Genomic DNA, 54,502 nt, shown 5'->3' with positions numbered 1-54,502 from the left:
GAAGCCGATCTACGGGATGAACCGCGGCACGGTCGGCTTCCTGATGAATGAGTTCCGGGACGACGACCTCCTGGAGCACCTGGACAGCGCGCAGCGCAGCGTCATTCATCCGCTGGTGATGGACGTGCTCGACACCGAGGGCCGCTCGCACCGGGCGCGGGCGATCAACGAGGTCTATCTGCTGCGCCAGACCCATCAGACGGCCAAGCTGAAGATCGCCGTGGACGGTCATGTCCGGCTCGATCTGCTGATCGCAGACGGCGTGCTGGTCGCCACGGCGGCGGGATCCACCGCCTACAACCTGTCGGTGGGGGGGCCGATCCTGCCCCTGGACGCCAAGCTGCTGGCGCTGACCCCGATCTCGGCCTTCCGGCCCCGGCGCTGGCGCGGCGCGCTGCTGCCGGACTATGCCCGGATCCGGATCGACGTGCTCGACGCGCCCCACCGTCCGGTGGCGGCGGTGGCCGATCACACCGAGTTCCGCCGGGTCTGCACGGTGGAGACCTCCCTCGACCGCGCGACCGAGTTGGTGCTCCTGCACGATCCCGGGCACAGCCTCGACGAGCGCATCCTGCGGGAGCAGTTCGGCTGACCGGCTGCCGCCCGCTGGGGTTCCATCACGCCGGAGCAATGTTCGGCCCGTTCCGGAGACCTGTCGGAGCGGGGAGCATCGCCGTGGCGACTCACCCCTCGCGGCCTCCCGTGGTGGGCCGGTCCAGGAACGGCATAGATCAGAGGTGGGGCGCGGCCACCAGGTCGCTCTCGCGGATCGCCCGCTCGCCGGACTGGGTGCGGATCCGGTAGCTGGGCTCGCCGGTCTGATCCGCCGGCATCAGCCGGAGGACTTCGAACACCTCGCCCTCGCCCTTGTCGCCGGGCAGGCCGAGCCGGGGACGGCGGACGCGTTCGCCGATCTTGAATTTGTGGGACATGCCGGCCTCCTGGGACGCGATATCGAAGCGGCGGTTCAGCGCCGCTTCTGGGCCTTGGCCTTGCGGGCGAGGTAACGCGCGTCGCGCTGCGCCTTCTGCTCGGCCTGAAGGGCCTTGGCGCGCTCCTGGGCGGCCAGCTGCTCGGCCTGCTTGCGCTCGATCTCGGCAAGGCGATCGGCCTCGGCCTGGGCGGCGCTGCGCTCGATCTCGGCCTGGCGCTGGGCGGCGCGCTCGGCCATGCGGGCCTCGCGGGCATCGACCACGGCGCGGCGGGCCGACTGACGGGCCAGGACGGCCGGATCGTCGGCCGTCGGACGTGCCCGGAACCGGGCCAGCATCTCGGACCGCGCCTTGGCGGCCGTCTCCAGGCGATCAACGACGCCCTGTTTGTTCGGAAAGCTCACAGACACTCCTGGGTCGGGCGCGGCGAAGGCCACGCCCCGAAAGGGATGGTCGATACGAAGAAGCCGCTCTTGGGGAGCGGCTTCGGAGAGAGACGTCCGGTCGGAGATCAGGCCGTCTGGAGCTGGCCGGCGGACTGCTTGCCGCTGCGGCGGTCGGTCTCCAGCTCGTAGGTGACCTTCTGGCCCTCGTTCAGAGCCCGCAGGCCGGCGCGCTCGACGGATGAGATGTGGACGAACACGTCCTTGCCGCCGTCATCCGGCTGGATGAAGCCGTAGCCCTTGGTCTCGTTGAACCACTTCACGGTTCCGGTGCTCATGGCAGTCCTTGATCTTCGCAGGCATAGTGAGTGATGGCTCCTACCCGTTTGGGTCGGCGCCGGTATCGACCGATAGCGATAGGAAAGTCAGAACCGCCCTGCGAAGGCGTAACGGTCCAAGATATCCGGACACGTGCCGATGGCGTTGAGATAGCGCCGTCTCGGTTTTTTGGCAAGCGCAGAGGCATGTTTCCGCGGGTGTTCGGGTCTGCGCGGGGGCGCTTTCTGGCCCGATGAATCCCGGTGCTGGGGCTGGAACGGGTCGCCCGCCCGGGGCCGAAGCGGATTCGGCCCCGCATCGGCATCCAAATGCGATGTTCGGCGGGTGTCATTCGGCACGCCCTGCAGACCGGGACCGGTCAGGCCGGAACGACGCGGAGGACGCCCTCGCCGCGGCGATGCCCGACCGTCGTCACGACGACCTCGCGGGCGCGGCCGGCGGCGACCAGGGCGGCCGCCAGGGCCGCCCCGAAGGGGGCCGCCACTTCGAGCCCGTGCCCGATCACGTCGCCGAGGGCGCACAGGTGCGCCCCGGGGGCGAGCCGCGCCAGGGTGTCCCGCTCCTCCGCGGTGATCGGCACCACCCCGGTCGCGCCGGACAGGACCCGGTCCGGAGCCACGAGTCCCGCCTGCCCCCACAGGGCTTCGAGGCTGCCGGCGACGCTGCCCGGAGCGCGCCGGGTGCGGTCGCTCGCCACCGGGTCGAGCCGGGCGAGCGGCCGGGCGCCGCGGGCGGCGGCGTGGGACTCCGATTCGAGCATCAGGAAAGCCGCGCAGCTGCCGAGGATGAACCCGCCCCGCCCCGCGCGTTCGAAGACCGGCCGGAACGCGTCCCGGGCGAGGTAGCCGCCCATCTCGTGGATCACCAGCACGTCGGGCCGCTCGGCGCTGTACGAACCGCCGACCAGGATCGCGTCGATCTGGCCGGAGGCCACCCGCGCCTGGGCGATCCGCAGGGCGTCGACCCCGGCGGATTCCTCGCCCATGAAGGTGCGCGACGCCCCCGTGACCCCGTGCACGATGGCGATGTTGCCGGCCAGCAGGTTGGAGAGCTGGGCGAGGAACAGGGTCGGGCGCAGGTCGTTCTGCAGCCGCTCGTTCAGGTAGGCGCCCGGATCGGCGGCATCCCGCAGCCCCGTCAGGATCGCCCCGTCGACCGCGTAGTCGCGCTCGCCGCCGCCCGCCGCCACCACGAGGTGGAGCGCCTGCTTGAAGGCGGCGTCGTCCTTCACGCCGGCCGCGTCGAGGGCGAGGCCCGCCGCGTAGACGCCGAGGCGCTGCCACGCCTCCATCTGGCGCTGGTCGCTGCGCTTGGGGATCTGTCCGTCCCAGACGATCGCCGGCGCGGGATGGACCGGGTAGGGCGCGAAGGTCTCGGCGTCGGTGCGGGGCGCGACCCCCGCGTCGAGGGCGACGAGGTGGGCCTCGACGCCCTCGCCCGCGCAGGAGACCAGGCCGAGGCCGGTGACGACGACGGGGCGGCTCACGGCTGCACCGGGTCCGGGAACAGGCCGATCGCCCGGGCGCGGGCGCGCATCGGCGCGTCGAGCCCATCCGGGAACGGCATGGTCCGGAAGCGCAGCTCCGCGTCGCACAGCGCCTTCCCGGCGTGGCTGATCGCGGCCTTGGTCACCGCATAGCCTGAGCCGTCATGCTCCAGATGCGCCGTCACCACGAGATCCGCCCCCGGCCCGACGAAGGACCGGAACCGGGCCTTGTCGACCCCGGTGAGGAACGGCATCCGGGCGAAGTCCAGATGGGCGAGCACGAGATAGCCCGAGGCCTGCGCCATCGTCTCGGTGAGGAGCACCCCGGGCACCAGGGGATGGCCGGGGAAGTGCCCCTCGAAGACCGGGCTCTCCAGGGGCACCCGGGCGAGCGCCTCGATGCGGCCGGCGGCCCGGTCGAGGAGCCGCACGGAATCGATCATCTCGAAATATTCGAGGCGCATGGCGGGGCGGACCGGGCTGCCGGCCTCAGACCTTGGCGGCCTTCTCGGCCACCAGGCCGTCGATGCGCGCGCACAGGTTCTTGAGGACGAAATACTCTTCTGCCGGGACCTTGCCCTCGTTGACCTCCTGGGTCCAGCGCTCCAGGGGCAGCTTGATCCCGAACGCCTTGTCGACCGCGAAGGCGATGTCGAGGAAGGCGAGGCTGTCGATGCCGAGGTCGTCGATGGCGTGACTCTCGGGGGTGATCTTGTCCCGGGGGATGTCGGCGGTCTCGGCTATAATGTCGGCCACGCGCTCGAAGGTGGCGCTGCCGTGGGCGGGCTCGTCGGACATGTCTTCTCGCGGGCTGGTCGGATTCCGGATCGGTCGGGCGGGGCGCCCCCTGGCGCCGGGCAGCCCGGCGCGCGCACCCCGCGCGGTCATCCTACGCGTCTGCGGGCCCCGATACACGGCCCCACTGAATGGCGGCGACCTCTACACGAGGGTATCAGGGGCGGCAACCGCAGCGGTTCCCCGGCGTTTCAGCGCGTGTCCACAATCACACGCCGCCGCGTGCGAAGACGTGCGTACCGTACGGCGGCGCAGGCCCGAGCGAACGGGCGCGACCGACCGCGCGTCCCCAGGAGATCAGACGGATGCCACCGATCACAAAGCCCCTCGCCCCGCCGGCGCGGATCGAGGCGCCGCCTCCGGCACTCCAGGACGGACCGCCGCACGAGCGCGCCCGCTCGCAGGGCGCGGCCCGCGTGCTGCTGGTCCTGGCGCTCTCCGCCCTCGGCCTCTGGATACTGCACGGGTTCCTCCCGGCCCTCGCCTGGGCGCTGGTGCTCGCGATCGCCCTGTGGCCGCTCTATGCCCGCCTGGAGCACCGGTTCCCGCCGGGCAAGCACAACATCCTCCTGCCGAGCCTGATGACGGTAGCGGTGGCGCTGGTCTTCCTGGCCCCCCTGGCCATCCTGGGCGTTCAGGCGGCCCGGGAGGCCCACGACGTGGCCGATTTCGTCCGCAACGCCGAGGCGAACGGCGTTCCGGCGCCGGAATTTCTCCAGCACCTGCCCTACGGAGCCGCACAGGCGACCGATTGGTGGAACAACAACCTCGGCCACGCCCAGGCCGGCTCGGACCTGCTGCACCGGTTCGAGAACAATTCCGTGATCGGGGCCTCCCGCAATTTCGGGCGCGAGGTGATGCACCGGATCGTTCTGTTCGGCTTCAGCCTCGTGGCCCTGTTCTTCCTCTTCCGCGACTGGCGGACCGTGCGGGACGAGTCGCTGACCGCCTGTCACCGCCTGTTCGGCCCGCGCGGCGAGCGGGTCGCCCGCCAGATGGTCGCCTCGGTTCACGGCACCGTCGACGGTCTGGTCCTGGTCGGCCTCGGAGAAGGGTTCATTCTCGGGATCGTCTACTACTTCGCCGGCGTGCCGCACCCGGTCCTGCTCGGCGCCTTCACCGCCGTGGCGGCCATGATCCCGTTCGGCGCCGCCCTGGCCATCGCCATCGCGGCCATCCTCCTGGTGGCGGCCGGCGCGACGAAGGCCGCCATCGTGGTGGCGGTGGCCGGCCTCGTCGTCACCTTCGCGGCCGACCACTTCGTCCGGCCCGCGCTGATCGGCGGCACCACGAAGCTCCCGTTCCTGTGGGTGCTGCTCGGCATCCTCGGCGGCGTGGAGACCTTCGGGCTGCTCGGCCTGTTCCTCGGCCCGGCCGTGATGGCGGCCCTCGTGCTGCTGTGGCGGGAATTCACCGAAGGTCCCGAGGCGACGGCCTGAGCCCCCCGGGCAGGCCATCCGGAGGCTGCGCCCCGGCGCCGATCACGGCGCCAATCGGCCGGCGCCTCGTCGGCGCCGGCCCAGACTCTGTCTCAGTGCCCCTCTAGGGCGACCGGGTCAGCGTCGGGCAAACGCCCAGACCGTGACGGGGAAGTTCTTCTCGTTATGGAGCGGCTTGTACCAGCCGTATCGCGGCCACCGGCGGAAGTTGGCGCGCACGCAGGCCCGGTTGCCCCAGGAGGCGGTCTTGATGTTCTGCGCCTCGAAGCCGCATTCCTGCAGGAGATAGGACATCCCCGTCTCGGTCCAGCGCGAGCAATCGATCGGGCTGTCGTGCAGCCGGATCAGGAACGGCGTGGTGACGATGAAGGTGCCGCCCGGCTTGAGCATGGAGAAGACGTTCTTACCCGCGCGCTGCGGCCATTTCAGGTGCTCGAAGACCTGATCGGCGATAATGAGATCGAACGTCCGGTCGAGCCGACCCTCGCAGATATCGAATTCCGGATAATCGGCCGCGGTATAGGACTTGAATTGAAATCTGCGCTTCCACTGCGGACCGGCCGCGATTTCGAGCGTATCGAGCCGATGCGGGGACAGGCTCTCGATGAACGAGAAGCACTCCCGGTACATGACCGTCCGAACCCAATCCGTCGTATCGTAGCCCAGCCTGTTGACGAGCGATCTGACGCGCGACCGCCCCCCCATCAGACCGGAAATCCTGTCGACGACATCCACATCGGCCATTCGATAACTCCGGTCCTCAGCCTATAGAGCGGCCGTTTCATCACCAAATATAGGATTTCGGCACGATGCCAACAAAGATTTTCTCGATCTCAACAGCATGACATTTCCTGACGATCTGTGCAGGATCTCTACACCGGCCTCCGGCCACCGAGCCGGCGACTCTTGCTTGACGTCGGCTGAAATAGGGCAAATCAATCCGTTGATTGGTGTGCCAACAATATTAAGCCTGACCGATCCGTGAAAGCGGGCTTTTCGGACCATCAACATGATTTAGCGGTCTACTCTTAACGTTAAGATCTCATACATCACACCAATCCCGACCAGATCACACGACACGGCCCCGACAAGCCCCCTGCGCGGCTCCTGCAAATGCACCCCACCCCCGGACACTGAGAAAGGAGCCGGAGGACCGGCATTCGACGCCCGCTCGTCACCGCAGCAAGACCCGGCGTCGCGCAGATCTGGCCCTCTGGAAGACGTTGCTTGCCGCATCGGTTTCATCCAGGCGCTCGCGTTCAGTCCTACAGGACCATGCGCTCGCCCGGTCTCGGTCGATCCAATAGGGCGACCGCCTGCGGATTGATCCGACCGCGGATCACATCGCACAGTCCGAGAATGTTGCCGAACAGCCTGCCTCTCCTGTCGAGATACGGCTCCGGAGAAACACTGCGCGTCACGTTCATCGCCATGTTCCGCAGCATGAGGAACAGCGCATGTCTCTTCTTCATGCTCCCCTTCTGGATCAGATAGATCGGATTGACGATCTGCGAGTATCCGAACTTCTTTCCGGGCGTACGACCCATCTTGATCCCGAGATGGACGCCCGCGACCGCGGACACATCGACGATCTTCCCGGTTCTGCTGAGCTGGTGCGAGAAGTCGACATCCTCCAGCCAGCCATAGAGCGGCAGATTCTCGTCGAACCGGACGCTCCTGGCGTGTTCGAGCCGAATCGCCATGTTGCAGCCGTAGCCGACGATCTTCTCCTGCACGGTCACCGGGCGCGCGGGATCATGCTGCGTCTCCTCCAGCATCCTGTTCGCCTCCGCCACCGGGATGCCGGGACCGATGATCCCGTCCTTGATGATGAAGCCGTTGGCCAGCGCGATATCCGGACGGGCCAGCATGATCGTCTTGATCGCGGCGAGATAGGTCGGGTGCACGAAAAAGTCGTCGTCGATGATGAGCAGGATCCCGTCCTCGCCCTTCAACATGTCCAGCATCGCGTTGCGCTGCGAGCAGGATCCCTTCGGGGCCTGGACATGAATCAGGTTCAATGTCGGGTCGTATTCCGGCGTCTGACACTCTTCATCCTCCGGCGTGCAGAGGATCACTTTGTCGGGACGCAGAACCTGCTGGCTGAGATGCTCGATCGTGCGGCTCAACAACTCTTTCCGACCCGAACTCGGAATGCCGACAACCAGACTCGCCATCTAATTTCTCTCTCTCAGGATTAAGCGATGAGAATATGCAGATCTGAACAGGCATATTGAAACACGATCAATGATCTCCCAGGGCAACCTCTGTCTTGAAAGCATCGATCGCCGGAATTCGTCGTTCCAATGCATGAGCAGCCGTTCCAAGCGGGAGCTGAAATACTCGACGCGGGATAGGAGGTTTTTCTGTCAATCTTCGGCGCTGGCGACCGGAGACGGCTTACGGCAAAGCCCGGATTTATCAAGTCCCGAACCGTGCTGAGGCCTGGTGTCGCCCAAGCCGGCGCGGGCAGCCCGTGCGGTCTCGACTGCGGCCGGGCAGCCCCGCGGCGACGGCTGGACGTTCGACCCGTCTCATTACCCCGCGGTGCGGCAAACCTGCCCCGACGCGAACCGACGAGGGATCCAATCTGCGTTTCGCGCAAACACAGGGCTCGAAATCACGCTCCGATGCCGACGATCCGCGCAATCATAAGTGCGCCGTCGCCACACCATCCACGAACGCTCAGCCGAAAGTGGACGATATCGACGACAACCACCTGGTAATCACTTCATCAGCGATAGAGATGACGTCGATAAGAATCCTGTACATTACATAGAGAGCCGCTTGAACACGATTTCCGGCACGTTCCGGATCACCGCCATGATCACCCGCCAGATCGGCCGGACGTAGATCGTGTCCTTGCCCTTGGTCACGGCCGTGAAGATTGCCTGTCCGACCTCGTCCGGCTGCGCGGTCAGCAGCGGCGGGAGCTTCATGCCGGCGGTCATCGCGGTCGCCACGAAGCCCGGCTTGACCGTTATAACCGCAACGCCCCGGCGGAAGAGGCGGTTGCGCAGCCCGGCCAGGAAGGCGGTGAAGCCGGCCTTGGCCGAGCCGTAGACGTAGTTGGATTGCCGACCCCGGTCGCCCGCGACCGAACTGATGCCGACGATGCAGCCGCTGCCGCGGGTCGCCATCCGCCGGGCCGCAGCCAGGAGGTAGCAGGCCGGCCCGGTGTAATTGGTCGCCATGACGGCGCTCGCGGCGTCGAGATCCGCCTCGCTGCGCGGCTGATCCCCGAGCAGGCCGACGACCATGACGACGATGTGCGGCAGTTCCGGGAGCGCGTCGAAGAAGCGCTCGGCCTCCCCGTCGGTGACGTCGAACTCGATCGCCTCGGCCGCGACCTTGAAGCGGATCCTGAGATCCGCGAGTTCGTCGGCCAGGGCGTCGGCGCGCCGGGCCGCGAGGATCACCGAAGCGCCGCTCTGGGCGAAGCGCCGGGCGACGGCGCGGCCGATATCCGAGCGCGCGCCGAGGATGAGGACGGACGATGGCGTCACACTAGATCTCCAGGCGATCGGAGAGGGCCGATCGGAAACGCCCATCGAGGCCGTAGCTTCGCCGGACGGCGTCGAAGCGCTCCAGCCGGGGATAACCGGAGCGCAGCATCGGCGCGCGCATCCGCGCGTCCTTGGCGAGGTAGAGCCGGCCGCCGCCCTCGATCACGATCCGGTCCAGCCGCTCAAGGAGCGCGAAGGTGTCGGCATGGGCCGGGAAGTCGAGGGCCAGGGTATAGCCCTCCCGCGGGAAGGAAAGGTAGCCGAACGACTCGCGCCCGAGCCGCTTGAGCACCGCCAGGAAGGAGGCCTGCCCGACGCGGGCGATCTCCGTGAGGAGCGCCGTCAGCCCGTCCCGGCTCGTTTCAAGGGGCAGCACGCACTGATACTGGACGAAGCCGTGGCGCCCGTAGATCCGGTTCCAGTCCTGGATGGCGTCGAGCGGGTAGAAGTACGGATCGATGTCGACGACCTTCCGGCCCGGCGTCTGGAGCCGGTAGTAGACCTTGTTGAACAGCGAGACCGAGAGCCGGTTGAGGGCGACCGTGGGGAAATCCATTGGGACGCGTTTGCGGCGGGGGGCCGGGCGCGCGAAGGGCGTCGCCCGCTGATCCGGCTCGATGTCCGCGGGCGTGGCGTGCTCCCCGAAGATGAGCACCGACCGGCCGAGATCCGCCCCGGAGGCGAGGCAGTCGATCCAGGCCACCGAGTAGGTGCGTGCGGCCCCCGCCTCGAACAGATCGATCGCGGTCGCGAGATCGGGCGCGCGGACCGTCTCCTGGAGGATCTTGGACGAGTGCACCGGGATCAGCCGGAAGGTCACCGTCAGCACGGTGCCGGTCAGCCCCATTCCGCCGCAGGTCGCGGCGAAGAGATCCGCATGTTCCGTCGGGGAGCAGGTCAGGATCGTCCCGTCGCCCAGTGCGAGGCGGACCGAGAGGACGTGATCGCAGAACGAGCCCGCCCCGTGGTGGTTCTTGCCGTGCACGTCCGAGGCGACCATGCCGCCGACGGTCACGAACTTGGTGCCGGGCGTCACCGGCGGGAACCAGCCGCGCGGCGTCAGCACCGCGATGATCTCGCTCAGGAGCGTGCCGGCCTCGCAGGTCAGCACCCCGGTCGCCTCGTCGAAGGCGACGAGCCGGCCCAGGCGGCGCATGTCGAGGGTCAGGCCCGGGCCGAAGCTGGCATCGCCGTAGGAGCGGCCGTTGCCGCGGGCGATGAGCGGCAGGCTCGGGGAACGCGCGGCCGCCACGGTGGCCGGGTCGCCCGGTGCCGCGACATCGCAGTCGCGGCGCGGGTACCGGCCCCACCCGCTGAGCGGGACGCGCGGGCGGTCAGGTTCTGGCACGTCGGGGGCCTGGGTTCAGATGGAGATGGCCAGCACGGCGGCGACGCAGGCCCCCGTCGCGAGGCTGATGCGATCGGTCAGGGCGTAGACCACCGGATCGCTGTGGAGCTGGTTACGGTTCGCGAGGAGGAACATGCGGCTGACCCAATAAATGAGCAGGGGGCAGATCAGCCACAGCCGGTTGGGGTGCGTGTAGAGCGCGGCCACCTCCGGGCTCGACATGTACAGCGCGAAAACGAAGACGGAGCCGTAGCCGGCTGCAGCGCCGAGGGGGAACAGGACGCGCAGATCGTCCGCTCCGTAGCTGCGGCCGTTCAGCGTCTGCTTCTCGCCGGGCGTCTCGTTCCGGAGGGTGGCCGTCAGCTCGCTACAGCGCTTCACGATGGCGAGGCTGGTGAAGAGGAAGAGTGAGAACATCAGCAGCCAGGGCGTCTGCGACAGCCCGAGGGCGGCGACGCCGCCGAAGACGCGGATCGCGTAGAGGCCGCCGAGCACCACGATATCGATCATCATCCGGCGCTTGAGATAGAACGAGTAGGCGAGCGTCAGGACGAGATAGATCAGGAGCGCCAAGCTGAACTTCAGCGGCAGCAGGAACGACACCGCGAAGGCCCCGGCGCCGAGGAGCGCCGCGAGGACGACCCCGTACAGGACCGGCACCGCCCCCGACGCGAAGGGCCGCCGGGATTTGCTTGGGTGGGCACGGTCGGCCGGAAGGTCGAGCAGATCGTTGATCAGATACGCGCTCGACGCCGCCATGCAGAAGCACAGAAAGGCGGTGAGGGACTCGAGGGTGCTCGGCGCATCGAAATGATGACCGGTCACCAGCCCTACGAAGACGAGGGCGTTCTTCGCCCATTGATGCGGGCGGAGCGCGCGGACGATGTCCCGGGGCCGGACCCGCGGCACGGCGACGATGCGGGCCTCCGGGAAGGACTCCATCACCTTGCGGGAGAAACCGCGGCCGTGGGCGACAGCCAGTACGTTGCGCGCCGCCCGCCACACCGGAAAGTCCACGGGGGCGTCGCCCACGTAGTCGAACCCTTTCTCGCCGAGTTCCGTCACGAGGCGCCTGGCCTTGGCGGCACCGGCCAGGTTGACGCCCGCCTCGGTCGAGAACACGCCGGCGATCCCGCCGATCCGGTCGGCCAGGGCCTCGACGAGGCGTCCGTCGGAGGCCGAGGCGAGATAGACGCGGCGCCCGGCCGATTGCGCGTCCCGGATCACCGCGATGGTCTCAGCGCGCAGCGGGATCGTCGCGATGCTCGGATCCGCGCGCTCGGCGAGATGCCGCTTGAGCTCGGCTCTGCCGCGGGTGAACAGCCAGTGCGGCAGCCGCCAGGCCTCGAACGGGAAGCGGGCCAAGAACTGGAGCGCCGACTCGTAGAGCAGGTCGCTCTTGATCAGCGTGCCGTCGACGTCGACGACGAGCGGAACGTCGCCCACGCCCTCGTCACGGATCGCTGCAATCGCGGCGCTCATGCGGGCACTCTCAGCAAGTCGTTTCCAACTGTTAAGCCGGCCGCTCTCTACTATTTTCCTCGGTAATCAGTGGAAAATTGGAGAACCGTACATCGAGGAATACGTGAGCTACCCACGCTGGAAATGTCAAGGCTCGGGCGGTAGGCGTCCCACCCAAAATGCCCTGGCGTGGCGGCGGTAACAACTGAGACGCTGCGAGATCGCCGGGTTGGAGCGTTGGCCGACGAAGTAAGTACCGGTTCAGCACCAGGGAAAGTGCCGTATCGAGGACTGGGATCAGTTTCCGATCGTCACGCGACCGGCGACGATTCTGGCAACTCAGCAGTCCGGAAGTCACAATCTATACCGCGGCCCGAGCCAATCCGCGTACTGCGGTAACGCTAATTCGTTGCGACACAATTCAATAAAGCGCCACCGAACGCGGGTACGTCCTTGTTGACCTGCGGCATATTCGATAGGGGTCCCGCACGGTTCGGCTTGTATCGAGAGATTCTCGCGGATGGGGCGGATTGTGATCACGAGCGGTGCGGGCCTCGTCGGTCAGAACCCGATCCCGTTCGTCCAGGCAGGCGGCTTCACCGCCATCGCGATGGTCGACAAAGCCACCGCGAACGCCGCGATCCTGAAAAAACACCACCCCGATATCGACGCCTTTGTGGCCGACATCGCCGTCGATGACGACCGGCAGGACAGGCTTGCCGGGGTCGGTGCGCTGGTCCGCGCCCAGCCGCTCCGCGAGCGCGGTTTCGCCGCGCCTCTGCCCACCGCGCAGGGGTCGAACGCCCGACTTCCCATCGCCGACATCCCCTTCGCCTGCCCGGAAGACCGTGGGATGTCGCCGAGCGTCCGGCGCGCCAACGCGATGGGCGCGGGGATCTCGGCATGAGCGCAGCGGCCACCCGACAGAGCGACAGGCGGCAGCTCGCCAGCTTCGTGGTCACGGGCGGCACCGCGGCCCTGGTCAACCTCGTGAGCCGGTGGCTGCTGAGCTTCGTCGTCGTGTACGAGCTGGCCGTCATCGTGGCCTACCTCATCGGCCTGAACCTGGCTTTCGTCCTGGCACGGCGCTACGTCTTCACATCCACGGGTCACTGGCTCGGCGAATACGGGCGGTTTGCTCTGGTCAATGTCGTCAGCTTCCTGATCGTGCTCGGTGTCAGCAGCAGCTTGGCGCGCGCGCTGTTCCCGATGCTCGGGTTCACTTGGCACGTGGAGGACGTCGCCCACTTCATCGGCGTCGCGAGTCCGATCCTGATCAGCTTTTACCTTCATAAATACTATTCGTTCGGCAAGGTGGCGCAGCGAGCCTGATTGTCAGGGCCGCCAGCGGCTCGTCGAAGTTTAGACAGGGACGCCCCGGCCGGAGCGTCATCATGGCCGGAACCGGATCGGTCAGGACGTCATCCCAAGCGGGCCCGCCGGCAGGGCTGTTCCCGGGGCTTGCCTTGCCTCGGCCTCGAGGATCCGGATCGGACGGCCCTCACGTGGCCGGCACGCGCCGCGGCTTTATCCCGGCCGGCACTGCGGACGCGCTCTGTTCGCTCTCACTGACGGCCATCGACATGCCGGCGCAGATAAAGAACAGCAATCCGAGATCGACGAAGGGCGAGCCGATCGACGATAACACCACCTGGCTGATGCACGCCGAGCGCGTGGCCTTCTGAAAGCTCTTCGTCCGTCCATCGCTGGCAGGCCGCGCGAAGAAGAATAGGAGGACAAAAGCCAGATAGGTGATCGTCCCGATGACCCCGAGGCTTGCGAGGACCGCGAGGGGCCAGCTGGACGTGCGCGTGCTGCCCACGCCAACCCCGAGCCCATGGGTTTCAAAGAGGTTTTGCAGCCCTTGGTAATTCCAGGAGCTTCTCTCGACGCCAGAGTCCGAACTCAGCTTCTCCGAAAATGCGGCTTGGTAGATGTTCTGGCCCGCCGTCCAGACGGCTTCCTGAAGGGCGGCGAACATGACGATGAACACCACGACGAACGGGCCGAGAAATATGAAGATCGTCGCGTTTCTCGTGGAGTTGCGATGAATGACGAGCATGTACAAGCAGGTCAGGTATTCAAAAGCCACGACGATCGCCAGCCCGGCATAGGCCGTGGTGGACGTGGAGGCGATGACCGCGATCAGCGACACCGCGGCCGCAATGCCGGCTCTGCGGGGAAAGACCCCTTCGAGCCACAACCGACCCGTGAATGTGAAGAAGAACAGCGACGCCGACCCGTAGGTGGAGGCTTCGGAGAATGAGCCGACCACTCTCTTGAAGCCGGCCATCTCGACCTCGACGAGCATTGTATAGCCCGCATTCCGGAGGAACGACAACAATTCTCCGGTACCGGTCAGATAGGTCGCGACGTCGATCAATCCGAACGCGAAGTTCGCGAAGGCACAGACCACCACGGCGGAACAGAGCACCTCAAGATTTCGCGACCCCAATTCGCGGGAACAGGCGTAGAATGCGACATAAGTCAAAAGGTCTGAAGCAAAATATAGGCTTTGTGTTATGTTTCCGGTCGTCGGAACCAATGGCACCAGCGCGATCCGCACGCCATCACCGAGGCGCGCGATCGCGTAGACGTTGGTGCTTCCGGCGAACAGTCGCGTAAGCAACACCGCTCCGACCAACGAATACAGCACTGTGATGAGAAGCCAGAAGCCCGGGCGCGGAAAACTGAGGGAGGAGAGGCCGTCCGCGAGCCGATAGGGATTGGAGCCGATCTTCAGCAGGACGAAGAGGAGCATGAGATGTGCCGGCTGCAGGCTCGCTCCGCCCAGGAAGGTAAGGATCGCCGCCGCCGACGCGCCAAGGAGCGTACTGAGGAAGATCATGTAGACCGAAAATCCGGGGCCGCGTCCCAGGCTGATGAGCCCGACGACGAAGGCGATGACCCCGATCAACTCAATCTGCATGATGCTTCAGCTCGAGGACGAGGGCGTTTTGGAACGATGGCCGGCTTCGGGCGGCTGTTCTTGCCTGATCAAGGCCGGCATTCCTGCGAGCGGCGGATGATCGAAATTCCAGTCTTGCAGCCCTGATATCGATATCACGGGCGGCGATCAGGTGTGAAGCGATCAATCCCACGCATCCCTATAGCTATCGAAAACGCCTGGATCGCAGGCTTGCGCGACGATGCGCCCGATCGATTCAGGCGTGCCACAGGCGGGAGGACGCCCGCACGCGGCGATGCGCGGTGACACAGGCACGTCCCCCTGCCCCCACGACACCCGGAGCGATACACGGGTCAACGCAGCGATGGCCACACCGTCACGGGCACGCTCGAGGCGGCCGCGGGCGCAGTCTGTGGGGGCGGCACGGCTGCGGAAGGCGGCCACGGCGCTCCGGGATGTTCGCAGCGTCGAGGCGGGTCGCCTCCCCCTGGGACAGCCGATGCGCCGGTCGGCGCCCATCGGATCCGGGTCTCGACCGAGCGCGTCGGAGCCACACTTCGGACACCCGCACCACGAACAGTCCGCTGGCGGTCGGTGTGTCACCTTAATGCCCCAACCCCCGCACATTCTGACTCCCCCAACCCACCAGCCCGAGCCAAAGCGAGGGATTTGCGCTAAGCGTGACGGTGGGGTGGGCTTGATCGAATTCCAGCGGAACGCCGTACCTTGGCTGTTTGCTTTGCGCGTATTCGGATCGGAAGAGGCCGGAAGGGCTTGTTCATCGTGACACGACGTCCGCCAGCGAGTCGCTCCACATTCCGCACGGTCGGGATGATGGTGTCCGGTCTCGCGATCTCGGCAGCGGCCCCGGCCACCGCCGAGACGCTGGAGAGCGCTCTTGCGAAGGCCTATCAGGGCAATCCAACCTTGAATGCGGGCCGCGCGGGCGTGCGCGCGGTCGACGAGAACGTGGCGATCGCCCAATCCGGGTATCGGCCGCAGGTCAATGTCGGCGCCTCGATCGGGGTGCAATATCTCCAGACCCGCAGTGGCAGCACGGTCGCGGCCGCCGCCGGCGCAGCGTCCACCGGCGCGACGACGGCGAGCACTGGCACGTCCATCGGCGGCACGTCCGGGACCTCGGCGGGCACGACCGGCGTCGGCACGTCGACGGGTACGACCGGCATCGGGACGACCGGCACGTCGACCTCCGGTGTCTCATCGGGGACGAGCGGTTCAACGGGGTCCGGCGGCGGTGTCTCGACGTCCTCGACGGCGACCACGACCCAAGCCGTCACCTCGAGCCGGACGCTCCGAGAGACCTACCTCCCATCGACGGCGAGCCTCACCGTCACGCAGACGCTTTTCAACGGCTTCCAGACCGACAACCTGACGCGCCGCGCCGAATCGACCGTCTACAGCCAGCGCGAGACCCTGCGCTACACGGAGCTCACGGTCCTCTACAACGCCGTCCAGGCGTATATGAACGTCCTGAGCAACACCGCCACCCTCGAGCTCAACCGGAACAACGTCGAGGTCCTGGAGGAGCAGCTCCGGCAGACCCGCGACCGCTTCAATGTCGGCGAGGTGACCCGCACCGACGTCGCCCAGGCCGAGGCCCGGCTCGCCGGCGCGCGCTCGCAGGTCAGCTCCGCCGAATCGGCCCTCCGGACCAGCATCGGCATCTATCGGCAGAACATCGGCGTCGAGCCGCGCCAGCTCGCGCCCGGACGCCCGCTCGACCGGTTCGTGCCGGGCTCGCTGGATTCGGCTATCGCCGTCGGCCTGCGCGAGCACCCGCAGATCGTATCGGCCATTCACTCCGTCGACGCGGCGGAAGCGCAGGTGAAGGTTTATGAGGGCCAGCTGGCCCCGAACCTGAGCCTGCAGGGCTCGCTCAGCCAGGTCTACGACCAGACCGGCCCGAACCAGGCTTACTTCGTCGGTTTCGTCGGCGGCAAGCTGAACATCCCGATCTACGAGGGCGGCCAGACCTACGCGCAGATCCGGCAGGCGAAGGAGCAGGTCGATCAGGCCCGCATCCAGGTGGATCAGGTCCGCGACCAGGTGCGCGCGCAGATCGTCGATTTCTGGGGCCGGCTCGAAGCGGCCAAGGCGCAGGTCATCGCCGCCCAGGCGCAGGTCCAGGCCAACGAGGTGGCGCTGAACGGCGTGCGCGAGGAAGCCCGCGTCGGCCAGCGCACGACCCTCGACGTGTTGAACGCACAGCAGGAGCTCCTGACCTCGCGGGTGAACCTGATCGTCGCCCAGCGCGACCGCGTGATCTACTCCTACGGCGTGGTCCAGGCGATCGGACAGCTCACCGCCCGGTTCACGGCCCTGCCGGTCGAGTACTACAGCGCCAAGGTTCACTACGATCAGGTCAAGGATCTGTGGTTCGGCCTGCGCACACCCGACGGGCGCTGACGCCTTTTCCACGGGGAGTGTGTTGCGGGCGCGCTTGCCGCGGTGAAACGGCCTGGAATACTGATTGAACACCGACCCGTTCGGGTCACATTCCAGTCTCCCATGCCCGAGTGCACCTGCCGATGAGTGCAGCTAGCCCCAAAATCCCGGACTCGAAATTCCAGGACAAGGCTGCCGATAAGGCGCAGGAGCCTTCGATGGAAGAGATCCTGGCCTCGATCCGGAGGATCATCGCCGACGACCAGGCCACCAAGCCGGTCGAAGTCGCCCCCGAGCCGGAGCCGGAGCCGGATGACGTGCTCGACCTCGCCGAGGTCGCCCAGCCGGTGGCGCGTCCCCGCGCCGTCGTGCCGGAGCCCGAGCCGCTCGATTTCGACACGATCGACTTCGACGCGTCGGCCTTCGCCGAGCCCGAGCCGATTCCCGAGCCACCCGCACCGCCGCCCGCGCCCCCGCCCCCGCCGGCGGCGGTCCAGGCGCCGCGGCCGGCCGAGCCGGCACCCGAGGCCCTGGTTTCGCCGGCGACCGATGCCAGCGTCGGCAGTGCCTTCAACCTGCTCGCCCACACCGTCCTGACCCAGAATGCCCGGACCCTGGAGGATCTCGTCAAGGAGATGCTCCGGCCGATGCTGAAATCCTGGCTCGACGACAACCTGCCGGCCGTGGTCGAGCGGCTGGTGCGCGCCGAGATCGAGCGGGTCTCGCGCGGCCGCTGAGCCCTGTCCCCGGCGGTGCGGGCGTCGCGCCGCCGCCGGCGTGTTGACGGGAGCGGCCCGACGGTCGAAAGCGGGTCCAACCCTGTTGGACAAGCGCCACCCGTATCCGCGATGATGGACAAGACCTTCGAGCCCGCCTCCGCCGAGGCGCGGATCTCCGCCGCCTGGGACGAGGCGGGGGCCTTCCGCGCCGGCCGGCCCGAGCGCGCCAGCGCCCCCCCCTACTGCATCGTGATCCCGCCGCCGAACGTGACGGGATCGCTGCATATGGGCCACGCCCTCAACAACACGCTCCAGGACGTGCTCTGCCGGTTCGAGCGCATGCGCGGCAAGGACGTGCTCTGGCAGCCGGGCACGGATCACGCCGGCATCGCCACCCAGATGGTGGTCGAGCGCCGCATGGCGCAGGCCAACGAGCCGGGCCGCAGGGAAATCGGCCGCGCGGCCTTCCTCGAGAAAATCTGGGCCTGGAAGGCGGAATCCGGCGGCGCCATCGTCAACCAGCTGAAGCGGCTGGGCGCCTCCTGCGACTGGTCGCGGGAACGTTTCACCATGGACGAGGGCCTGAGCCGCGCCGTGCTCAAGACCTTCGTGGACCTGCACCGGCAGGGCCTGATCTACCGCGACAAGCGGCTGGTGAATTGGGACCCGAAGTTCCAGACGGCGATCTCGGACCTGGAGGTCCAGCAGGTCGAGGTGAAGGGCCATCTCTGGCACTTCGATTATCCCGTCGTCGACGAGACCGGCGCCGAGACCGGCGCCATCATCACGGTGGCGACCACGCGTCCGGAGACGATGCTGGGCGATACCGGCGTCGCGGTCCATCCCGGGGACGCGCGCTACGCGGCGCTGGTCGGCCAGCGCGTGCGCCTGCCCCTGGTCGGCCGCCTGATCCCGATCGTGGCCGATGAGTATTCCGACCCGGAGAAGGGTACCGGCGCGGTCAAGATCACCCCGGCGCACGATTTCAACGATTTCGAAGTCGGCCGGCGGCACGGGCTCGGCCTGATCAACGTCCTCGACCCCGAGGGGCGGATGCTGCTCGACGGCAACGCTGCCTTCCTCGACGGGACCTCGCCCGAGCCGGAGGCCCTGGCGCTTCACGGCCTCGACCGGGCGCAGGCCCGAAAGGCGGTCGTCGCCCTGATGGAGGCGCGTGAGCGCCTGCGCCTGATCGAGCCGAACACGCACGCCGTGCCCCACGGCGACCGCTCCGGCGTGGTCATCGAGCCCTATCTCACCGACCAATGGTACGTGAACGTCAAGCCGCTGGCCGAGCGCGCCCTCCAGGCGGTGCGCGACGGGCAGACCAAGTTCGTGCCCGAGAACTACGAAAAGACCTTCTTCCAGTGGCTCACCAACATCGAGCCCTGGTGCATCTCGCGCCAGCTCTGGTGGGGCCATCAGATCCCGGTCTGGTACGACCACGAGGGCGCGGTCTTCGTGGCCGAGAGCGAGGCCGAGGCTCTGGCCCAGGCCGAGGCGAAGCACGGCCGGCCGGTGCGGCTGAACCGCGACGAGGACGTCCTCGACACGTGGTTCTCCTCGGCGCTCTGGCCGTTCTCGACGCTCGGCTGGCCGGATTCGACCCCGGAACTCGCGCGCTACTACCCGACCAACACCCTGGTGACCGGCAAGGACATCCTGTTCTTCTGGGTCGCCCGGATGATGATGATGGGCCTGCACCTTACCGACCGGGCCCCGTTCGACACCGTCTACCTGCACACCCTGGTGCGGGACGCGTCGGGTGCGAAGATGTCGAAGTCGAAGGGCAACGTCGTCGATCCCCTGGAGCTGATCGAGAAGATGGGGGCGGATGCCCTGCGCTTCACCCTGTGCGCGCTGGCCGTCCAGGGCCGCGACATCAAGCTGTCGGAGGACAGGGTCAGGGACTACCGCAACTTCGCGACCAAGCTCTGGAACGCCGCGCGCTTCGCCGAGCTGAACGGTTGCCGTCTCGATCCCGCCTTCGACCCGCGGAAGGCAACCGGGGCGATCAACCGCTGGGCGCTCACCGAGGCCGCCCGGGCGGTGGACGAGGTGACGGCGGCGCTCGACGCCTACCGGTTCAACGACGCGGCGGGGGCCGCCTATCGCTTCGTCTGGAACATCTTCTGTGATTGGTACCTGGAGCTGGCCAAGCCGGTGCTGCAGGGCGAGGGCGTCGATCCGGCCGTCCGGGCCGAGACGCAGGCGAGCGTGGCGTTCCTGATCGATCAGGTCGCCAAGCTCCTGCACCCGTTCATGCCGTTCCTCACGGAGGAGCTGTGGGCGATCAAGGGCGCCGGCCTGCCCGACCGTGGCCTCCTGACCCTCGCCGCCTGGCCGGACCTCGGCGGCCTCGCCGACGCGGCCGCCGAGGCCGAGGTCGGCTTCGTGGTCGATCTGGTCACCCAGGTCCGCTCGGCCCGTTCCGAGACGAACGTGCCGGCCGCGGCGCAGATCCCCCTGGTGATGGTCGGCGCCGTCCCCGAGGTCCGGGCCCGGGTCGCGGCGTGGCGGGACACGCTGCTGCGCCTTGCGCGGCTGTCGGAGATCACGTTTACGGAAACGCCGCCGAGGAACTCGGTTCAGCTTCTGGTGCGCGGCAGCGTCGCCGCGCTGCCCTTGGAGGGCGTGGTGGACCTTGCCGCGGAGGTCGCCCGGCTCACGAAGGAGAAGGGCAAGGCGGAAGGCGAGATCAGGAAGATCGACGCCAAGCTCGGCAACGCCGATTTCGTCGCCCGCGCCCCCGAGGAGATCATCGAGGAGAACCGCGAGCGCCGGGAGGCCGAGGCCGCGCGGCTCGCCAAGATCGAGGAGGCGCTGGCGCGGTTGAGCGGAGATTGATCGCCCCGATCGGCTCAGGAACGTTCCCCGCGTCGATGTCCCTCGGCCGGCGACCTTTTGGCGGCTCACCGCCGGGGTGTCGACGGGCGCTACGAGGCAGGGATAACGGCATCACACGCGGTTATTTTTGATGCCGTGCGAGGGAGAACGTTATGCGTACGACGATCAACCTCGATGATAATTTGATGCCGAAGGCCCAGCATTCGACTGAGATATCGGAACGTCAGAGATCGTGCGCGAGGCTCTGCGCGCCCTGATCCAGGGTGAGACACCCCGGCGCATGATCCTGCTGGACGGAAGCGATCCGAACGCCAGAGCCGAAACGCGCCGACGCCCCCAACGGTGATCATCATCCAGTCGATGCCCATCTCGTGGCCTCGGCGAAGCTGATGCCCGGCTCCTGGATCTGGACGCGCGACCGACGCCTGTCCGCCGTTAGCGATCGGCCCGGGCTGTCGCACCAAGCCCTCCACTGAGGCGTCGGGACCGGGCAGCCGCCTCACCGGCGGGTGCCGAGGGAACCCGCGAAGGGATTGGGCGCGCTGACGCTGCCATACGAGTCATCGATCGAGCTTCCGAAGCCGTCGCCCGACGAGCCGCGCGGATGGGTGGAATAATCGGGCGGCACATAGATCCCGGCCCGGTTCCTGTAACCGGCTTTGAGGGTATCGGGATTCGTGGCGCCGACGCCATCGTCGTAACGCCGAGCATCGACGTCTTCGATCGAACGATTTTTCGTCTTGGAAGTTTTCGAATTCATTCGAGCGTTGGGAGCCGGGCCGGCGTCGAAGTGACGCCGATAATCCGAATAGCCGTCGGCGGCCATCGATCCGACCGTCGAACCCAAAAGTATGGCTGCCGCCAACAGCGTCTTCATTGCCGGATCCTCACGCCTCTCGCGCCACAGCAATCGACTGGGTCGATGCTTGCGGCGCCCTCCCGGGGCTCGTCACAATCTAATTCGTCTTTCCAGATGCGCAGGTGACAAGCGGCACGCGCCTCGGGTTTTTCCAATGCCGCGGTCACGCGACGCGCCCGCGCCCCGCACATGTCCAAACCGTAATTTGACCGCCACGCCCGGGTCAGGGGCCGCCCTCTAGACCGATCGCATCGACCGCCGCGTGACCCGGCGTCGTCCAGATCCGTCCCCAGAGGTTGAGCCCCCTATGACCGAGACCCGTCCCGCAGGCCGCACCGCGCGCCGCGCCCTCGCCTCCGTGGCCGCCGCCGCCCTGATCGCCGGTGGCGCCCTCGGCAGCGTCGCCCTGCCGTCCGTCACCCCGGCCTACGCGCAGGCCCTGCCTAAGACGCCGATTGAGGCCCCCGAGCATCCGCCGGGCTCCTTTGCCGGCATCGTCAACAAGGTGAAGCCGGGCGTCGTCTCGGTGAAGGTCAAGCTCGACGATTCGGCGAGCGGCGACGACGAGGACGGCCAGGGGCCCGGCCAGGGGCAGGGGCGCAACCTGGAGAACGTGCCGCCGCAGCTGCGCGAGTTCTTCAAGCGCTTCGGCCAGAACGGCCCCGGCGGCATGCAGCCCCAGCACCAGGGTCCGCGCGGCGCGGTCGGCTCCGGCTTCATCATCTCGGCCGACGGCTATGTCGTGACCAACAACCACGTGGTCGATCACGCCAAGACCGTCCAGGTGACCCTCGACGACGGCCGGACCCTCGACGCGAAGGTGATCGGCAAGGATTCGAAGACCGACGTCGCGCTCCTGAAGATCAACGAGGGTTCGAACTACCCCTACGTTCAGTTCGGCAAGGCCGCCCCGCAGGTCGGCGACTGGGTGGTGGCGATCGGCAACCCGTTCGGCCTCGGCGGCACCGTGACAGCCGGCATCGTCTCGGCCCGGGGCCGCGACATCGGCGCCGGCCCCTACGACGACTTCCTGCAGATCGATGCCCCGATCAACAAGGGCAATTCGGGCGGCCCAACCTTCAACGTCAACGGTGAGGTGGTCGGCATGAACACCGCCATCGCGTCCCCGTCGGGCGGCAGTGTCGGCTTGGCCTTCGCGATCCCGGCCGAGACCGTTCAGGCGGTGGTCGATCAGCTCCGCACCGACGGCAAGGTCGCCCGCGGCTATCTGGGCGTCCAGATCCAGCCGGTGACGCAGGACATCGCGGAGGGTCTGGGCCTCGACAAGGCCAAGGGCGCCCTGGTCGACCACGCCGAGAATGGCACCCCGGCCGCCCAGGCCGGGCTCAAGGCCGGCGACGTGATCGAGAAGGTCAACGGCGACACGGTGGACAGCGCCCGTGAGCTGTCGCGTAAGATCGCCGGCATGAAGCCCGGCGCCAAGGTCGAGCTCGGCTACCTCCGCGGCGGCAAGTCCGACACCGCCACGGTGACGCTCGGCGCCATGCCCACCGACGGCACCAAGGTGGCGAGCCGCGGCGATGACGATTCGGCCAACGGCCAGCCGCGGCTCGGCCTGCAGCTCGCGCCGGCGAGCGAGGTCGGCCTGTCCGATCAGGGCGTTGCGGTGGTCCAGGTCGATCCCGACGGGCCGGCAGCCGCCAAGGGCATCGAGGCGGGCGACCTGATCCTCGACGTCGGCGGGCAGAACGTGTCGCGTCCCGCGGACGTGGCCGCGCAGATCCTGGCGGCCGAGTCGAACGGACGCAAGGCCGTCCTGATGCGGGTGAAGAGCAGCAAGGGCCAGACCCGCTTCGTGGCGGTCTCGCTCGGCAAGAAAGCCGGCTGAGGCCGGGTCCTCCCGGCGCGGGGCTTCGGCCCCGCGCCGTCTCGTGGTGACCTCCGACTTGCGCCGGCTGAACAGGCCGGCGCTTTTTCGTGACTCGATCCGCGCCCGCGTTCGAGGGGCTGGGCGGCCTCGCTCCGCTCTCAGTGAGGGTGCGTCTGCGGCGTCTCAGCCCCCTGCCGCCGGTATTCCCAGCCCCGGGCCGAGCCGGGCGCGGCAGCGGCCGAGCGCCGCGAAGGCGGCGTTCGAGTCCCGGGCGAGGCGCATCAGGTCGCCCAGCCGCGCCCGGCCGCGGGCGAAGGCGAAGAACACCGCGGCGATATCGGGCTCGCCATCCGCCGTGAGCGCTTCCGCCGCGAAGGCCGGCAGCGCCTGACCGGCGGGGTCGCAGATCACCCGCAGGGCCGCGAAGGGCAGACCGTGCCGGCCGGCGAAGGCCGCGGCCACGTGCGATTCCATGTCCACGGCCGCAGCGCCGGTGGCGGCCCGCAGTTCCGTCTTGCCCTCCACCGCGAGGATCGCCGTATCGACCCCGGCGAGATCCGCCGGGATGACCCGGGGTCCGACCCCCGACAGGATGTTGAGGAGCACGGCGGAAAGGTCGAGATCGGCGGCCCGGCGGCCCTCCTCGCCGACCACGCCGGTGCCCACCACCACATCGCCGGGCTTCAGCGACGGATCGAGCCCCCCCGCGATGCCGAAGCTCACCACGGCCCGGCAGCCGGGCGGAATACGTGCGTCGAGAAGCTGGCGCAGGCGATGCGGGTTGCCGCCGGCGCCCACCGCCTCGACCCCGTCTCCAGCAGCCATGCGGCGCTCGCGGGCGAGGCCGGTGACGGCCAGGACGGGGGCGGCGGGATCGATCATGGCGCGCTGGTGGACCAGTCCGGCGAGGTCCGCAAGCAGGCGCGCACGCCGCGGCGGTGACGCGGGCCTCGGATCCGCCGCGGGGCGGGGTTCGCCCGGTCCCACGGGGTCGGTGTCTGTGGAGGCCACGTGTCGGATACCGGGCTCGCGGGTCGGTCACCGGGACGGTCGAACGCGCTGCGATCCGGTGGAGCAAGAGGCCGGTCCGTCGGGACCGGCCCCGTCGCATCACATGCCGAACTGCACGCGCCGGCTGTTGGCGCGCTTGAGGTTGCGGTAGCGCGCCATCGCCCAGAGCGGGAAGAACTTCGGGTAGCCATGATACCGCAGGTAGAACACCCGCGGGAAGCCCGTGGCGGTGTAGCGTTCTTCCTTCCAGAACCCGTCGGCGCCCTGCGTCCGGGTGAGGAAGTTGATGCCCCGGGTCACGGCCGGATCGTCGACCGCGCCGGCCGCCATCAGGGCCAGCAGCGCCCAGGCGGTCTGCGAGGCGGTGGACGAGCCAGCCTCGAAAGCCGGATCGATCTTGTACGAGTTGGCGTCCTCGCCCCAGCCGCCATCCGGGTTCTGGATGCGGATCAGCCACGAGACCGCCCGTTGGATCCGCGGATCCGCCGGATCGACCCCGGCCGCGTTGAGGGCACAGAGCACCGACCACGTGCCGTAGATGAAGTTCATGCCCCAGCGGCCGTACCAGGAGCCGTCCTCCTCCTGATCGTTCAGGAGATAGTTCACGCCGCGGTCCAGCGCCCGGGAGCTCTCCCGGGTCTCGCCGAGCTGGGCCAGCATGCCGACGACGCGGGCGGTGACGTCCGCGGTCGGCGGATCGAGCAGCGCGCCGTGGTCCGAGAACGGGATGTGATTGAGATACATGTGGTTATTGTCGGCGTCGAACGCCGCCCAGCCACCGTCCTCCGATTGCAGCCCCTCGACCCATTCCCGGGCGCGGGCGATCGCGGCCTTGTAGTCCGGCATGCCGGCCACCAGCCCGTGCTGGTGCATCGCCCGGTCCATGGCCATCACCACCACGGCGGTGTCGTCGAGGTCAGGGTAATGGGGATTGGCGTACTGGAACGCCCAGCCCCCCGGCCGGACCTTCGGCTTGCGCGCCGCCCAGTCGCCGACGATGTCGAGCACCTGGCGGGGCTTCAGCCAGTCGAGCCCGGCGCGGGCCTGGGCCTCGGCCTCGGGGCCACCGGCCTCCAGGAGGGCGTGGCTGGCCAGCGCCGTATCCCAGACCGGCGACACGCAGGGCTGGACATAGGCCTCGTCGGCCTTCTCGACGACGAGCTTCTCGATGGCGTCGCAGGCGACGCGGACCTGCGGGTGATCGGGCCGGTAGCCCATCACCTCGTACATCAGCACCGAATTGACCATGGCGGGGAAGATCGCGCCCAGGCCGTCCTCGCCGTTCAGGCGCTCGCTGACCCAGGCCCGGGCCTTCTCCATGGCGCGCTGCCGGCTCTTGCGCGGCATCCGGTCCTCAACGAGCTGGAGGATCCGGTCGATGAAGCCGAAGATCGGCGTCCAGGGCCATGTCGCGTGCGGGGAACCGGGCCAGGAGCGCACGCTCTCGGGCGGCGTGACGAACAGCTCCTGCACGCTGACGCCGCGCGGGTTGCGGGCCCGGGGCTTGGTCGCCTGGAGCACGAACAGCGGCACCACGGTGGTGCGGGCCCAGTAGCTGATCTTGTCGAGGTGGAACGGGAACCACTTCGGCAGGAACATCACCTCCACGGGCATCACCGGCACGGCGCACCAGGGCACCTCGCCGTAGAGCGCCAGCATGAACCGGGTGAAGACGTTGGCGTTGGCCGCGCCGCCGCGGGACAGGATGCCCTCGCGGGCCCGGCGCATGTGCGGCGCCTCGATGTCCTCGCCGATCATCTTGAGAGCGAAATACGCCTTGACCGTGCAACTCATGTCGAAGGGACCCTCGTGGACGAGGGCCCAGCCGCCGTGCCGGCCTTGCGTGCGGCGCAGGTAATTGCCGATCTTGGCCTCGAGGCCGTCGGGGACCGGCGTGCCGCGGAACTGGTGGAACAGGATGTACTCGGACGGGATCGTCGCGTCCGCTTCGAGTTCGAAGCAGATATGCCCGTCGTCCTGCGCCAGGGCTGCGAGGGCACGCGTCGCATGCGCGACGCCGCGCTCGACATCGTCGAGCGAGATCCCCTGAGTCTTCGAGCGCTGCAGCGCCTCGACCTTGCTAACGGCCTCTCTCATAGTCCTCGACCTCGAACGACCGCCTCGCGGCGGACGTTATGCCTCAAGCTGCGCCGCGCGCCCGGGTTCCGGAGCGCGCGACCGATCCGGCGCGCAGGGCGCGCGCGGCAGTCATGCCCGAACGGATCGCTCCCTCGATCGTCGATGGCAGGCCGGTGGCGGTCCAGTCACCTGCCAGGACGAGTTTGTCGTAGGCGGTTCCGGCCGCCGGGCGCCGCGCGGCCTCCGCCGGCGTCGCCGCGAAGGTCGCACGCTTCTCCTTTACGATCTGCCAGCTGGGCAGTTCCGGTGCAAGATTGCAAAGCTGTGCGATCTCGGACCAGATCCGGCGCGCGAGGTCCTCCCGGGGCACGTCGAGCAGCCGGTCGGCACCGCTGATCGTCACCGAATAGCGGTCCGGATAGGCGAACAGCCACTCCGTGAGCGCATTGACCACGCCGAGGACGAGCGGGCTGCCGGGCTTCGGCGCCAGGGCGAAATGGGCGTTCACGATGGAGCGGAATTCCACCGGGGCGAGGAGACCGGGCAACACCTCGCGGGCCACCCAGGGCGGCAGCGCCAGCACGATGCCGTCGTCGGGCCCGAGCGTCTCCGCGCCGTCCGAGAACAGGAGCTGGCCGACGCGGCCCTCCGCCAGGTCGAGCCCCCGCAGGCGACGCCCGAACCGGACTTCGCAGCCGCGGGTCGCGAGGTGGCGCAGGGCCGGGTCGACGAAGGCGTAGGACAGGCCCTCCACCGCCACCAGCGGCCGGCAAGCCTTCCCGCCGGCCCCCAGGGTCTCGCGCAGGATCCGGGCGGCGAGCCCGACATCGCTGTCCCGCGGCTCGGTGTTGAGGGCGGCGAGCAGCACCGGATGCCAGAGCCGCCGGTAGAGGTCGCCGTCGCAGTCCATATGGGCGCCGATCGTGCCGCCGGCCCCCTCCGGCTTGCCGGAGGCCGCCCGCAGGATCCCGAGCGGGGCGAGATAGTCCCGGGCCCGGGTGCCGGGGACGCGCCGCGACGGGCTCATCACCCACCAGGGCAACCGCCCGGCATTGGGACGCAGGCACCAGCGTTCGCCGGACGCGAGGTCGGCGAAGTCGAACGCGGCCTCGTCCGGACCGGTGAGCGCGTCGGCGGGCGCGCCGATGGTCTTGAGGAAGCCCAGCGCGTCGGCATTGCCGGAGAGCAGCAGGTGGTTGCCGTTGTCGAGGGTCAGGCCCAGCGCCGGGTCGTAGTAGGACCGGCAGCGCCCGCCCGCCTGCTTGGCGGCCTCGTGCAGAACCACCCGGGTGCCGGTCTCGGCCAGGGCGACGGCGGCGGACAGGCCGGCCAGGCCGGCCCCGACGACGTGGACAATGCCCATCAGATCAGGCCGTGGCGGAGGACGACGCCGAGCAGGGCGAGCTTGCCGGGCTTCACCCGAGCCCGGGGCATCGCCCAGCCGCGGGCGATCACCGCCTTCAGGTAGAGATGATACGCGGCGGCCATCAGCCGGGCGGCCTTGGTCGCCTTCCGGGGGCTGCGGCGGATGATCTCCCAGGTCGCCTGGTAATGCTCCTCCGCCTCGCGGGCCAGGGAGGCGCAGACCTCGCCGATGCGCGGATGCGCGATCGCAGCGGCCGGGGTCGGCTCCGGGAGCCCGATCGCGAAAAGCTTCTCCCGGGGCAGGTAGAGGCGGCCGCGCTCGGCATCCTCGTCGATGTCGCGCAGGATGTTGGTGAGCTGGAGCGCCCGGCCCTGGTGCCAGGCCAGCCGGATCCCGTCCGCCTCCGGCATGCCGAAGATCCGCACCGACAGCCGGCCAACCGCGCTCGCGACCCGGTCGCAATAGAGGTCGAGGGTCTCGGCATCAGGGGCGACGATGTCCGCGACCGCATCCATGGCCATGCCGTCGATGACCGCCTGGAAATCCTCGCGCTTCAGGCCGAACCGGCGCACCGGCTCCACGAGGTCGCGGACCCGCGGGACCGGACGGCCGGCATAGAGCGCGTCGATATCGGCCCGCCAGCGGTCGAGCTCGGCCTGCCGTACGGCCCGGGTACCGCCGTCGTCGGCGACGTCATCGACGGCCCGGCAGAAGGCGTAGACCGCGTACATGGCCTCCCGCCGCTCCTTCGGGAGCAGGCGCATCGCCGTGTAGAAGGAGGAGCCGGCGGCCGGCAGCGCCGGGGCGGATTCCGCCCCGGCGGCGGCGGGGGTCGCGGTGGCGCTCACGGGCGGCTTCCCTGCGCGCGGCTGCGCTGCGCGCGGAGTCCCCGGTCGGCGGCCCGCACGACCCGGCCCCGGAAGGGGCGGCGCGCCAGCGTCGCGGCGACCCCGCCGAGCGCCGTGAGGGCGAAGGCGCGCTTGCTGTGGTGGACCTTTTCCGAGAGCGGATCGCGCTCCAGCAGGCCGCGGGCGAGGACGACGGCGAGGCGGTGGATCGCGGCGATCTCCATCGAGAGGCGCAGGTCGTCGATCAGGTCCGGCAGGACCGCGCCCTCCTCGAGGAGATCGAGGCACTTCTGCGCCAGTTCACGGATCACCGCCTGGAGCTGCGGCGGCGCCGTATTTTCGCCCAGCATCGCCACCGTGGCGCCGTGGCGGTCGAGGGCGTCCTGCGGGAGATAAACCCGGTCGAGGGCGGCGAAATCCTTGCCGCAATCTTGGAGGTGGTTGATCACCTGCAGCGCCGCGCAGATCGCGTCGGACGGGCCCCACACCCGGATCGGATCCTCGCCGTGGACGTCGAGCACGAAGCGCCCCACCGGCATCGCCGAATAGCGGCAATAGTGGAGCAGCTCGTCCCAGGTCGCGTAGCGGTTCTTCCGGGCGTCCATCCGGAAGGCGTCGAGGAGTTCCAGCGCGTGGCGGGGCGGCAGGACGCGGCTCGCCAGTTCGCGCTTGAGAGGAGCCGCCTCCGGATCGGACGGGCCGGCTCCGGTGAGCGCGTCGGCCAGCCGGTCGAGGAGTTCAATCTTGCGCTCCGGGGACAGGTCCGGATGGTCGGCCACGTCGTCGCCGGCGCGGACAAAATCGTAGAACGCCAGGATCGCCCCGCGGTGATGCGGGTGGATCAGGTGCGAGGCGACCGGGAAGTTCTCGTCGCGGTGCCCCTTGCCGGAGCGGGCCGCGGTGGCGCTGTCGAGGGTGCTCATGCGAGATACCCCGCCTCCCGGAACCAGTGAATCGCGTCGGACAGGCCCTCGCGGTAGGGCCGTGCCGTGTAGCCCAGTTCCGCGCGGGCCTTCCGATCCGAAAAGAACATGCGGTAGCGCGACATGCGGATCCCATCGATGGTCGCGAAGGGCTGCCGGCCCGTGACCCGGGCGGCAAGCTGGGCGAAGAACGCCACCGGATAGACCGCCGCCCGCGGCAGCCTCACGGTCGGCGGCTTGCGCCCGACCATGCCGGCGATGTCGGCGAGCATCTGCGACAGGAACACGTCCTCGCCGCCGAGGATGTAGCGCTCGCCGATCCGGCCCTTGCGGAGGGCGAGGAGATGACCCTCGGCCACGTCGTCGACATGGGCAAGGTTGAGGCCGGTATCGACGAAGGCCGGCATCCGGCCGAGCGCCGCCTCCTGGATGATCCGGCCGGTGGGCGTCGGCTTCACGTCGCGGGGTCCGATCGGCGTCGACGGGTTGACGATCACGGCCTTCAGGCCGTCCCGGGCGATCATCTCCTCGACCACCCGCTCGGCCACGACCTTGCTGCGCTTGTAGGCGCCGATGGCGGTCTCCGGCGTCAGCGGCATGGTCTCGTCGGAGGGCGTCGCCCCGTCGGCGGGCGGCCGGATCGTCGCGACGCTCGACGTGTAGACGACGCGCTCGACCCCGGCCTCAAGGGCTGCGCGCATCATCAGGCGGGTGCCGTCGCGGTTGGTGCGGACGATCTCGTCCCTATCGGGCGCCCAGAGCCGGTAATCGGCCGCGGCGTGGATCAGGTAGCGCTGTCCGCGCAGGGCCGCCGCCACGGCGGCCGGGTCGCGCATATCGCCCTCGGCGATCTCCACGTCGGTCCAGGTGAGGTTCCGGCGCGGGCTCGTGGCGCGCACGAGGATGCGCACCGGGAAGCCGGCCCGGCGGAATACGTCGACCAGGGCCGAGCCGAGGAAGCCGCTCGCGCCGGTGATCAGCACGGGGCCGACCTCGGTAGAGCCGGGGAATATGGCCTCTGCCATCACGGATCTGGAGGTTGCGGAATAAGAGCGCGTCCGGGGAGTCACGTCGCGCCGCGCTTGTGTCATCGAACTGCCCGGGCAGCAAGCCGCGGCCCGGGCGCTGCCCTCAGGCGAGCCGCAGGTGCGACCGGCCCTCCTTCCGCTCGGGCAGGGTATCGAGCGCCATCCTGACGATGGTTGCGGCGTCGAGCCCGGCCTCGGCGTACATCTTCTCCGGGCTGTCGTGGTCCTGATAGGTGTCCGGCAGCGTCAGCGTCCGGACCCGGACCCGGCCCGCATCGAGCGCGCCCCGCTCCGAGAGGAGATGCAGCACCATCGCCCCGAACCCGCCCCGCGAGCCCTCCTCGATCGTCAGAAGCACCTCGTGGTCCCGCGCCAGATCCAGGATCAGCGCCTCGTCCAGCGGCTTGGCGAAGCGCGCATCCGCCACGCTCACCCCGACGCCCTGATCCGACAGCGTGTCCGCCGCCTTCAGCGCCTCGGACAGGCGCGTGCCCAGGCTGAGGATCGCCACCCGCGCCTCTGGATCCCGCCGCACCACCCGGCCCTGGCCGATCGGAAGCACCTCGCCCCGCTCCGGCAGCTCGACCCCGACCCCCTCGCCGCGCGGGTAGCGCAGGGCGATCGGGCCGGAATCGTGCGCGTGGGCGGTCGCCACCATGTGGACCAGCTCGGCCTCGTCGGAGGCCGCCATCACGGTCATGTTCGGCAGGCAGCACAGATACGCCAGGTCGAAGGCCCCGGCATGGGTCGCCCCGTCCGCCCCGACCAGCCCGGCCCGGTCCAGGCAGAACCGCACCGGCAGGTTCTGCAAAGCCACGTCGTGCACGACCTGGTCGTAGGCCCGCTGCAGGAAGGTCGAGTAGATCGCCACGAACGGCCGGTAGCCCTCGGTGGCCAGGCCGCCGGCAAACGTCACCGCGTGCTGCTCGGCGATGCCGACGTCGAAGGTCTTGTCCGGGTGCGCCTTCCCGAACAGATCGATCCCGGTGCCGCCGGGCATCGCCGCGGTGATCGCCACGACCCGGTCGTCGGCGTCGGCCGCCTTGATCAGGCTCTCGCCGAACACCCTTGTATAGGCCGGGGCGTTCGGCTTGGCCTTGGCCTGGACGCCCGAGACTACGTCGAACTTGACCACCCCGTGATAGCGGTCGGCGCTGGCCTCGGCCGGGGCGTAGCCCTTGCCCTTCCGGGTGACCACGTGGAGCAGGATCGGGCCGTGCTCGGCGTCGCGGACGTTCTTCAGGACCGGCAGCAGCTGGTCGAGGTTGTGCCCGTCGACCGGGCCGACATAGTGAAAACCCATCTCCTCGAACATCGTGCCGCCGCCGACCACGAGGGAGCGGGCATATTCCTCGGCCGCGGCCGCGCGCTGGTAGAGCGCCTTCGGCAGGAGCTTGCCGAGCTGCTTGGCGGTCTCGCGCAGGGACTGGTAGGTGCCCCCCGAGGCCAGCCGCGCGAGGTAGCCCGACATCGCGCCCACCGGCGGGGCGATCGACATGTCGTTGTCGTTGAGGATCACGATCAGGCGCGAATGCAGGGCGCCGGCATTGTTCATCGCCTCGTAGGCCATGCCGGCCGACATCGAGCCGTCGCCGATCACCGCGATGGCGTTGCGGCGCGTCACGCCGCGGCCCTTGGCCTTGGCGGCGGCCGCGTCGAGGTCGCGGGCGACCGCCATGCCGAGCGCCGCCGAGATCGAGGTCGAGGAATGGGCCGCGCCGAACGGGTCGTAGACGCTCTCGGAGCGCTTGGTGAAGCCCGACAGGCCGCCGCCCTGGCGCAGGGTCCGGATGCGGTCGCGGCGCTCGGTGAGGATCTTGTGCGGGTAGCACTGGTGGCCGACATCCCAGACGATCCGGTCGTCGGGGGTATCGAACACGTGGTGCAGCGCGACCGTGAGTTCGACCACGCCCAGCCCCGAGCCGAGATGGCCGCCGGTGACCGAGACCGCGTCGATCATCTCGGCGCGCACCGCCTCCGCCACCGCCGCAAGCTCCGATTCCGGAAGACGGCGCAACGCCGCCGGATTCGGGACACGATCCAGCAACGCCGATTGCTCAGGTGATAGTGCCAATGGTCGCATCCGCTCGTTCGAGTATGGCGACGGCCGCTGCGCGTGCCCTCGGCCCCGCGACGCTCGCACCCGGGGTTACGCGTTCATGCTAGAACCCGTCCGTCCGTCGCTGTCATGATAGTGCGAGGTACGGATGATCGGCGGCCCGATCAATGTCGCGCCGACGTTTTTTTCAGTCACGTGCCCTCATTGCCACAAGAGGTCCGCCTTTGAGCCCGGCTCGTCTGTGCACAATCCTGCTCACGCTCGCGATTACGGGACCTGGCCAAGCTTACGCCGAGCCGCGACCGCCGGACGGCAATCTCGACTTCCTCTGCAACTTCCTCGGCGATTGCCCGCCGCGTCTCGCCCCGGGCGGCCCAGACCGCGACGCGCGGCCCTTCACCGGCAGCCTGGGCCGCCCCTGTGCGTGGCGGGACCGTCCGACGCCGGAGGGGGTGCGGCGGGTGCGCGTGTGCTGGTGAGCCTGCGTGCGGGGCTCTTTGCCGCGGCCTTCGGAGCGGCCTTGGCCGCGGCGGCGTCCGACGCGGCCCCCGCCGGCGCCGGCGAGACCTGCCCGGCCCTGTTCGCCGATGGCCGGGCGCCGGTCCTCACCAACCCGAAGCTCGCGGCGCGGACGGTCCCGCTGTGCTTCGAGGCCTTCACCGTGCTGCATTCCGGAGTGACGCGCACGCCGCTCTATTCGGCCGAGCATCTCACCCGGGCGAGCGTCGCCGAGGCCCGCACGGTGGCCCGGGACGATGCCTTCCACGAGGAAGCCCGGCTGCCCGCCGACGACCGCGCCGCCCTGGAGGATTACGTCCGCAGCGGCTTCGACCGGGGCCACCTGTCGCCCGCGGGCGACATGCCGACGCTGAGCGCCCAGGCCGAATCCTTCAGCCTGGCCAACATCGTGCCGCAGAACCGGGTCCTGAACCGCGGGCTCTGGGCGGATATCGAGGAGAGCACGCGGCGTCTGGCGAGCCGGCGCGGCGCGCTCTTCGTGGTCACCGGGGTGATCTTCTCCGGGGACGCGGTGCAGCAGATCAAGGGCGGCGTGCTCGTGCCGACGCAGCTGTTCAAGGCGCTCTACGACCCCGCGAGCGGCGAGGCCGGCGCCTATCTCGCCCGCAACGACAAGTCCCGGGACTGGCAGGCGGTCTCCATCGACGCGCTCGGCCGCCAGGCCGGGATCGACGTCTTCCCCGGGCTGCCGGCCGGCGCCCGGACGACCGCGATGAGCCTGCCGGATCCCCATGCCTCCGCCCGCGCGGACGAGCGCCGACCCCGCAACGAGCAGACGTGGCAGGATTGGCTCCGGCGCGAGGGCCTGCGCGCCCTGCGCCGGTTCATCCGCGACCTGCTCCGCACGGTCTTCTGAGAGGGATCCATGCCCGAGAACAAGCACCGCGCCCGGACCGCCTCGGAGACGTCCGACGCCTTCGCGCCCTTTGCCGACGCGGCCGGGGTCCGCACCGTCGGCGCCCTCTCCTTCGAGAACGGCACCGACCGGATCGCCCTGCACGGCTCCCTCGACCTGACCCGGGACCGGGCCGGCCTCGCGCAGGCCCGGCTGCTCCGGGAGACGCTCGACGCCATCGTGAAGGCCCTGGAGGCCGACGATCTCCCCGAGGCGGTGGCCGAGGCCCCCGAGGCGGCCCCGACGTCGGTCCCGAACCCGTTCGCCTGAGCGCCCCGGCGCGGCGGCATCCTTGCCGCTGCCCGGCGGGCCTGATACTCGAACGGGGTCATTCCTAGATCGTGGGGGCGTGCGGACAGGACGGGGATGAGACCCCGCGCCTGCCCCGTGCCGCTGGCACGCACCGCGCATTCCCGCACAGCACGCCGAGGATTTCCGCGATGGCTCGCGAATTCATCTACCACATGCGCGGCCTGACCAAGGCCTATACCGGCGGCAAGAAGGTCCTGGATAGCGTCAACCTGTCCTTCTACCCCGACGCGAAGATCGGCGTTCTGGGCATCAACGGCTCCGGCAAGTCGACGCTGCTCAAGATCATGGCCGGCATCGACAAGGAATTCACCGGCGACGGCTGGGTGGCCCAGGGCGCGCGAGTCGGCTACCTGCCGCAGGAACCCCAGCTCGATCCGACCAAGTCGGTCCGCGAGAACGTGATGGAGGGGGTGGCCGAGAAGCAGGCCATGCTCGACCGCTACAACGAACTCGCCATGAACTACTCGGAGGAGACGGCCGACGAGATGACCGAGCTCCAGGACCGGATCGAATCGCTCGGTCTGTGGGAGCTCGATTCGAAGATCGATCAGGCCATGGAGGCCCTGGGCTGCCCGAGCGACGAGCAGCCCGTCGCCACCCTGTCGGGCGGCGAGCGCCGCCGCATCGCCCTGTGCCGGCTGCTCCTGTGGGAGCCGGAGCTGCTGCTCCTCGACGAGCCGACCAACCACCTCGACGCCGAGACGGTGAACTGGCTGGAGGGTCACCTGCGCCAATATCCGGGCGCGATCCTGATCGTGACCCACGACCGCTACTTCCTCGACAACGTCACCAGCTGGATCCTGGAACTCGACCGCGGCAAGGGCATCCCCTACGAGGGCAACTACTCCGCCTGGCTGGTGCAGAAGCAGAAGCGCCTGGAGCAGGAGGGCCGCGAGGACATGGCCCGGCAGCGCTCCATCTCCCGGGAGCAGGAGTGGATCGCCGCCTCCCCGAAGGCCCGCCAGTCGAAGTCCAAGGCGCGCATCACCCGCTACGAGGAGCTGGTCGCCAAGCAGAACAACAAGATCGATGCCTCCGCGCAGATCGTCATCCCGATCGACGAGCGGCTGGGCAACAATGTCATCGAATTCGAGCACCTCAACAAGGCGTTCGGCGACCGTCTTCTGATCGAGGATCTCTCGTTCAAGCTGCCGCCGGGCGGCATCGTCGGGGTGATCGGCCCGAACGGGGCCGGCAAGACCACCCTGTTCAAGATGATCACCGGGCAGGAGAAGCCCGACGCCGGCAAGATCGATGTCGGCGAGACGGTCAAGCTCGGCTACGTCGACCAGTCGCGCGACGCCCTCGATCCGAACGCCACGGTCTGGCAGGAGGTCTCGGGCGGCAACGACATCATCTATTTCAACAAGCGCGAGATCAATTCGCGGGCCTATTGCGCGGCCTTCGCGTTCAAGGGCCCCGACCAGCAGAAGAAGGTCGGCACGCTCTCGGGCGGCGAGCGCAACCGGGTGCACCTCGCCCGGACGCTGAAGGGCGGCGCCAACGTCCTGCTCCTCGACGAGCCGACCAACGACCTCGACATGGAGACCCTGCGCGCCCTCGAGGACGCGCTGGAGGATTACGCGGGCTGTGCGGTGATCATCAGCCACGATCGCTGGTTCCTGAACCGGATCGCGACGCACATCCTGGCCTTCGAGGGCGACAGCCACGTGGAGTGGTTCGAGGGGAACTTCTCCGACTACGAAGCCGACAAGGTCCGGCGGCTCGGGGCCGATTCGATCATGCCGAAGAAGATCAAGTACAAGCGGTTCTCGCGCTGAGCGGGCCCTCCGCCGCCCCCCCTCTGCGGGCTGCGATGTTCACCCATCGCTTCCGAGCTTGAGCGATGGCCGGCCCCACGCCCGTCTCCCTCCCCCTCTGCGGGGGAGGAAGGGTGCGTGGCGGCGTTGGACTGCCAGACCCTTCACCCCAAGCGCGACCGGGCATCGGCCAGGATCGCCGACAGGCTCTGCGCCAGGGGAATGGCCGGACTCCAGCCCGTGGCCGCCGTGAAGGCCGCCGGGTCGCAGCCCTCGGCGCGGATGCCCGCCTCCCGGACCCGGTCGGGCACCACCTCGACCGTGAATGCCGCATCCGTCAGGCCGCGAAGCGCGTCGAGGATCCCGGAGACCGACGTCACGGTGTCCGACCCGACATTGAAGATCGCGCCGTCGGGCAGATCGCCGATGCGCTCCGCCACGCGCAGACAGGCGGCGGTAAAATCGGCCACGTCGAAGAAGTCGCGCCCGGCCGAGAGGTCGCCGACCGCGAGGCTCGGCGGCGCGAGGCCGCGCTCGATGCGGGCGATCTGCCCGGCGAAGGAGGCGACCACGAAGGTCTCGGCCTGCCCGGGCCCGATGTAGTTCGACGGGCGGAGCACGAGGTGCTTGACGCCGGCATTAGCCAGTACGTCGCGGAGGATGTACTCGCAGGCGGTCTTGGTCCGCCCCGAGATGGTATCGGGCCGCGGCGTGACGCTCTCGTCCGGACGCGTCCGATCCTGGAACGCCTCCCCGTAGACCACGGTGGCGCTCAGGAACACGAGCGTCGCGCGGGATGTCGCCAGAGCCTCTGCGAGATTCAGGGTGCCGAGCAGGTCCGCCCGCCAGGCGTAGGACGGCGTCTCGCTCGACTGCGCCACCGAGGCCAGGGCGGCGAGGTGGAACACGAGGGTCGGGTCAAAGGCCGCGACCGCCTCGGCGAGGCTGTCGGCATCGAACGGGTCGACCACGAGGAAGGTGACGCCGTCGAGGGACGGTTGCGGCGTCCGGTCGATGCCGAGGATGCGGCTGCCGGCCGGCAGGTCCCGGCGCAGCGCCTCGAGCAGGCGGCGGCCGAGATAGTCTCCGGCTCCGGTGACGAGGACGCGCATGAACCCTGCCCCTGCCCGGCGCCGTCGCTGGCGGCCGGGATCGATCCGCCGCATCTATACCGGCTCGGCGCGGGAGGCGAGCGGCGTTCGCCGGTCCGCGGCCGCCGATCCGCGCTCATGCGGTCTCCAGGCTTCGGCGACGCGGAACGGCAGATCGGCACCCGGCGCCGAACACAGACGCGTGATCGATGCAGTCTTCACGGGCGGCCGCGCTGCGCCGCGGTATCATCGGGCGCCGATATCGGGGCGAAGACCGAGTGAACAGCATCGACGATCTCGAACGTCCCGCGGCCGGCGACGCCCCGCCCCCCGCCGGCCACCCCGTCGCGGTGCGACCGGCGAAGCCGCTCCGGGATGCGCGGGTCGACGTTCTGCGCGGGCTCGCGCTGCTGACGATCTTCGTCGATCATATCCCGCAGAACGGCCCGGCCCTGCTGACCGTGCACAATTTCGGCTTCTCGGACGCCGCCGAACTCTTCGTGCTGCTGGCCGGCTATTCCTCGATGATGGCCTATGGCGGCCTGTTCCGGCGTGCCGGGGCCCGGACGGCGCTGGCGCGCATCGCCCGGCGCTGCCTGCGCATCTACCTGTTCCAGGCCGGTCTGCTGCTCGCCACCCTGATCATCGTCCGGATCTGGATGGACCTCACCGGGCTGACGCCGCGCTTCGGGGTCGCGCCGCTGCTGCAGATGGGCCTGCTGCCGGGGCTCCTGCGCGGACTCGCGCTCAATGCACTGCCCAACTACCTGGACATCCTGCCGCTCTACATCCTGCTCCTCGCCCTGTTCCCCCTCGTCTATGTCGGGATGCGGCGCGGGGTCTGGGGGGTTCTGGCGCTCTCGGGCACCCTGTGGCTCGCCGCCAACCTCGACCCCCAGCTCAACCTGCCGAACGCCGCCGCCGTGGATGACGGCTGGTACTTCAACCCGTTCGCGTGGCAGTTCCTGTTCGTGATCGGGGCGGCCCTGGCACTCGCGGTCCGGGCCGGGGGCGGGCTGCTGCCCTGGCGCAACTGGGCTGCAGCAGCCTGCACGGCCTATCTCGGCTTCGCGCTCCTCCAGGGCGGATCCTGGACCGCGTGGGGCCTGCCGGATCTCAGGCCGCTGGCGATCGCAGCGCCGGACAAGAGCCATGTCGGCCCCCTGCGCCTGCTCGACATCCTGGCGCTGATCTACCTGCTGTTCAGCGCCCCGGCGGTGACGCGCCTCAGCCGCTGGCGGCCACTCCGGCTGATCGACGCCTGCGGCCGCCACTCGCTGGAGATCTTCGCGGCCGGCTGCCTGGCGGCGCTGATCGGCCGCATCCTCTACCGGACCTTCGAGGCCACATGGCCGCACCAGGCCGCCGTCAATGTCGGCGGCCTCGCCGCGATGCTGGGTCTCGCCCACTTCCTGGATGCCGGAGCCCGGCGGACGGAGGTTCGGGACCCGCCCGGCCGCTGAACCGGATACGGGAACGGACGAGGGGACGATGCCGCCGATGCGCCGCAAGGGCGACCTTCCGGAGAAGGTCTGCGCACAGTGCGGACGGCCCTTCGCGTGGCGGAAGAAGTGGGCGCGTGTCTGGGACGAGGTGCGCTACTGCTCCGACCGGTGCCGGGCCGAGGCCCACACGGCTCGCAAGCGCGCCGAGGCGGGACCCTGACCGCTCAGGCCGGGCCGCCGCGCAGGGCGGCGAGCGCGGCCGGCGTGTCGATGTCGAGACCGGTGGCCGCGTCGCCCGGGATCTCCAGCACGTCCACCCGATCCCGGAGGAGCGGGCCGGCGCCGTGATCGCCGGACAGCCCGGCGATATCCGCGCCGAGGCGGTGCAGGTTGAGGAGCACCGGGTTCCCACGCCGCCGATCCCGCACAGGAACCACGGCGGCCGGCTCCCGTCCGGCCGCCGCGAAGGCCTCCGCGAGGCGGTCGATATGGGCGGCTTCAACCTGCGGCATGTCCCCGAGAACCACCACGGCGGCGTCGCAGGACCGGGGCAGCGCGGCGAGGCCGGCGCGCAGGGAAGTGGCGAGACCCGCGCGAAACTCCGGATTGACGGTGAGGGTCAGGTCGAGCCCCGTCAGCGCGGCCCGCACCCGGTCCGCATGCGCCCCCAGCACGGCGATCACCGGACGCGGCCGGGCGCCCAGGGCGGCTTCGGCGGCGTGGCGCACCAGCAACCGGCCGTCGAGGCGCGCGAGCAGCTTCGGTTCCGGCCCGAAACGGCTGCCGAGACCGGCGGCGAGCAGGACCGTCCCGATCTCAGGCATCCGCCGCGGTCTCCGCCTCGTCCCCGGCGCTCCGGCCGCCGGCCCGGGGCTGCGGCCGGGAAACGATCTCCATGAGCAGGCCGCCCACCCCCAGCGCGACGATGTCGGCCCGGGTCACCGACAGGTCCGCCAGCAGCCGGTGCAGGATCCAGTCGAAGCCGTTCTCACGGGGGGAGCGTGCGCAACCGGGCGCGCCGATCACCGGCACGGCGCCCCGGGCGCCGACGAGCAGGAGATTGCCCGGATCGACCGGCATCCCGAGATGCGCGACCGCGCCGCCGGCCGCCGCGATTCCGGCCGGGATGACGTCGCGCCGGTCGGCGATGGCCGAGGCGCCGAACACCACCACGAGATCCGCCCCGGCTTCATCGATCGCCGCCGCGAGGGCGGAGGCGACGGCCCCGGCCGCGTGCGGCACCCGGATCTCCGCGACGATCGCGGCCCCCGTCGGCGCGAGGCGTTCGGCCAGCACCCGCAGGGTCCGGTCGATGGTCGTCTCCTTGAGGCTCGGCAGGCGGGTCGAGACCACGCCCACGCGCCGGCGGCGATAGGGCGCGACCGCGAGCGTCCCGCCCGCGGCCGCCGCGCAGGCGCGGTCGAGCACCGCTCCCGGCACCGCGTAGGGGATGATCTTGACGGTGGCGACCATCTCGCCCTCCACCACCGGCTTGAACCGCGGCAGCGTCGCCACGGTCACGGCCTCGTCCACGGCGTTGACCGCATGGATCCGCGCCGGCTCCAGGGTGAGCACCCCCGCCGCGGCGGCGAAGAGGTTGCAGCGGCCGGTGAAGGGGGCGTCCAACCGCAGATTCGGGCCGGCCAGATGGTCGGCGAGACGCGCGGCCGCGGCATCCTCGCCGACATCGCCCGGTTCGAGCGCCGCCGCCACGATTTCCGACACGCCCGCCTGGGCTAGGCCCGCGGCCGCCTCCGGGGCGATCACCGCACCCTTGCGCAGGGTGACATCGGCGCGCCGGACGCTGTGGGCGCTGATCAGCCCGACCGCCTCGGCGACCGGTACGGGTCCGAACCTCACGCGGCCTCCGGTCGGGGGGCGCGGCGCAGGGCGGTTACGATCTCGGCCAGCACGGCCAGCGCGATCTCGGCGGGGCTGACAGCCCCGATGGGGAGCCCGATCGGCGCGCGGATGCGGCCGATCTGCGCCGGCCCGAACCCGGCCTCGGTGAGCCGCGCGACCCGGGCCGCATGGGTCTTCCGCGAGCCCAGTGCGCCGACGTAGAAGCACTCCGCCGCGAGCGCCGCCGCGAGGGCGGAATCGTCGATCTTGGGATCGTGGGTCAGGGCCGCGAGGGCGCAGTAGCGGTCCAGCGGCGGCACCCGGCCGCCGAGGGCCGCGTCCGGCCATTCGGCCACGAGGTCGACGCCCGGGAAGCGGTCGGGACTGGCGAAGGCGGTACGCGGATCGATCACCGTGAGCGCGAGGTCGAGCCCGGCCGCCATCGGGGCCATCGCCTGCGAGATATGGACGGCGCCGATCACCACGAGCCGCACCGGCGGCACCTGGACGGTGAGGAACAGGCTCCGTCCGTCCACCTCCACGAGGCCGCTCTTGCCGGACGCGAGGTGCCGGCCGAGCACCGCGCCGAGCGGATCGGCGCCGATCTCCGCCTCCCGGACGAGGCGCTGGGCGCCGTCGGCGATGTCGGTGACCAGGATCGCGGCCCGGCGCGCCGCCCGCTCTTCGTTGAGCTGTGCCAGGAGGTCGGCGCGCATCAGTCGACCCGCTCGACGAAGACCCGGATCCGGCCGCCGCAGGACAATCCGGCCCGCCACGCGGTCTCGTCGGCGACGCCGAATTCGAGGACCCGCGGCGCGCCCGCTGCGATCACCTCGATCGCCTCGGTGATCACCGCGCCCTCGACGCAGCCCCCCGAGACCGAACCGAGGAAGGTGCCGGCCTCGTCCACGACGAGGTGGCTGCCCACCGGCCGGGGGGCCGAGCCCCAGGTCTCGATCACGGTGGCCAGCGCCACGGCGCGGCCGTCACGCCGCCAGGATTCGGCGGCGGTGAGGATGTCTGTATCGGTGCTGAGCATGGCCTGGAGGACCTTCGGCCCGCGGGCGCCCCCCGCACCCCACAGGTATGGCCCGGGCGCCGCCCTGCAAGGCGCGGCGGCGCGCGCCTTGGCCGATCCCCGCGCGGATGCGATAACACGTCAGCCCCCCGCACCCGTCAGCCCCCATGTCCGCTGCCGCCGACCGGACCGCACGCCAGCCGACCTGCCCGTGCCGCCGCGGGCCGCCGCGGCAGGGGCGTGCGAGCCCATGAACGCCCCCGATCCTGCCCTCGCGCGGGCGCTCCGGACGGATCCGCCGCGTTCCGGCCCGCACCGGCTGTGGAAGCGGATCAGCCGGGCGATCGGCGACGTCCTGCCCAAGGGGCTCTACGCCCGCTCGCTGATCATCATCATCGCGCCCGTGGTCCTGCTCCAGTCGGTGATCGCCTACACGTTCATGGAGCGGCACTGGCAGCTCGTGACCAAGCGCCTGTCGGCGGCGGTGACGGCCGACGTGGCCGCGCTGATCGACATCTACGAGAGCTACCCGCAGGACAAGGACGCCGACACGCTCTCGCGCATCGCGGGCGAGCGGCTGAATCTGGACCTCGACATCCTGAAGGGCGCCAAGCTGCCGCCGCCGGGGCCGCGGCCGTTCTTCTCGATCCTGGACGAGGCCCTCTCGGACGAGATCAAGCGCCAGATCCGCCGGCCCTTCTGGATCGACACGGTCGGCCGCTCGAACCTGATCGAGATCCGGGTGGCGATCCCCGACGGGGTGATGCGCATCACCGCCCGGCGCAGCCAGGCCTACGCGTCGAACTCGCACATCTTCCTGGTCTGGATGATCGGCTCGTCGCTGGTGCTGCTCGGCGTGGCGATCCTGTTCCTGCGCAACCAGATCAAGCCGATCCTGCGGCTCGCCGCCGTGGCGGAGGGGTTCGGCAAGGGCCGGGAGATCGAGTTCCGGCCCCGCGGCGCCCGGGAAGTCCGCCAGGCCGGCCACGCCTTCATCGAGATGAAGCGGCGCATCGAGCGGGCGATGGAGCAGCGCACCGCGATGCTGAACGGCGTGAGCCACGACCTGCGCACGATCCTGACCCGGTTCCGCCTCTCGCTGGCGCTGGTCGAGCAGACCGACGAGATCGAGGATCTCACCCGCGACGTCGACGAGATGAGCCGGATGCTGGAGGGCTACCTCGCCTTTGCCCGGGGCGATTCGGCCGAGCCCGCCGCTCCCACCGACATGCGCGCCCTGCTGGAGGACCTGCGCACCGACGTGGAACGCCTCGGCGCCCATGTCTCGGAGGTGGATCTCGCGGGCGCGCCGGAGATCACCGTGCGCCCGGGCGCCTTCCGGCGCTGCCTGTTCAACCTCGCGGCCAACGCCGCCCGCTACGGCGAGACGGTGGCGATCTCCGGCCGCCTGGAGGCCCGGGCCTTCTTCGTGTCCATCGACGACGACGGGCCCGGCATCCCGGTGGAGAGCCGCGAGGCGGTGTTCAAGCCGTTCGTGCGGCTCGACGACGCCCGCCAGGACGCCGGGGGCTCCGGGCTGGGGCTGGCCATCGCCCGGGACATCGCCCGCGCTCATGGCGGCGACATCGCCCTGCACGACAGCCCGCTCGGCGGCTTGCGGGCGACCGTGCGGGTGCCGGCCTGAGCCGCTTCAGGTATCGGCGGGCCGGCGCAGGCGCAGGACCTCGGCCTGGACGTTGCGGATCAGGTGCTCGAGGCTCGCCGCGTCGAGGCCGGCGGCGGCGAGTTGCGTGCGTAGGCGCGCCTCGCCGTTCCAGGCATAGCCCGCGTCGAACGGCAGGTGGCGCCGCAGGAGCGGACTCACGACGGTCTCGCGCCGATAGGCCGGATGACGCAGGAGCTTGCCGATCTGGACGGCCAGCACTTCGACATTGGGCACTTCGGCGCCGGACTTGCCCGCGCCTTGCCCGTTCCACGTAACCGACGCCCGCTTCATCGAGATCCGCCCTCCCGAATATCAGTATCGGGCAAAATGATTGCGCATCGGTGAGCGGCCGGACGCTTCAGCGAAAAACTGCCGGCGGCGGGGTCCCAACCGTCGCCGCAGGGTGATATGCAGGGTGCTTCCCACGAGCCGCGACCCACCGCGCGCCGGATCCGAGTGTCGACCATGAACCCGCTCGTCCCCCTCTTCATCCTGCTCTCGCTGCCGCTCGCGGCGATCGGCCTCGTGCTCTACACCGACACGGGCATCGAGCCGGCCCTGTTCTACGCCGCGGTAAAGACCTTCGTGATCCTGGGTCTGATCTCGGTGGCGATGTCGGTCGCCGCCATGAAGCTCGCCGACCGCGCCAAGCCCTGACGGCCTAGGCCCCGGAGGGCGCGATGCTGCACGTGGTCCCGGCCTTCTCGCGCATCGGCGAGGAGAATGCCTTCGCGGTTCTTGCCCGCGCCCAGGCCCTGGCGGCCCAGGGCCGCGACGTGATCAATCTCGGCATCGGCCAGCCGGACATGCCGACGCCCGCCCACGTGGTCGAGGCGGGCATCAAGGCCCTGCGGGACGGCCATCACGGCTATACGCCGGCGGTGGGCATCCCGCAGCTCCGCGAGGCGGTGGCCCGCGACATCCACCGGCGCCACGGCGTGGACGTCTCTCCGGATTCCGTGATGATCGTGCCCGGCGGCAAGGTCACCATGTTCATGGCGATCCTGATGTTCGGTGCGCCCGGGACGGAGATCCTGTACCCGGATCCCGGTTTCCCGATCTACCGCTCGATGATCGAGTTCACCGGCGCGACTCCGGTCCCGGTGCCGATCCGGGAGGAGAACGGCTTCGCCTTCTCGGCGGCCGAGACCCTGGCTCTGATCACCCCGAAGACCCGCCTGCTGATCGTCAATTCCCCCGCCAACCCCACCGGCGGCGTGACCCCGAAGGCCGAGATCGACGCCCTGGTGACGGGCCTGGCGGCGCATCCCGACGTGGCGGTACTGTCGGATGAGATCTACGGCACGATGACCTATGACGGAGAGGCCCACCACTCGCTGCTGACCTACGCGGAGATCCGCGACAGGCTGATCTATCTCGACGGCGCGTCCAAGACCTACGCGATGACCGGCTGGCGGCTCGGCTGGTCGGTCTGGCCGAAGCCGCTCTACGAGGCGGCGCGCAAGCTCGCGGTCAACGCCCATTCCTGCGTCAACGCGGCCACGCAATGGGCGGGCATCGCGGCGCTGGACGGCCCCCAGGATTGCGTAGCTGAGATGGTGGCGGAGTTCGACCGGCGTCGGTCGATCGTGGTCGACGGGCTGAACGCCCTGCCGAACGTGTCCTGCATCGCACCGAAAGGGGCGTTCTACGCCTTCCCGAACGTCTCGAAGACGGGCTGGAAGGCGAAGGCCCTGGCCTCCGCGCTCCTGGAGGAGGCGGGGGTGGCGGTGATCGGCGGCCCGGATTTCGGCGTCCATGGCGAGGGCTATATCCGCCTCTCCTACGCCAACTCGGCGGAGAACATCCGCCGGGCGCTGGAGCGGATGGGGACGTTCCTCGGCGAGCGTAAGCCGGGCTGAGGCGCCTGCGTCCGGCCACTTGCCCGCATCCGGAAGCGACGTGCGGACCTCATAATCCGACGAGGAATCCGCCGCTCACGACCGCCCCGGCACCCGCTTCTCGATCCAGCCGGCGAGCCAATCGGCGATGTCGAGGCTGTTCTTGTCCTGCATCAGCATATGCGAATTGCCGTGGATGCCGATCTCCGGCAGCAGGATCAGCTCGGCGCGGCCGCCGACGGCATTCGACGCCGCCACGAAGCCGCGGCACTGCTTGAGCCGCGGGGCCCAGCGGGGCGAGGCGTCGACGTAGTCGCCGAACAAGACCAGGATCGGCAGATCCTTGAAGGGGGCGAGGTCGTCCTTGGCGGGGTCCGGGCAGGCAGCGGGCTCGATGGCGACGACCGCCCGGATGCCGGCGCGGTCGAGGGCGGCGGTCTGGAACGGGTAGATCCCCGACTGCGAGTGGGAGATCAGCACCGCGCCCTTGAGGCGCTTGGCGAGCTCCGACAGGGCCGGCACGGTCGGGTTCGGCACGGGCAGCGCCGCCGACCAGTCCGGGACCATCTGCTTCCAGAACTCGCCCTGGGCCTCCAGGGGGAACTGCATGCCCGGAAAGACCTTCGGGTATTCCGGGCCGAACCGGAAGATCGCCCAGGCCGGCTCGCGTCCGGCCGAGAAGACGGCGGGCAACGAGTTGGGATCGGCCCGGCCGATCTTGACCGCGTCGATCTGAGCCGGGCTCGCCGCCGAGCGGCCGCGCCAGGCCTGGTCGATCACGTAGGTCGGGAAGCCGCGGCGCACGAAGAACTCGTCCCAGCCCATACGGCCGTCCGGCGTCGTCTCCCAGGTCTTTCCGGTGAGGCAGCAGCCGTGGATCAGCACCAGGGGCGACCGCGTCGGCGCGACGGGGATCTGGTAACGGACATAAACCTGATCGACGTTGATCGTGCCCGAAGGCGCGTAGGCCGGCAGGGTCGACAGCGTGTCCGACTGGACGTCGCGGCCGCCGACGAAGAAGCTGCCCTGCTCGGAAATCGTCAGGGGTTCGGGTGATGGATCGGCCGCCCGGGCGCCGCCCGGGATCGACGGCAGGAGCCATAGGGCCGCCGCCATAAAGAGCGCCGAAAAGACGCGCGACGCAGCCGGCACCGATATCCCTGGCATCAACGGTCCCGGCTCCCTCGATCGGGCCGACCGGCCCCCCTCACTGCTGCCGAGCCTAAGCGGACTTGCATTGGCTCGCCAACGCTTCGTCCGCTCAGGTCTTTCATCGAACGCCGGTTGTGTCGCAGGACCGGCGGCCCCTTTCGCGGAAGCTGGCTCGAACGGACCGCGCCGGCGGTGGGCCATCCCGAAGATGCGGGCGATGTCCGTTCAGGCGGCGATCTCGTGCTCGACCCGGTCCGCGACGTCGGCCGGCAGATCCAGGGCCTCGGCCAGCATCTTCAGGAACTGCCGCTCCTGGAGCGTGTCGGGATCGATGGCGAGACGGGCCGCCGCGTAGATCCGCGCCGCCGCGTCCGGCCCCGCGACCCGGTCGGCGATCTCGTCGATTTCCGCCGGGCTGGCGAGCTCACCCTCCAGCCAGGACCGCCCGTCGGGATCGAGCCCCGCCTCGGCGACGGCCGCGTCGAGGCGCCGACGCTCCGCGGCGTCGATCATCCCGTCGGCGGTGGTGGCCGCCACCATGGCCCGGAGCATCAGCCGGGCCTCGTCCTCATCGACGGCGGTGAAGTCCGGGCCCCCCGTCGCCGCAGGCGGCGGCGTGCCGCGCAGGGCGCGGAAGGCGAGGCCGCCGATCAGCGCCAGCCCGCCGAGTGCCGCCCCCGCGGCGAGGCCGCCGCGCCGTGAGCGCACCAGCGCGTCGACCATCCGCCTGCTATCGGCCATCCATTCCTCCTAGGTCGTTTCCGAATCGAATCGGAAACGACACGGGAGGCGATCGGGTTCAGCCGTATTCAGGCGTCGGCCTCGTCCTCGTCCTCGTCGATATCCACCAGGAAAACGATGTCGGCCTCGTCCTCGTCGTTCGAATCGGCGTCGGTATGGTGCGGGTCCTCGGTGAACTCGCCCTCCCCGTCATCCTCGGCCAGCGCGTCCTCGAAGATCTCGATCTCGTCCTCCGTGGCCGGTCGGACCGTGAGCGCCGAGGTGCCGTTCCAGAGCGGCTTGCCCTCGCTGGTCATGGTGCGGATGTCTTCCTTGAAGCCCGCACAGGTGAAGAGGTCCTTGGCGGACGCCTCGTCGCTGTTGATCACCGCCACGGCGGTGCCCTCGATCTCGAGCGTGAACATGGCCGGCATCCCTCTCGTAACCGTCCTCAAGCGCGCCCGGTCGGCGGGATCGCGCGGGTGCGACGCCGGGCCCCGGGCGAAAAACTTCTGTGTTTCGCCGAGGGCCCGTGAGCGCCGCGCGGGGATGCTGTAGGGGTGAAGCGGCCGGGCGCCAACCCCGTCCTCGCCGGGTCGGGGTGATTTGGCGCCGCTCGGCACGGCGACCGCAAGCAGGACCGGACGGAAGGATCACCGCGCATGCGGATCAGGCTCGGCTGCGAGATGCGCTACGCCTTCCCCTATCCCGTGCCCATGGTGGTGATGCTCAACGTGCATCCCTCCCGGGCCGGTGCCCTGGAAGCCCCCGATTCCCTGCGCACCGAGCCGCCGGTTCCCGTGGAGATCTACCGCGACGGGTTCGGCAACCTGTGCGGCCGGCTGACCGCGCCGGCCGGCAGCTTCACCCTCGGGACCGACGCGGTGATCCGCGACGACGGCGCGCCCGATCCGGCCCATCCGGAGGCCGAACAGCACGCCGTCGAGGCGCTGCCGGCGGAGACCATCGTGTTCCTGCTGCCGAGCCGCTACTGCGAATCGGACCTGCTGGCCGACGAGGCGTGGCGGCTGTTCGGCGACGTCGCGCCGGGCTGGGCGCGGGTCCAGGCGGTCTGCGACTTCGTCCACGACCACATCGCGTTCGGCTACGAGTTCGCCCACCGGGACCGGACCGCCATGGACGCCTATGCGGGCGGGCGGGGCGTATGCCGCGACTTCACCCACCTCGCGGTGGCGTTCTGCCGCGCCCTCAACGTGCCGACCCGCTACTGCACCGGCTATATCAGCTTCATCGGCGAGCCGGAGCCGCACCCGGCCGGCGACTTCGCCGCCTGGATGGAGGTCTATCTGGGCGGGGCCTGGCACGTGTTCGACCCGCGCAACAACAGTCCGCGGATCGGCCGGGTGATGGTGGCCTACGGCCGCGACGCCGCGGACGTGCCGCTGACCCACACGTTCGGGCCCAATCCCCTGGTGGGCTTCCGGGTCTGGGCCGAGCACATCGACCACCGCGACAGCTCCGACGAGGCTGCCATCCCGCCCGAGGAGCCGCTTCCGCCGCAGAGCATGACGACCCGGATGGGGTGAGGCCCCGCCCGGGCCTTCGTCCGGGAGGGTGGCGGCCGGCTTTCGGAACAAGGACGACGCGCTAGACGCCGGCGCCCCGGGCGATGGCGCGCTTGACCACGCCCTGAACCTCCGGGTTGGAGAGGAACAGGTCGTGGTTGATCAGGCCGCCGCCGTAATCGGACGCGTCGGCGACGCGCACCCCCAGCGCTTCGAGCTTACCGCGGTCGACCGCGCCGGCCCGGACGCCGCCGGCCAGCGCCGCAGAGAGTTCCAGCGCCCGGTCGTTGGTCGCCGAGATCACCGTGATCTTCGATACGTCGGGTCCGAGGCGTGCGACCCCGTTCGAGAACAGGTCGAAGTCGATATCGGGGGCGGCCAGCACCACCGCGCCGATCTTCGCCATCGCCGACTCGCCGGCCTCGGCCCGGAGCATGCGGATGGTCTCGAGGGTCAGCAGCGTGCCCATCGAGTGTGCGACGATGTTGATGCGGCCCCCGCTCGGCGAGGCGGCCAGCGCCTTGAGCAGGTCCTCGAAGGCGTCCCGGGACCACAGGGCGCTCTCGCGGTCGTAATTGTAGTCGAAGGTCGCCGCCGCGGAGGGCCAGGTGAACAGGCCGGAGACGCCGCGGAACCGGATCCCATCGGACAGCCGGGCGGCGCTGACGGCGGCCGATTCGAACGATTCGCGGTAGCCGTGCACGTAGACCAGCACGTCACGGCCCAGGGCCGCCTGCGCGAAGGCCTCGGCGGCGCCCGGCCCGGTCTCGGTCTTCGGCACCGCCCCGATCGTCCAGTCGCCGGTGATGACCGCCGAGACCTTGCCCAGCAGCGACCGGTCGGGGGGCGACAGGCGCACCTCCGCGAAGCTCAGGCCGCGGCCGCGCTCGGAACTGAAATACGGCGGGCGGGGCGGAGTCCCCACGGGCTTGCGGGTCGTCGCGACCAGCAGCACCGGCATGACGTCCAGGGCAGACTGCTTCTCCGGCAGCGCCTGCCCGGTGCCGAGATCGTCGGTGACGCAGGCGGCGAGCGACGGTGCGAGGCCCGCCGCTCCCGCGAGGGCGCCGATCCGGAGGAGTGCGCGGCGTGAGACGGTCTGGCTCGACATGATCCGGGTGCGTTCGGGCGGGGCGCGCACCGTCGCGCAGGATCGTGACCATGGCGGGGCACGCCGCCCCTCGGTGCCTGTGGAGTGCGGGCACCGCCCGGTTTGTTGTGTGCGGGACACAGGCGCTCGTACCCCTCGACGGCGGCCCTCGCCGACGCCATGAAGGGCACATGACGCCGTCCATCGACATCGAGAGCCTGCGCGAGCGCCTGCTGCGCGGCGACCGCGCCGCCCTGGCCCGGGCCATCACGCTGGCCGAGTCGAAGCGGCCCGATCACCGGGCGCTCGCGGCTCAGCTGATCGATTCCGTGCTGCCGCACACCGGCACGGCGATCCGCGTGGGGATCACCGGCGTACCCGGCGTCGGCAAATCGACCACCATCGACGCCCTCGGCTCCAACCTGACGGCCTCCGGCCAGAAGGTGGCGGTGCTCGCGGTCGATCCGTCCTCCTCGCGCACCGGCGGCTCGATCCTCGGCGACAAGACCCGGATGGCCCGGCTCGCCCACGATCCGAACGCCTTCATCCGGCCCTCCCCGTCCTCGGGCACCCTCGGCGGCGTCGCCGCCAAGACCCGCGAGACCATGCTGCTCTGCGAGGCGGCGGGCTTCGACGTGATCCTGGTGGAGACCGTGGGCGTCGGCCAGTCCGAGACCGCGGTCGCCGACCTGACCGACTTCTTCCTCGTCCTGATGCTGCCTGGGGCCGGCGACGAGCTGCAGGGCATCAAGAAGGGCATCCTGGAACTCGCCGACATGATCGCGGTCAACAAGGCCGATGCCGGCGAGGCCGAGCAACGGGCCAACGCGGCGGCCTCGGAATACCGGGCGGCGCTGCACATCCTCACCCCGGCCTCCGCGACCTGGACGCCGCCGGTGGTGACGATCTCAGGCTTCCATAATCTGCGGCTGGACGCCCTGTGGGCGAAGATCGTCGATCACCGGGCCAAGCTCACCGCCACCGGCGAGATCCAGGCCAGGCGCCGGGCCCAGGACGTGAAGTGGATGTGGGCCCTGGTCGACGAGCGCCTGCACCAGCGTCTCGTCGGCTCGCCCGAGGTCCGGCACCGCACGGCCGAGGCCGAGGCGGCCGTGGCCCGGGGCGAAACCTCGCCGGCCGCCGGCGCGGCGTCCATCGCGGCATTGATCGGCCTCTGACGCGCCCTCCGCCAAGGCGAAAGGCGCTGCGGCGCATGGGCGTCTCGATACAGTCGGGGCGTCAGTATCGCGGTCGTATCGTCTTTCAGAGTCGCATCGGACAGGGCCCGTCCGACCCGCGACGGCGCGCACAAATTCGCGGCGGCGGGGGGCACAAACCCGATCTCGCGCGTTCGGTGGACGACGGCGTATCGAGTGGTGCCCCCGTTTCGGTGCCGCGCACGTCCAGGAGAGTGCCATGGTGGATACGGATCGGATCGTCGGCGGCGCCAAGGAAGCGGTCGGCAAGGTTCAGGGGGCGGCCGGCGATTTCGTGGGCTCGAACCGCGACTCGGTCGAGGGTCGTGTCCGCGACGCACAGGGCCAGGCCCAGAACGCCTACGGACAGGTGAAGGACAAGGCCCGCGACATCGCCGACAATGCCGGTGATTACGCGAACGAGGCCTATGACCGCGCCGGCGACCTGGCGAACGACGCCTACGAGCGGGGCGGCTCCTATCTGCGGGACGGGCGCGCCGCCGTCGGCGCCCGGGTGGAGGAGAACCCCCTGGTGGCGCTGCTGATCGCGGGTGCGGTCGGCTACGGCATCGCCCTGCTGATCCACGGCCGCCGCTGAGCGGAGGGCGGCCCCGCCCGATCCCGGGTGGGGCCGCGCCCGGCGCTACTGTGCCGTCCAGCCACCATCCATGGCGATGTTGGCGCCGGTGATCTGGCTCGCGGCGTCGGAGCACAGGAACACGGCCAGCGCGGCGACCTGGTCGACCGTGACGAATTCCTTGGTCGGCTGCGCCTTCAGCAGCACGTCCTCGATCACCTGCTCCTTGGTCAGCCCGCGGGCCTTCATGGTATCGGGGATCTGCGCCTCTACGAGGGGCGTCCAGACATAGCCCGGCGAGATGCAGTTCACGGTGACCTTGTGGGGGGCGAGCTCCAGCGCCGCCGCCTTGCTCAGGCCGGCGATACCGTGCTTGGCGGCCACGTAGGCCGACTTGAACGGCGAGGCGACCAGCGAATGGGCGGAGGCGGTGTTGATAATCCGCCCCCAGCCCCGTGCCTTCATGCCGGGGATCGCCGCACGCATCGCGTGGAAGGCCGAGGACAGGTTGATCGCGATGATCTGCTCCCACTTCTCCGGCGGGAACTCCTCGATCGGTGAGACGAACTGGATGCCGGCATTGTTGACCAGCACGTCGATGGCGCCGAAGCGCTCCTGAGCCTCCCGCACCATCGCATCGATCTCGGCCGGCTTCGACATGTCCGCACCGGAATAATGGGCGCGCACGCCGGACTCCGTTTCGATTCCGGCGCGCTCCCGCTCGATCTCCTCCGGCTTGCCGAAACCGTTGATCACGATGTCGGCGCCCTCGGCGGCAAACGCCCGGGCGATGGCGAGCCCGATCCCGCTCGTGGAGCCGGTGACGAGGGCGGTCCTGGTCTTGAGGGTCATGGCAACCTCCGGTTCTGGCGCGGGCGTCCGGTCAGGCGAGATAATCGTGCAGCACTTGGCCGAAGGGGAGGGTGAAGTCCACGACCATGTGGCGCGCCCCGACGATCCGCCGGACCGGGAGATCGGCGACGCGGCAGTTCACGTGCGGGATCAGGTGGAGGCGGCCCTCCCCGTTCCAGGCGCCATGCACGGTGATATCCTCGAGCCGGTAGCCCACGAGCTGGGCGACCTTGGGCGTCCCGTCGACGTCGGGCAGGAGCTTCAGATTGATATTGAGCTTGCGCAGGCCCTCGCGGACCGAGCCCAGATCGTGCTCCAGGCTCTCGTGCTTGTAGGTCATGGTGCCCATCGCGACGCGCTGCTCGTCGTAGAAGAGCGAGCCGGTGAGGGTGTCCTTCTTGAGTTCGAGCCGCGGCTGGCCCCATTTCTTCGGAAAGCCCCAGATCTCGCGCCCTGCCGTGATCGGCGGCTCGTCGTCGAGATACATCTGGATCGAGAAGTTGCACGGCTCGCCGTTATAGGTGGCGAACGCGCCGCTGCCGCTCTCGTCGTAGTCGCCGAAGCCGGATGAATCGGGCATCTTCATCCACTCGTAGAAAACGAGATTGTCCGGATGCGGCTCAAGTGGCTCCGGCAGGGCCCGGCGCAGGGCGACCGGATCGGTCTCGTAGGTGATGATCAGGTATTCGCGGTGACAGAAGCGGTAGGGCCCGCGCGGATAGCTGGGGCTGAAGGCGGGCATCGAGGTCGTGGTCAGGATCTCGTCGCGGGTCATGGTCAGGTCTCCGCTCGTTTGCGCAGGGGCGATCCGGTTCGAGCCGGCCTCCGTGGGGGCGGTCTCAATCGCGGGCGTGCCGGGTGAGATCGAAGACGGCGATGCCATCCTCGTTGTGCGCCCGCTCGCGCCACCGCCGATGACGCAGGGACCGGATCGCGTCGTCGAGACCGGCCTGCCAGTGCTCCACCATCGTAGTCCGGGAGAACTCGTAATCCTTCGAGTTTCCCTCGTAGCTCTTCTGCCGGTAGATCAGCTGCATCAGCGTGATGAAGTTCTCCCGCGTGACCTGCCGGAGGAACGTCACGTCGTCGTCGGCCTGCATCTCGGGCGGCAGCCTCTCGATGATCCGGCGCATGGCACGCTTGGCCTTGCGGATCTCGATGTTCTTGTCGGTATTCAGCCGGGTGCGGCTGGAGTAGCGGATGTCCTTCTCGCGCTCGGCCGCCTCGACCAGCGTTCGGGGCATCGTCCCCTGGGCCGGGAACAGGTCGACCTGGAACACGACGAGGTCGCGCCGCCGCTCGGTGTCGAGGACGTAGTCGAGGGGCGTGTTCGAGACGAGACCGCCATCCCAATAGGCCTCGCCGTCGATCACGACCGGCGGAAAGCCGGGGGGCAGCGCCCCCGAGGCCATGATGTGCTCGGGGCCGATCCGGTCGTTCCGGTTGTCGAAATAGACGAAGTTGCCCGAGCGGACATTCACGGCCCCGACGCTGAGCCGGACATCGCCGCGGTTGATCCGGTCGAAATCGACGAACCGCTCCAGCGTGCCCCGGAGCGGGCTGGTATCGTAGAGGCTGAGCGCCTCCGGTGCGCCCGGCGGATAGAACGCGGCGGGCGGAATGCGCGGCGTGAAGAACCCGGGTACGCCGACGGCGGCGATCCAGGCCGCCGCCATCTCGTTGAAGGCCGTGCGCGCCTGCTCGCCGGGAATCATTGGCTTCGCGGTCAGATCGGCGGAGACGCGCTCCCAGAACTCCCGCAGCCGGGCCACGCGACGCTCCGGCGGGTTGCCGGCGATCAGGGCCGCGTTGATCGCGCCGATCGAGATGCCCGCGACCCAGTCCACCGCCACGTGCTGCTTGGCGAGCGCCTGATAGATGCCGGCCTGATAGGATCCGAGCGCTCTGCCCCCTTGCAGCACGAGAACCGACGCCTCGCCGGAGGGATAGAGGGTCTCGGGTGCGTTCATCGTCCTGCCACGCGTTGCGTTGTCCGCTCCTTTGACAGCCCGAGATCGTAGGAATGTGACACTCTGTCCCAGACACCCTGCGCCCGGGCCGCTGCAGAGGCTAGCTCCGCCATATCAAGTAAATGTCGATCGCGACGGGCGCACCGTCCCTAACGGGACTCCTGCTGGACGAGCTCCACCGGACGTGTCGAATCGCCCTGTGCCAGCGGGAGGGACATTTCCACGCGCAGTCCCGGCCCGTTGTCATGCAGGTGCAGGCTGCCCCGGTGGAGCCGAACCACGGCATTGACGAGGCTCAGACCGACACCGAGTCCAGGCCGCGAGCGGGATTGCTCGAGGCGGACGAACCGCGCGAGCACGCGCTCGCGCTCTCCTTCGGGAATGCCGGGGCCGCCGTCGGAGACGGCGAGGTGCGCGCGGCCGCCCGCGCCCCACACGGTCACGGTGATCCGTCCCG

Annotated in this window: 54 protein-coding genes (2 of these 54 cut by a window edge); 20 read left to right on the top strand and 34 right to left on the bottom strand. The window is 69.6% G+C overall.

All coding sequences use genetic code 11. The annotated features are described in order from the left end of the window. A protein-coding gene (locus AC3IF1_RS08345) for an NAD kinase (RefSeq protein WP_243966854.1) crosses the window boundary here: on the top strand, positions 1–592 show its 3' portion. Its footprint begins 176 nt before the window's first position; only the last 592 of its 768 coding nucleotides appear in the window; its start codon lies off the left edge, out of view; its stop codon occupies positions 590–592. A 139-nt stretch (positions 593–731) separates the two neighbouring features. Here AC3IF1_RS08345 and AC3IF1_RS08340 read toward each other — a convergent pair whose 3' ends face one another. The 6 genes from AC3IF1_RS08340 to AC3IF1_RS08315 form a co-directional block, all read right to left on the bottom strand. After that, positions 732–932, bottom strand: coding sequence for a hypothetical protein (locus AC3IF1_RS08340; protein ID WP_243966853.1), 201 nt, complete (start codon positions 930–932; stop codon positions 732–734). A 35-nt stretch (positions 933–967) separates the two neighbouring features. Beyond that, entirely contained in the window at positions 968–1,336 is a 369-nt protein-coding gene (locus tag AC3IF1_RS08335; protein WP_243966851.1) for a DUF6481 family protein, read from the bottom strand. A 107-nt stretch (positions 1,337–1,443) separates the two neighbouring features. Then, complete coding sequence (locus tag AC3IF1_RS08330; protein ID WP_489217149.1) at positions 1,444–1,653, bottom strand: cold-shock protein; 210 nt, start codon at positions 1,651–1,653, stop codon at positions 1,444–1,446. A 359-nt stretch (positions 1,654–2,012) separates the two neighbouring features. After that, entirely contained in the window at positions 2,013–3,140 is a 1,128-nt protein-coding gene (locus tag AC3IF1_RS08325) for a beta-ketoacyl-ACP synthase (RefSeq protein WP_489217148.1), read from the bottom strand. Further along, positions 3,137–3,604 (bottom strand): 3-hydroxyacyl-ACP dehydratase FabZ family protein, encoded by a 468-nt coding sequence (locus AC3IF1_RS08320; protein ID WP_243966848.1) that lies wholly within the window; start codon positions 3,602–3,604, stop codon positions 3,137–3,139. The genes AC3IF1_RS08325 and AC3IF1_RS08320 overlap by 4 nt, the downstream gene beginning before the upstream one ends. A gap of 25 nt (positions 3,605–3,629) precedes the next feature. Continuing rightward, positions 3,630–3,938 (bottom strand): acyl carrier protein, encoded by a 309-nt coding sequence (locus AC3IF1_RS08315; RefSeq protein WP_010683687.1) that lies wholly within the window; start codon positions 3,936–3,938, stop codon positions 3,630–3,632. A 302-nt stretch (positions 3,939–4,240) separates the two neighbouring features. Between AC3IF1_RS08315 and AC3IF1_RS08310 the strand changes: the two genes are divergently transcribed. Further along, positions 4,241–5,374 (top strand): AI-2E family transporter, encoded by a 1,134-nt coding sequence (locus AC3IF1_RS08310; protein WP_243966847.1) that lies wholly within the window; start codon positions 4,241–4,243, stop codon positions 5,372–5,374. 117 nt (positions 5,375–5,491) lie between these two features. On the opposite strand, the gene AC3IF1_RS08305 is transcribed toward AC3IF1_RS08310, so the two are convergent. The 5 genes from AC3IF1_RS08305 to AC3IF1_RS08285 all read right to left on the bottom strand — a co-directional run bounded on the left by AC3IF1_RS08305 (position 5,492) and on the right by AC3IF1_RS08285 (position 11,710). After that, on the bottom strand, positions 5,492–6,118 hold the full coding sequence (locus AC3IF1_RS08305; RefSeq protein ID WP_243966846.1) for a class I SAM-dependent methyltransferase: 627 nt from the start codon (positions 6,116–6,118) through the stop codon (positions 5,492–5,494). 521 nt (positions 6,119–6,639) lie between these two features. Continuing rightward, positions 6,640–7,503, bottom strand: coding sequence for a glycosyltransferase family 2 protein (locus AC3IF1_RS08300; RefSeq protein ID WP_489217145.1), 864 nt, complete (start codon positions 7,501–7,503; stop codon positions 6,640–6,642). A gap of 642 nt (positions 7,504–8,145) precedes the next feature. Continuing rightward, on the bottom strand, positions 8,146–8,925 hold the full coding sequence (locus AC3IF1_RS08295; protein ID WP_489217143.1) for an SDR family oxidoreductase: 780 nt from the start codon (positions 8,923–8,925) through the stop codon (positions 8,146–8,148). Beyond that, positions 8,882–10,228, bottom strand: coding sequence for an FAD-binding oxidoreductase (locus tag AC3IF1_RS08290; RefSeq protein ID WP_489217141.1), 1,347 nt, complete (start codon positions 10,226–10,228; stop codon positions 8,882–8,884). Before AC3IF1_RS08290 ends, AC3IF1_RS08295 begins: the two co-directional genes overlap by 44 nt. Before the next feature lie 15 nt (positions 10,229–10,243). Beyond that, a complete protein-coding gene (locus tag AC3IF1_RS08285) occupies positions 10,244–11,710 on the bottom strand; it encodes a UbiA family prenyltransferase (protein ID WP_489217139.1) in 1,467 nt (488 codons plus the stop codon). 499 nt (positions 11,711–12,209) lie between these two features. On the opposite strand from AC3IF1_RS08285, the gene AC3IF1_RS08280 reads away from it, so the two are divergent. Together AC3IF1_RS08280 and AC3IF1_RS08275 are read left to right on the top strand one after the other, a co-directional pair. Then, positions 12,210–12,596, top strand: coding sequence for a hypothetical protein (locus AC3IF1_RS08280; protein ID WP_489217137.1), 387 nt, complete (start codon positions 12,210–12,212; stop codon positions 12,594–12,596). Continuing rightward, positions 12,593–13,021: a GtrA family protein gene (locus AC3IF1_RS08275; protein ID WP_243972360.1), complete on the top strand. Its 429-nt coding sequence runs from the start codon at positions 12,593–12,595 to the stop codon at positions 13,019–13,021. The genes AC3IF1_RS08280 and AC3IF1_RS08275 overlap by 4 nt, the downstream gene beginning before the upstream one ends. 169 nt (positions 13,022–13,190) lie before the next feature. Here the strand turns inward: AC3IF1_RS08275 and AC3IF1_RS08270 are convergent, their stop codons facing one another. Then, on the bottom strand, positions 13,191–14,618 hold the full coding sequence (locus AC3IF1_RS08270; RefSeq protein ID WP_489217135.1) for a hypothetical protein: 1,428 nt from the start codon (positions 14,616–14,618) through the stop codon (positions 13,191–13,193). Between the two features lie 813 nt (positions 14,619–15,431). Between AC3IF1_RS08270 and AC3IF1_RS08265 the strand changes: the two genes are divergently transcribed. From AC3IF1_RS08265 to AC3IF1_RS08255, 3 genes are all read left to right on the top strand, one after another. Beyond that, entirely contained in the window at positions 15,432–17,024 is a 1,593-nt protein-coding gene (locus AC3IF1_RS08265; RefSeq protein WP_489220353.1) for a TolC family outer membrane protein, read from the top strand. A gap of 197 nt (positions 17,025–17,221) precedes the next feature. Then, positions 17,222–17,740 carry a PopZ family protein gene (locus AC3IF1_RS08260; RefSeq protein WP_489217133.1) on the top strand — a complete coding sequence of 173 codons (519 nt, stop codon included), beginning with the start codon at positions 17,222–17,224 and terminating at the stop codon, positions 17,738–17,740. A gap of 111 nt (positions 17,741–17,851) precedes the next feature. After that, positions 17,852–20,569 (top strand): valine--tRNA ligase, encoded by a 2,718-nt coding sequence (locus AC3IF1_RS08255; protein ID WP_489217131.1) that lies wholly within the window; start codon positions 17,852–17,854, stop codon positions 20,567–20,569. Between the two features lie 499 nt (positions 20,570–21,068). Here AC3IF1_RS08255 and AC3IF1_RS08250 read toward each other — a convergent pair whose 3' ends face one another. Next, positions 21,069–21,446 carry a hypothetical protein gene (locus AC3IF1_RS08250; protein ID WP_489217129.1) on the bottom strand — a complete coding sequence of 126 codons (378 nt, stop codon included), beginning with the start codon at positions 21,444–21,446 and terminating at the stop codon, positions 21,069–21,071. Between the two features lie 289 nt (positions 21,447–21,735). Between AC3IF1_RS08250 and AC3IF1_RS08245 the strand changes: the two genes are divergently transcribed. After that, positions 21,736–23,277, top strand: a complete 1,542-nt coding sequence (locus tag AC3IF1_RS08245; RefSeq protein WP_489217127.1) for a Do family serine endopeptidase — start codon at positions 21,736–21,738, stop codon at positions 23,275–23,277. Between the two features lie 165 nt (positions 23,278–23,442). On the opposite strand, the gene AC3IF1_RS08240 is transcribed toward AC3IF1_RS08245, so the two are convergent. The 7 genes from AC3IF1_RS08240 to dxs form a co-directional block, all read right to left on the bottom strand. Further along, on the bottom strand, positions 23,443–24,141 hold the full coding sequence (locus tag AC3IF1_RS08240) for a phosphorylase family protein (protein WP_489217125.1): 699 nt from the start codon (positions 24,139–24,141) through the stop codon (positions 23,443–23,445). 228 nt (positions 24,142–24,369) lie between these two features. Next, positions 24,370–26,367, bottom strand: coding sequence for a squalene--hopene cyclase (shc, locus tag AC3IF1_RS08235; RefSeq protein WP_489217123.1), 1,998 nt, complete (start codon positions 26,365–26,367; stop codon positions 24,370–24,372). Positions 26,368–26,410: 43 nt separating this feature from the next. Continuing rightward, positions 26,411–27,712 carry a hydroxysqualene dehydroxylase HpnE gene (hpnE, locus tag AC3IF1_RS08230; RefSeq protein ID WP_489217121.1) on the bottom strand — a complete coding sequence of 434 codons (1,302 nt, stop codon included), beginning with the start codon at positions 27,710–27,712 and terminating at the stop codon, positions 26,411–26,413. Continuing rightward, positions 27,712–28,563, bottom strand: a complete 852-nt coding sequence (gene hpnD, locus AC3IF1_RS08225; protein WP_489217119.1) for a presqualene diphosphate synthase HpnD — start codon at positions 28,561–28,563, stop codon at positions 27,712–27,714. Before hpnD ends, hpnE begins: the two co-directional genes overlap by 1 nt. Further along, the gene (hpnC, locus tag AC3IF1_RS08220; protein ID WP_243967914.1) at positions 28,560–29,486 is read right to left on the bottom strand and encodes a squalene synthase HpnC; all 927 of its coding nucleotides are present in this window, start codon (positions 29,484–29,486) and stop codon (positions 28,560–28,562) included. Before hpnC ends, hpnD begins: the two co-directional genes overlap by 4 nt. Continuing rightward, the gene (hpnA, locus tag AC3IF1_RS08215; RefSeq protein ID WP_243967912.1) at positions 29,483–30,511 is read right to left on the bottom strand and encodes a hopanoid-associated sugar epimerase; all 1,029 of its coding nucleotides are present in this window, start codon (positions 30,509–30,511) and stop codon (positions 29,483–29,485) included. The genes hpnC and hpnA overlap by 4 nt, the downstream gene beginning before the upstream one ends. A 106-nt stretch (positions 30,512–30,617) precedes the next feature. Further along, complete coding sequence (gene dxs / locus AC3IF1_RS08210) at positions 30,618–32,597, bottom strand: 1-deoxy-D-xylulose-5-phosphate synthase (RefSeq protein WP_489217116.1); 1,980 nt, start codon at positions 32,595–32,597, stop codon at positions 30,618–30,620. A gap of 200 nt (positions 32,598–32,797) precedes the next feature. Between dxs and AC3IF1_RS08205 the strand changes: the two genes are divergently transcribed. The 4 genes from AC3IF1_RS08205 to ettA all read left to right on the top strand — a co-directional run bounded on the left by AC3IF1_RS08205 (position 32,798) and on the right by ettA (position 36,080). Beyond that, positions 32,798–33,052, top strand: a complete 255-nt coding sequence (locus tag AC3IF1_RS08205; protein WP_243970942.1) for a hypothetical protein — start codon at positions 32,798–32,800, stop codon at positions 33,050–33,052. Continuing rightward, the gene (locus tag AC3IF1_RS08200; protein WP_489217114.1) at positions 33,049–33,948 is read left to right on the top strand and encodes a DNA/RNA non-specific endonuclease; all 900 of its coding nucleotides are present in this window, start codon (positions 33,049–33,051) and stop codon (positions 33,946–33,948) included. Before AC3IF1_RS08205 ends, AC3IF1_RS08200 begins: the two co-directional genes overlap by 4 nt. 9 nt (positions 33,949–33,957) lie before the next feature. Continuing rightward, positions 33,958–34,257 (top strand): hypothetical protein, encoded by a 300-nt coding sequence (locus AC3IF1_RS08195; RefSeq protein ID WP_489217112.1) that lies wholly within the window; start codon positions 33,958–33,960, stop codon positions 34,255–34,257. A 170-nt stretch (positions 34,258–34,427) separates the two neighbouring features. After that, on the top strand, positions 34,428–36,080 hold the full coding sequence (gene ettA, locus AC3IF1_RS08190) for an energy-dependent translational throttle protein EttA (RefSeq protein ID WP_243970940.1): 1,653 nt from the start codon (positions 34,428–34,430) through the stop codon (positions 36,078–36,080). 143 nt (positions 36,081–36,223) lie between these two features. Here the strand turns inward: ettA and AC3IF1_RS08185 are convergent, their stop codons facing one another. Next, positions 36,224–37,171, bottom strand: a complete 948-nt coding sequence (locus AC3IF1_RS08185) for an NAD-dependent epimerase/dehydratase family protein (protein WP_489217110.1) — start codon at positions 37,169–37,171, stop codon at positions 36,224–36,226. Between the two features lie 257 nt (positions 37,172–37,428). On the opposite strand from AC3IF1_RS08185, the gene AC3IF1_RS08180 reads away from it, so the two are divergent. Both AC3IF1_RS08180 and AC3IF1_RS08175 read left to right on the top strand, forming a co-directional pair. Continuing rightward, positions 37,429–38,613, top strand: coding sequence for an OpgC family protein (locus AC3IF1_RS08180; RefSeq protein ID WP_489217108.1), 1,185 nt, complete (start codon positions 37,429–37,431; stop codon positions 38,611–38,613). 28 nt (positions 38,614–38,641) lie between these two features. Further along, positions 38,642–38,815 (top strand): DUF2256 domain-containing protein, encoded by a 174-nt coding sequence (locus tag AC3IF1_RS08175; RefSeq protein WP_243970936.1) that lies wholly within the window; start codon positions 38,642–38,644, stop codon positions 38,813–38,815. Positions 38,816–38,819: 4 nt separating this feature from the next. Here AC3IF1_RS08175 and AC3IF1_RS08170 read toward each other — a convergent pair whose 3' ends face one another. The 4 genes from AC3IF1_RS08170 to AC3IF1_RS08155 are packed head-to-tail and all read right to left on the bottom strand — an operon-like array spanning position 38,820 to position 41,476. After that, entirely contained in the window at positions 38,820–39,419 is a 600-nt protein-coding gene (locus AC3IF1_RS08170) for a nucleotidyltransferase family protein (protein WP_489217106.1), read from the bottom strand. Next, positions 39,412–40,455, bottom strand: coding sequence for a molybdopterin-binding protein (locus AC3IF1_RS08165; RefSeq protein WP_489217104.1), 1,044 nt, complete (start codon positions 40,453–40,455; stop codon positions 39,412–39,414). Before AC3IF1_RS08165 ends, AC3IF1_RS08170 begins: the two co-directional genes overlap by 8 nt. Further along, positions 40,452–41,153 (bottom strand): XdhC family protein, encoded by a 702-nt coding sequence (locus AC3IF1_RS08160; protein WP_489217102.1) that lies wholly within the window; start codon positions 41,151–41,153, stop codon positions 40,452–40,454. The genes AC3IF1_RS08165 and AC3IF1_RS08160 overlap by 4 nt, the downstream gene beginning before the upstream one ends. Next, positions 41,153–41,476 carry an XdhC family protein gene (locus AC3IF1_RS08155; protein ID WP_489217100.1) on the bottom strand — a complete coding sequence of 108 codons (324 nt, stop codon included), beginning with the start codon at positions 41,474–41,476 and terminating at the stop codon, positions 41,153–41,155. The genes AC3IF1_RS08160 and AC3IF1_RS08155 overlap by 1 nt, the downstream gene beginning before the upstream one ends. Positions 41,477–41,705: 229 nt before the next feature. Between AC3IF1_RS08155 and AC3IF1_RS08150 the strand changes: the two genes are divergently transcribed. Further along, the gene (locus AC3IF1_RS08150) at positions 41,706–43,100 is read left to right on the top strand and encodes an ATP-binding protein (RefSeq protein ID WP_489217098.1); all 1,395 of its coding nucleotides are present in this window, start codon (positions 41,706–41,708) and stop codon (positions 43,098–43,100) included. 6 nt (positions 43,101–43,106) lie between these two features. Here AC3IF1_RS08150 and AC3IF1_RS08145 read toward each other — a convergent pair whose 3' ends face one another. Continuing rightward, positions 43,107–43,412, bottom strand: a complete 306-nt coding sequence (locus AC3IF1_RS08145; protein WP_243970908.1) for a hypothetical protein — start codon at positions 43,410–43,412, stop codon at positions 43,107–43,109. 174 nt (positions 43,413–43,586) lie between these two features. Between AC3IF1_RS08145 and AC3IF1_RS08140 the strand changes: the two genes are divergently transcribed. After that, on the top strand, positions 43,587–43,778 hold the full coding sequence (locus tag AC3IF1_RS08140) for a hypothetical protein (RefSeq protein WP_243970906.1): 192 nt from the start codon (positions 43,587–43,589) through the stop codon (positions 43,776–43,778). Between the two features lie 23 nt (positions 43,779–43,801). After that, on the top strand, positions 43,802–44,983 hold the full coding sequence (locus AC3IF1_RS08135; RefSeq protein ID WP_489217095.1) for a pyridoxal phosphate-dependent aminotransferase: 1,182 nt from the start codon (positions 43,802–43,804) through the stop codon (positions 44,981–44,983). Between the two features lie 75 nt (positions 44,984–45,058). Here AC3IF1_RS08135 and AC3IF1_RS08130 read toward each other — a convergent pair whose 3' ends face one another. The 3 genes from AC3IF1_RS08130 to AC3IF1_RS08120 all read right to left on the bottom strand — a co-directional run bounded on the left by AC3IF1_RS08130 (position 45,059) and on the right by AC3IF1_RS08120 (position 47,259). Next, positions 45,059–46,078 (bottom strand): esterase, encoded by a 1,020-nt coding sequence (locus tag AC3IF1_RS08130; RefSeq protein WP_489217093.1) that lies wholly within the window; start codon positions 46,076–46,078, stop codon positions 45,059–45,061. Positions 46,079–46,339: 261 nt separating this feature from the next. Then, positions 46,340–46,855 (bottom strand): DUF533 domain-containing protein, encoded by a 516-nt coding sequence (locus AC3IF1_RS08125; protein ID WP_243970900.1) that lies wholly within the window; start codon positions 46,853–46,855, stop codon positions 46,340–46,342. Positions 46,856–46,923: 68 nt separating this feature from the next. Further along, entirely contained in the window at positions 46,924–47,259 is a 336-nt protein-coding gene (locus AC3IF1_RS08120; protein ID WP_489217091.1) for a hypothetical protein, read from the bottom strand. Between the two features lie 237 nt (positions 47,260–47,496). On the opposite strand from AC3IF1_RS08120, the gene AC3IF1_RS08115 reads away from it, so the two are divergent. Beyond that, on the top strand, positions 47,497–48,381 hold the full coding sequence (locus AC3IF1_RS08115; protein WP_489217089.1) for a transglutaminase-like domain-containing protein: 885 nt from the start codon (positions 47,497–47,499) through the stop codon (positions 48,379–48,381). 61 nt (positions 48,382–48,442) lie between these two features. On the opposite strand, the gene AC3IF1_RS08110 is transcribed toward AC3IF1_RS08115, so the two are convergent. Next, positions 48,443–49,471, bottom strand: a complete 1,029-nt coding sequence (locus AC3IF1_RS08110) for an alpha/beta hydrolase (protein ID WP_489220352.1) — start codon at positions 49,469–49,471, stop codon at positions 48,443–48,445. Positions 49,472–49,641: 170 nt separating this feature from the next. Here AC3IF1_RS08110 and meaB point away from each other — a divergent pair, with 170 nt between their 5' ends. Continuing rightward, positions 49,642–50,628 (top strand): methylmalonyl Co-A mutase-associated GTPase MeaB, encoded by a 987-nt coding sequence (meaB, locus tag AC3IF1_RS08105; protein ID WP_489217087.1) that lies wholly within the window; start codon positions 49,642–49,644, stop codon positions 50,626–50,628. 238 nt (positions 50,629–50,866) lie between these two features. Then, positions 50,867–51,244, top strand: a complete 378-nt coding sequence (locus tag AC3IF1_RS08100) for a CsbD family protein (protein WP_489217085.1) — start codon at positions 50,867–50,869, stop codon at positions 51,242–51,244. A 45-nt stretch (positions 51,245–51,289) separates the two neighbouring features. Here the strand turns inward: AC3IF1_RS08100 and AC3IF1_RS08095 are convergent, their stop codons facing one another. From AC3IF1_RS08095 to AC3IF1_RS08080, 4 genes are all read right to left on the bottom strand, one after another. Further along, positions 51,290–52,075, bottom strand: a complete 786-nt coding sequence (locus AC3IF1_RS08095; protein WP_489217083.1) for a 3-hydroxybutyrate dehydrogenase — start codon at positions 52,073–52,075, stop codon at positions 51,290–51,292. A 31-nt stretch (positions 52,076–52,106) separates the two neighbouring features. Beyond that, positions 52,107–52,850, bottom strand: coding sequence for an acetoacetate decarboxylase (locus AC3IF1_RS08090; RefSeq protein WP_489217081.1), 744 nt, complete (start codon positions 52,848–52,850; stop codon positions 52,107–52,109). A 64-nt stretch (positions 52,851–52,914) separates the two neighbouring features. Beyond that, positions 52,915–54,045 carry a patatin-like phospholipase family protein gene (locus tag AC3IF1_RS08085; RefSeq protein WP_489217079.1) on the bottom strand — a complete coding sequence of 377 codons (1,131 nt, stop codon included), beginning with the start codon at positions 54,043–54,045 and terminating at the stop codon, positions 52,915–52,917. A gap of 149 nt (positions 54,046–54,194) precedes the next feature. Beyond that, on the bottom strand, positions 54,195–54,502 hold the end of the coding sequence (locus tag AC3IF1_RS08080; RefSeq protein WP_489217077.1) for a sensor histidine kinase. 1,165 nt of this gene lie beyond the right edge of the window; the window shows 308 of its 1,473 coding nt (coding positions 1,166–1,473); its start codon lies off the right edge, out of view; its stop codon occupies positions 54,195–54,197.

This window comes from Methylobacterium sp. E-012 (assembly GCF_057836545.1).
This window is presented reverse-complemented; position numbering and strand designations above follow the sequence as displayed.

What these genes read in the sequence shown, in the direction of transcription:
- AC3IF1_RS08095 (WP_489217083.1), bottom strand. Translation starts at nt 52,075, where the DNA reads ATGACCCTCAAGACCAGGACCGCCCTCGTCACCGGCTCCACGAGCGGG.
- AC3IF1_RS08135 (WP_489217095.1), top strand. Translation starts at nt 43,802, where the DNA reads ATGCTGCACGTGGTCCCGGCCTTCTCGCGCATCGGCGAGGAGAATGCC.
- AC3IF1_RS08185 (WP_489217110.1), bottom strand. Translation starts at nt 37,171, where the DNA reads ATGCGCGTCCTCGTCACCGGAGCCGGAGACTATCTCGGCCGCCGCCTG.
- AC3IF1_RS08305 (WP_243966846.1), bottom strand. Translation starts at nt 6,118, where the DNA reads ATGGCCGATGTGGATGTCGTCGACAGGATTTCCGGTCTGATGGGGGGG.
- AC3IF1_RS08250 (WP_489217129.1), bottom strand. Translation starts at nt 21,446, where the DNA reads ATGAAGACGCTGTTGGCGGCAGCCATACTTTTGGGTTCGACGGTCGGA.
- AC3IF1_RS08265 (WP_489220353.1), top strand. Translation starts at nt 15,432, where the DNA reads ATGGTGTCCGGTCTCGCGATCTCGGCAGCGGCCCCGGCCACCGCCGAG.
- hpnC (WP_243967914.1), bottom strand. Translation starts at nt 29,486, where the DNA reads ATGAGCACCCTCGACAGCGCCACCGCGGCCCGCTCCGGCAAGGGGCAC.
- AC3IF1_RS08270 (WP_489217135.1), bottom strand. Translation starts at nt 14,618, where the DNA reads ATGCAGATTGAGTTGATCGGGGTCATCGCCTTCGTCGTCGGGCTCATC.
- AC3IF1_RS08245 (WP_489217127.1), top strand. Translation starts at nt 21,736, where the DNA reads ATGACCGAGACCCGTCCCGCAGGCCGCACCGCGCGCCGCGCCCTCGCC.
- AC3IF1_RS08260 (WP_489217133.1), top strand. Translation starts at nt 17,222, where the DNA reads ATGGAAGAGATCCTGGCCTCGATCCGGAGGATCATCGCCGACGACCAG.
- AC3IF1_RS08195 (WP_489217112.1), top strand. Translation starts at nt 33,958, where the DNA reads ATGCCCGAGAACAAGCACCGCGCCCGGACCGCCTCGGAGACGTCCGAC.
- AC3IF1_RS08160 (WP_489217102.1), bottom strand. Translation starts at nt 41,153, where the DNA reads ATGCGCGCCGACCTCCTGGCACAGCTCAACGAAGAGCGGGCGGCGCGC.
- hpnE (WP_489217121.1), bottom strand. Translation starts at nt 27,712, where the DNA reads ATGGGCATTGTCCACGTCGTCGGGGCCGGCCTGGCCGGCCTGTCCGCC.
- hpnA (WP_243967912.1), bottom strand. Translation starts at nt 30,511, where the DNA reads ATGGCAGAGGCCATATTCCCCGGCTCTACCGAGGTCGGCCCCGTGCTG.
- AC3IF1_RS08285 (WP_489217139.1), bottom strand. Translation starts at nt 11,710, where the DNA reads ATGAGCGCCGCGATTGCAGCGATCCGTGACGAGGGCGTGGGCGACGTT.
- AC3IF1_RS08100 (WP_489217085.1), top strand. Translation starts at nt 50,867, where the DNA reads ATGGTGGATACGGATCGGATCGTCGGCGGCGCCAAGGAAGCGGTCGGC.
- AC3IF1_RS08320 (WP_243966848.1), bottom strand. Translation starts at nt 3,604, where the DNA reads ATGCGCCTCGAATATTTCGAGATGATCGATTCCGTGCGGCTCCTCGAC.
- AC3IF1_RS08090 (WP_489217081.1), bottom strand. Translation starts at nt 52,850, where the DNA reads ATGACCCGCGACGAGATCCTGACCACGACCTCGATGCCCGCCTTCAGC.
- AC3IF1_RS08155 (WP_489217100.1), bottom strand. Translation starts at nt 41,476, where the DNA reads ATGCTCAGCACCGATACAGACATCCTCACCGCCGCCGAATCCTGGCGG.
- AC3IF1_RS08295 (WP_489217143.1), bottom strand. Translation starts at nt 8,925, where the DNA reads ATGGGCGTTTCCGATCGGCCCTCTCCGATCGCCTGGAGATCTAGTGTG.
- AC3IF1_RS08130 (WP_489217093.1), bottom strand. Translation starts at nt 46,078, where the DNA reads ATGGCGGCGGCCCTATGGCTCCTGCCGTCGATCCCGGGCGGCGCCCGG.
- AC3IF1_RS08140 (WP_243970906.1), top strand. Translation starts at nt 43,587, where the DNA reads ATGAACCCGCTCGTCCCCCTCTTCATCCTGCTCTCGCTGCCGCTCGCG.
- AC3IF1_RS08275 (WP_243972360.1), top strand. Translation starts at nt 12,593, where the DNA reads ATGAGCGCAGCGGCCACCCGACAGAGCGACAGGCGGCAGCTCGCCAGC.
- AC3IF1_RS08255 (WP_489217131.1), top strand. Translation starts at nt 17,852, where the DNA reads ATGATGGACAAGACCTTCGAGCCCGCCTCCGCCGAGGCGCGGATCTCC.
- AC3IF1_RS08280 (WP_489217137.1), top strand. Translation starts at nt 12,210, where the DNA reads ATGGGGCGGATTGTGATCACGAGCGGTGCGGGCCTCGTCGGTCAGAAC.
- AC3IF1_RS08145 (WP_243970908.1), bottom strand. Translation starts at nt 43,412, where the DNA reads ATGAAGCGGGCGTCGGTTACGTGGAACGGGCAAGGCGCGGGCAAGTCC.
- AC3IF1_RS08340 (WP_243966853.1), bottom strand. Translation starts at nt 932, where the DNA reads ATGTCCCACAAATTCAAGATCGGCGAACGCGTCCGCCGTCCCCGGCTC.
- AC3IF1_RS08125 (WP_243970900.1), bottom strand. Translation starts at nt 46,855, where the DNA reads ATGGCCGATAGCAGGCGGATGGTCGACGCGCTGGTGCGCTCACGGCGC.
- AC3IF1_RS08085 (WP_489217079.1), bottom strand. Translation starts at nt 54,045, where the DNA reads ATGAACGCACCCGAGACCCTCTATCCCTCCGGCGAGGCGTCGGTTCTC.
- AC3IF1_RS08115 (WP_489217089.1), top strand. Translation starts at nt 47,497, where the DNA reads ATGCGGATCAGGCTCGGCTGCGAGATGCGCTACGCCTTCCCCTATCCC.
- AC3IF1_RS08330 (WP_489217149.1), bottom strand. Translation starts at nt 1,653, where the DNA reads ATGAGCACCGGAACCGTGAAGTGGTTCAACGAGACCAAGGGCTACGGC.
- AC3IF1_RS08150 (WP_489217098.1), top strand. Translation starts at nt 41,706, where the DNA reads ATGAACGCCCCCGATCCTGCCCTCGCGCGGGCGCTCCGGACGGATCCG.
- ettA (WP_243970940.1), top strand. Translation starts at nt 34,428, where the DNA reads ATGGCTCGCGAATTCATCTACCACATGCGCGGCCTGACCAAGGCCTAT.
- dxs (WP_489217116.1), bottom strand. Translation starts at nt 32,597, where the DNA reads ATGCGACCATTGGCACTATCACCTGAGCAATCGGCGTTGCTGGATCGT.
- AC3IF1_RS08175 (WP_243970936.1), top strand. Translation starts at nt 38,642, where the DNA reads ATGCCGCCGATGCGCCGCAAGGGCGACCTTCCGGAGAAGGTCTGCGCA.
- shc (WP_489217123.1), bottom strand. Translation starts at nt 26,367, where the DNA reads ATGAGAGAGGCCGTTAGCAAGGTCGAGGCGCTGCAGCGCTCGAAGACT.
- AC3IF1_RS08310 (WP_243966847.1), top strand. Translation starts at nt 4,241, where the DNA reads ATGCCACCGATCACAAAGCCCCTCGCCCCGCCGGCGCGGATCGAGGCG.
- AC3IF1_RS08110 (WP_489220352.1), bottom strand. Translation starts at nt 49,471, where the DNA reads ATGTCGAGCCAGACCGTCTCACGCCGCGCACTCCTCCGGATCGGCGCC.
- meaB (WP_489217087.1), top strand. Translation starts at nt 49,642, where the DNA reads ATGACGCCGTCCATCGACATCGAGAGCCTGCGCGAGCGCCTGCTGCGC.
- AC3IF1_RS08170 (WP_489217106.1), bottom strand. Translation starts at nt 39,419, where the DNA reads ATGCCTGAGATCGGGACGGTCCTGCTCGCCGCCGGTCTCGGCAGCCGT.
- AC3IF1_RS08315 (WP_010683687.1), bottom strand. Translation starts at nt 3,938, where the DNA reads ATGTCCGACGAGCCCGCCCACGGCAGCGCCACCTTCGAGCGCGTGGCC.
- AC3IF1_RS08240 (WP_489217125.1), bottom strand. Translation starts at nt 24,141, where the DNA reads ATGATCGATCCCGCCGCCCCCGTCCTGGCCGTCACCGGCCTCGCCCGC.
- AC3IF1_RS08120 (WP_489217091.1), bottom strand. Translation starts at nt 47,259, where the DNA reads ATGTTCACGCTCGAGATCGAGGGCACCGCCGTGGCGGTGATCAACAGC.